The organism is Maribacter sp. HS (genome assembly GCF_048059195.1).
Taxonomy (GTDB): Bacteria; Bacteroidota; Bacteroidia; order Flavobacteriales; family Flavobacteriaceae; genus Maribacter; species Maribacter dokdonensis.
Genome location: NZ_JAYLVV010000009.1, coordinates 230,685 through 288,355 on the forward strand (window position 1 = coordinate 230,685; position 57,671 = coordinate 288,355).

The 57,671-nt window shown below is 37.0% G+C and carries 49 protein-coding genes and 1 tRNA gene (2 of these 50 cut by a window edge); 35 read left to right on the forward strand and 15 right to left on the reverse strand.

The genetic code is table 11. From position 1 onward, the window contains the following. Positions 1 to 672: the 3' portion of a gluconate 2-dehydrogenase subunit 3 family protein gene (locus VBZ51_RS17215; RefSeq protein ID WP_416577789.1), read on the forward strand. 51 nt of this gene lie to the left of the window's left edge; 672 of the gene's 723 nt are visible here — the last part of the coding sequence; its start codon lies beyond the left edge, outside the window; its stop codon occupies positions 670 to 672. Between the two features lie 11 nt (positions 673 to 683). Next, positions 684 to 1,505, forward strand: a complete 822-nt coding sequence (locus tag VBZ51_RS17220) for a sugar phosphate isomerase/epimerase family protein (protein ID WP_416577734.1) — start codon at positions 684 to 686, stop codon at positions 1,503 to 1,505. Between the two features lie 90 nt (positions 1,506 to 1,595). Here VBZ51_RS17220 and VBZ51_RS17225 read toward each other — a convergent pair whose 3' ends face one another. Next, a complete protein-coding gene (locus VBZ51_RS17225) occupies positions 1,596 to 3,368 on the reverse strand; it encodes an arylsulfatase (protein WP_416577735.1) in 1,773 nt (590 codons plus the stop codon). A gap of 102 nt (positions 3,369 to 3,470) precedes the next feature. Here VBZ51_RS17225 and VBZ51_RS17230 point away from each other — a divergent pair, with 102 nt between their 5' ends. The 12 genes from VBZ51_RS17230 to cls all read left to right on the forward strand — a co-directional run bounded on the left by VBZ51_RS17230 (position 3,471) and on the right by cls (position 18,523). Then, positions 3,471 to 4,208, forward strand: a complete 738-nt coding sequence (locus VBZ51_RS17230; RefSeq protein WP_416577736.1) for a M15 family metallopeptidase — start codon at positions 3,471 to 3,473, stop codon at positions 4,206 to 4,208. Continuing rightward, positions 4,198 to 5,121: an alpha/beta hydrolase gene (locus tag VBZ51_RS17235; protein WP_416577737.1), complete on the forward strand. Its 924-nt coding sequence runs from the start codon at positions 4,198 to 4,200 to the stop codon at positions 5,119 to 5,121. The genes VBZ51_RS17230 and VBZ51_RS17235 overlap by 11 nt, the downstream gene beginning before the upstream one ends. A gap of 167 nt (positions 5,122 to 5,288) precedes the next feature. Then, positions 5,289 to 5,362 (forward strand) — tRNA-Pro (locus tag VBZ51_RS17240). 592 nt (positions 5,363 to 5,954) lie between these two features. Beyond that, a complete protein-coding gene (locus VBZ51_RS17245; protein WP_416577738.1) occupies positions 5,955 to 7,109 on the forward strand; it encodes a cellulase family glycosylhydrolase in 1,155 nt (384 codons plus the stop codon). 224 nt (positions 7,110 to 7,333) lie between these two features. Further along, positions 7,334 to 7,729 (forward strand): hypothetical protein, encoded by a 396-nt coding sequence (locus VBZ51_RS17250; RefSeq protein WP_416577739.1) that lies wholly within the window; start codon positions 7,334 to 7,336, stop codon positions 7,727 to 7,729. A 118-nt stretch (positions 7,730 to 7,847) separates the two neighbouring features. Further along, positions 7,848 to 12,260: a CusA/CzcA family heavy metal efflux RND transporter gene (locus tag VBZ51_RS17255; RefSeq protein ID WP_416577740.1), complete on the forward strand. Its 4,413-nt coding sequence runs from the start codon at positions 7,848 to 7,850 to the stop codon at positions 12,258 to 12,260. Positions 12,261 to 12,276: 16 nt separating this feature from the next. Beyond that, a complete protein-coding gene (locus VBZ51_RS17260; protein WP_068487073.1) occupies positions 12,277 to 13,488 on the forward strand; it encodes an efflux RND transporter periplasmic adaptor subunit in 1,212 nt (403 codons plus the stop codon). Positions 13,489 to 13,506: 18 nt separating this feature from the next. Continuing rightward, a complete protein-coding gene (locus VBZ51_RS17265; protein ID WP_068486787.1) occupies positions 13,507 to 13,845 on the forward strand; it encodes a P-II family nitrogen regulator in 339 nt (112 codons plus the stop codon). A 4-nt stretch (positions 13,846 to 13,849) separates the two neighbouring features. Then, on the forward strand, positions 13,850 to 14,266 hold the full coding sequence (locus tag VBZ51_RS17270; RefSeq protein WP_210707892.1) for a Fur family transcriptional regulator: 417 nt from the start codon (positions 13,850 to 13,852) through the stop codon (positions 14,264 to 14,266). A 54-nt stretch (positions 14,267 to 14,320) separates the two neighbouring features. Next, the gene (locus VBZ51_RS17275; protein WP_068486791.1) at positions 14,321 to 14,683 is read left to right on the forward strand and encodes a DUF3703 domain-containing protein; all 363 of its coding nucleotides are present in this window, start codon (positions 14,321 to 14,323) and stop codon (positions 14,681 to 14,683) included. Positions 14,684 to 14,696: 13 nt separating this feature from the next. Beyond that, a complete protein-coding gene (locus VBZ51_RS17280) occupies positions 14,697 to 16,709 on the forward strand; it encodes a heavy metal translocating P-type ATPase (RefSeq protein ID WP_416577741.1) in 2,013 nt (670 codons plus the stop codon). 404 nt (positions 16,710 to 17,113) lie between these two features. Next, a complete protein-coding gene (gene cls, locus VBZ51_RS17285) occupies positions 17,114 to 18,523 on the forward strand; it encodes a cardiolipin synthase (protein ID WP_416577742.1) in 1,410 nt (469 codons plus the stop codon). Positions 18,524 to 18,534: 11 nt separating this feature from the next. On the opposite strand, the gene VBZ51_RS17290 is transcribed toward cls, so the two are convergent. From VBZ51_RS17290 to VBZ51_RS17305, 4 genes are all read right to left on the reverse strand, one after another. Beyond that, positions 18,535 to 19,173: a hypothetical protein gene (locus tag VBZ51_RS17290; protein ID WP_058105531.1), complete on the reverse strand. Its 639-nt coding sequence runs from the start codon at positions 19,171 to 19,173 to the stop codon at positions 18,535 to 18,537. 313 nt (positions 19,174 to 19,486) lie between these two features. After that, the gene (locus tag VBZ51_RS17295) at positions 19,487 to 20,326 is read right to left on the reverse strand and encodes a universal stress protein (RefSeq protein WP_416577743.1); all 840 of its coding nucleotides are present in this window, start codon (positions 20,324 to 20,326) and stop codon (positions 19,487 to 19,489) included. Positions 20,327 to 20,390: 64 nt separating this feature from the next. Beyond that, entirely contained in the window at positions 20,391 to 21,239 is an 849-nt protein-coding gene (locus VBZ51_RS17300) for a universal stress protein (RefSeq protein ID WP_416577744.1), read from the reverse strand. Between the two features lie 5 nt (positions 21,240 to 21,244). Beyond that, positions 21,245 to 22,078: a universal stress protein gene (locus tag VBZ51_RS17305; protein WP_416577745.1), complete on the reverse strand. Its 834-nt coding sequence runs from the start codon at positions 22,076 to 22,078 to the stop codon at positions 21,245 to 21,247. Positions 22,079 to 22,191: 113 nt separating this feature from the next. Between VBZ51_RS17305 and VBZ51_RS17310 the strand changes: the two genes are divergently transcribed. Continuing rightward, positions 22,192 to 22,491: a thioredoxin family protein gene (locus VBZ51_RS17310; RefSeq protein ID WP_091603035.1), complete on the forward strand. Its 300-nt coding sequence runs from the start codon at positions 22,192 to 22,194 to the stop codon at positions 22,489 to 22,491. Between the two features lie 27 nt (positions 22,492 to 22,518). Here VBZ51_RS17310 and VBZ51_RS17315 read toward each other — a convergent pair whose 3' ends face one another. The 3 genes from VBZ51_RS17315 to VBZ51_RS17325 are packed head-to-tail and all read right to left on the reverse strand — an operon-like array spanning position 22,519 to position 25,089. Next, a complete protein-coding gene (locus VBZ51_RS17315) occupies positions 22,519 to 23,358 on the reverse strand; it encodes a universal stress protein (RefSeq protein ID WP_416577746.1) in 840 nt (279 codons plus the stop codon). A gap of 23 nt (positions 23,359 to 23,381) precedes the next feature. Further along, complete coding sequence (locus tag VBZ51_RS17320; RefSeq protein ID WP_416577747.1) at positions 23,382 to 24,227, reverse strand: universal stress protein; 846 nt, start codon at positions 24,225 to 24,227, stop codon at positions 23,382 to 23,384. 16 nt (positions 24,228 to 24,243) lie between these two features. Continuing rightward, the gene (locus tag VBZ51_RS17325; RefSeq protein ID WP_416577748.1) at positions 24,244 to 25,089 is read right to left on the reverse strand and encodes a universal stress protein; all 846 of its coding nucleotides are present in this window, start codon (positions 25,087 to 25,089) and stop codon (positions 24,244 to 24,246) included. A gap of 205 nt (positions 25,090 to 25,294) precedes the next feature. On the opposite strand from VBZ51_RS17325, the gene VBZ51_RS17330 reads away from it, so the two are divergent. Both VBZ51_RS17330 and upp read left to right on the forward strand, forming a co-directional pair. After that, a complete protein-coding gene (locus VBZ51_RS17330; protein ID WP_416577749.1) occupies positions 25,295 to 26,056 on the forward strand; it encodes an SDR family NAD(P)-dependent oxidoreductase in 762 nt (253 codons plus the stop codon). A 107-nt stretch (positions 26,057 to 26,163) separates the two neighbouring features. After that, on the forward strand, positions 26,164 to 26,817 hold the full coding sequence (gene upp / locus VBZ51_RS17335; RefSeq protein WP_416577750.1) for a uracil phosphoribosyltransferase: 654 nt from the start codon (positions 26,164 to 26,166) through the stop codon (positions 26,815 to 26,817). Here upp and VBZ51_RS17340 read toward each other — a convergent pair whose 3' ends face one another. Then, positions 26,818 to 29,325: a cation-translocating P-type ATPase gene (locus VBZ51_RS17340; protein WP_416577751.1), complete on the reverse strand. Its 2,508-nt coding sequence runs from the start codon at positions 29,323 to 29,325 to the stop codon at positions 26,818 to 26,820. 131 nt (positions 29,326 to 29,456) lie between these two features. On the opposite strand from VBZ51_RS17340, the gene VBZ51_RS17345 reads away from it, so the two are divergent. Continuing rightward, positions 29,457 to 30,215, forward strand: coding sequence for a sigma-70 family RNA polymerase sigma factor (locus VBZ51_RS17345; protein WP_416577752.1), 759 nt, complete (start codon positions 29,457 to 29,459; stop codon positions 30,213 to 30,215). 45 nt (positions 30,216 to 30,260) lie between these two features. Here the strand turns inward: VBZ51_RS17345 and VBZ51_RS17350 are convergent, their stop codons facing one another. Further along, positions 30,261 to 30,722 carry a pyridoxamine 5'-phosphate oxidase family protein gene (locus VBZ51_RS17350; protein ID WP_416577753.1) on the reverse strand — a complete coding sequence of 154 codons (462 nt, stop codon included), beginning with the start codon at positions 30,720 to 30,722 and terminating at the stop codon, positions 30,261 to 30,263. A 189-nt stretch (positions 30,723 to 30,911) separates the two neighbouring features. On the opposite strand from VBZ51_RS17350, the gene VBZ51_RS17355 reads away from it, so the two are divergent. From VBZ51_RS17355 to VBZ51_RS17425, 15 genes are all read left to right on the forward strand, one after another. Then, a complete protein-coding gene (locus VBZ51_RS17355) occupies positions 30,912 to 33,059 on the forward strand; it encodes a VIT and vWA domain-containing protein (RefSeq protein WP_416577754.1) in 2,148 nt (715 codons plus the stop codon). Positions 33,060 to 33,294: 235 nt separating this feature from the next. Continuing rightward, positions 33,295 to 33,852 carry a hypothetical protein gene (locus VBZ51_RS17360; protein ID WP_416577755.1) on the forward strand — a complete coding sequence of 186 codons (558 nt, stop codon included), beginning with the start codon at positions 33,295 to 33,297 and terminating at the stop codon, positions 33,850 to 33,852. 24 nt (positions 33,853 to 33,876) lie between these two features. Beyond that, complete coding sequence (locus tag VBZ51_RS17365; RefSeq protein WP_416577756.1) at positions 33,877 to 34,770, forward strand: SH3 domain-containing protein; 894 nt, start codon at positions 33,877 to 33,879, stop codon at positions 34,768 to 34,770. Between the two features lie 9 nt (positions 34,771 to 34,779). Continuing rightward, positions 34,780 to 35,808: a hypothetical protein gene (locus VBZ51_RS17370; RefSeq protein WP_416577757.1), complete on the forward strand. Its 1,029-nt coding sequence runs from the start codon at positions 34,780 to 34,782 to the stop codon at positions 35,806 to 35,808. A gap of 43 nt (positions 35,809 to 35,851) precedes the next feature. After that, positions 35,852 to 38,884 carry a two-component regulator propeller domain-containing protein gene (locus VBZ51_RS17375; RefSeq protein WP_416577758.1) on the forward strand — a complete coding sequence of 1,011 codons (3,033 nt, stop codon included), beginning with the start codon at positions 35,852 to 35,854 and terminating at the stop codon, positions 38,882 to 38,884. 6 nt (positions 38,885 to 38,890) lie between these two features. Next, on the forward strand, positions 38,891 to 39,640 hold the full coding sequence (locus VBZ51_RS17380) for a LytR/AlgR family response regulator transcription factor (RefSeq protein ID WP_416577759.1): 750 nt from the start codon (positions 38,891 to 38,893) through the stop codon (positions 39,638 to 39,640). A 28-nt stretch (positions 39,641 to 39,668) separates the two neighbouring features. Continuing rightward, entirely contained in the window at positions 39,669 to 40,106 is a 438-nt protein-coding gene (locus VBZ51_RS17385; RefSeq protein WP_276472860.1) for a DUF4262 domain-containing protein, read from the forward strand. A gap of 400 nt (positions 40,107 to 40,506) precedes the next feature. Beyond that, a complete protein-coding gene (locus VBZ51_RS17390) occupies positions 40,507 to 42,147 on the forward strand; it encodes a TldD/PmbA family protein (protein ID WP_416577760.1) in 1,641 nt (546 codons plus the stop codon). A gap of 25 nt (positions 42,148 to 42,172) precedes the next feature. Further along, complete coding sequence (locus VBZ51_RS17395; RefSeq protein ID WP_210707928.1) at positions 42,173 to 43,489, forward strand: TldD/PmbA family protein; 1,317 nt, start codon at positions 42,173 to 42,175, stop codon at positions 43,487 to 43,489. Positions 43,490 to 43,583: 94 nt separating this feature from the next. Beyond that, a complete protein-coding gene (locus VBZ51_RS17400; protein WP_089260575.1) occupies positions 43,584 to 44,204 on the forward strand; it encodes a DUF4159 domain-containing protein in 621 nt (206 codons plus the stop codon). A gap of 12 nt (positions 44,205 to 44,216) precedes the next feature. Then, a complete protein-coding gene (locus tag VBZ51_RS17405; RefSeq protein ID WP_416577761.1) occupies positions 44,217 to 45,221 on the forward strand; it encodes an AAA family ATPase in 1,005 nt (334 codons plus the stop codon). 21 nt (positions 45,222 to 45,242) lie between these two features. Next, positions 45,243 to 46,142 carry a DUF58 domain-containing protein gene (locus VBZ51_RS17410; protein WP_416577762.1) on the forward strand — a complete coding sequence of 300 codons (900 nt, stop codon included), beginning with the start codon at positions 45,243 to 45,245 and terminating at the stop codon, positions 46,140 to 46,142. 1 nt (position 46,143) lies between these two features. Beyond that, complete coding sequence (locus tag VBZ51_RS17415; protein WP_416577763.1) at positions 46,144 to 47,439, forward strand: BatA domain-containing protein; 1,296 nt, start codon at positions 46,144 to 46,146, stop codon at positions 47,437 to 47,439. Next, complete coding sequence (locus VBZ51_RS17420) at positions 47,439 to 49,676, forward strand: tryptophan-rich sensory protein (RefSeq protein WP_416577764.1); 2,238 nt, start codon at positions 47,439 to 47,441, stop codon at positions 49,674 to 49,676. Before VBZ51_RS17415 ends, VBZ51_RS17420 begins: the two co-directional genes overlap by 1 nt. Further along, positions 49,669 to 51,423, forward strand: a complete 1,755-nt coding sequence (locus VBZ51_RS17425; RefSeq protein WP_416577765.1) for a hypothetical protein — start codon at positions 49,669 to 49,671, stop codon at positions 51,421 to 51,423. Before VBZ51_RS17420 ends, VBZ51_RS17425 begins: the two co-directional genes overlap by 8 nt. 7 nt (positions 51,424 to 51,430) lie before the next feature. Here VBZ51_RS17425 and VBZ51_RS17430 read toward each other — a convergent pair whose 3' ends face one another. The 5 genes from VBZ51_RS17430 to VBZ51_RS17450 all read right to left on the reverse strand — a co-directional run bounded on the left by VBZ51_RS17430 (position 51,431) and on the right by VBZ51_RS17450 (position 55,442). Continuing rightward, positions 51,431 to 51,844: a DUF6691 family protein gene (locus VBZ51_RS17430; protein WP_416577766.1), complete on the reverse strand. Its 414-nt coding sequence runs from the start codon at positions 51,842 to 51,844 to the stop codon at positions 51,431 to 51,433. A gap of 1 nt (position 51,845) precedes the next feature. Then, the gene (locus tag VBZ51_RS17435; RefSeq protein ID WP_416577767.1) at positions 51,846 to 52,406 is read right to left on the reverse strand and encodes a YeeE/YedE family protein; all 561 of its coding nucleotides are present in this window, start codon (positions 52,404 to 52,406) and stop codon (positions 51,846 to 51,848) included. A gap of 66 nt (positions 52,407 to 52,472) precedes the next feature. Further along, positions 52,473 to 53,492 carry a cytochrome d ubiquinol oxidase subunit II gene (locus tag VBZ51_RS17440; RefSeq protein ID WP_416577768.1) on the reverse strand — a complete coding sequence of 340 codons (1,020 nt, stop codon included), beginning with the start codon at positions 53,490 to 53,492 and terminating at the stop codon, positions 52,473 to 52,475. Continuing rightward, complete coding sequence (locus VBZ51_RS17445) at positions 53,489 to 54,802, reverse strand: cytochrome ubiquinol oxidase subunit I (RefSeq protein ID WP_074674353.1); 1,314 nt, start codon at positions 54,800 to 54,802, stop codon at positions 53,489 to 53,491. Before VBZ51_RS17445 ends, VBZ51_RS17440 begins: the two co-directional genes overlap by 4 nt. Positions 54,803 to 54,914: 112 nt before the next feature. Beyond that, positions 54,915 to 55,442 (reverse strand): DsrE family protein, encoded by a 528-nt coding sequence (locus VBZ51_RS17450; RefSeq protein WP_058105561.1) that lies wholly within the window; start codon positions 55,440 to 55,442, stop codon positions 54,915 to 54,917. 179 nt (positions 55,443 to 55,621) lie between these two features. On the opposite strand from VBZ51_RS17450, the gene VBZ51_RS17455 reads away from it, so the two are divergent. Both VBZ51_RS17455 and VBZ51_RS17460 read left to right on the forward strand, forming a co-directional pair. Next, positions 55,622 to 56,656 carry a c-type cytochrome gene (locus tag VBZ51_RS17455; protein ID WP_416577769.1) on the forward strand — a complete coding sequence of 345 codons (1,035 nt, stop codon included), beginning with the start codon at positions 55,622 to 55,624 and terminating at the stop codon, positions 56,654 to 56,656. Between the two features lie 4 nt (positions 56,657 to 56,660). After that, positions 56,661 to 57,671: the 5' portion of an OprD family outer membrane porin gene (locus VBZ51_RS17460; RefSeq protein ID WP_416577770.1), read on the forward strand. Its footprint extends 327 nt past the window's final position; 1,011 of the gene's 1,338 nt are visible here — the first part of the coding sequence; the start codon lies at positions 56,661 to 56,663; its stop codon lies off the right edge, out of view.

Sequence of the window (57,671 nt, forward strand, 5' to 3'; positions counted from 1 at the left end):
GGTACTGGTCTGGTCTTCCATTCATGTAAGACAGAAAGTGGGGAAACTATAGATGAGACTATAGCCACCACTAGTGAAAAGTACTTTGGTAGAACCCCTGCAGAGCTAGAACGCATAGAAAAGTTAAATGCGGAACAATTGTTCAATGAGCATGAAATGGAAACCATTGCAGCCTTAAGCGTAGTAATTTTACCGCCAAAAGAACCACATGGTGGTCCAATAGAGGCAGAGGTACCTGATCTGGTTGAATTTATGGGCAAAGATATTCCAGAAATGGGTCCTATTTTATTAGGTGGCTTAATGTGGTTAGATCATAAGAGCAATACAGAATTTGGTACGGAATTTAAGTCCGCCACTTTAGAGCAGAAAAAACAGATCTGCGATGAAATTTGCTGGCATGACACGGAAAAGCCTTTAAGCGAGCAACCATTGGAAATTCAGTTTTTCTATACCATGCGGGGGTTGACCGTTACTGGTTATTACACCTCTAAAGTGGGTATTGCAGATTTAGGATATAAAGGGAATACACCTAATGTGTGGGATGGAGTACCACAAGATGTTCTTGATCAACATGGCGTTGCCTATGATCCGGAATGGATTGCAAAATGCGTAGACCAAAGTAAACGAAACGTCATTGCCGAATGGGATGATGAAGGAAATTTACTTACATAGAAAGTAGTAAGATGATAAAAAAAATATTGATTGCCACTATCCTTTTGGGTAGTGGTTTTTTAGCGCACTCTCAAGAAGTTGGTATACAGTTGTACAGTCTTAGAAATCAATTTAAGATGGATGTGTCCAATACCTTAGGGTTGATCAATGAATGGGGAATTGATAAGATTGAAGGCGGTGATACTTATGATATGCCGTTAGAGGATTTTAAAGCATTACTTGACCAAAATAATTTAGATATGGTAAGTATTGGTGCCACATTTGAAGATTTGGAGAGCGATGTTGAAAAAGTCATTAAAAATGCTAAAGATTTTGGTGCAAAATATGTAATGTGCGCTTGGGTGCCTCACGAGGGGAACACTTGGGAATTAAAAGAGACCCAACATGCTACCGAAGTTTTTAATAAAGCCGGTAAAGTCCTGAAACAAAACGGATTGGTTTTAGCCTATCATCCGCATGGATATGAATTTAGAAAATATAAGAGAGGTACTTTGTTTGATTACATGGCGCAAAATGCAACGGATTTTACATTTGAGCTAGATGTTTTTTGGGCACAGCACGGAGGTGCGGACCCGTTGGAATTGATGAAGAAATACCCTAATAAATTTACACTCTTACATCTTAAAGATATGGAGAAAGGTATTAAGGGTAATAATACCGGGCATGAAGAAGATGATACTAATGTTGTTTTGGGCACTGGGCAAATAGACATTGCAGGTGTAGTTGCCGAAGCTAAAAAATTAGGTATTGAATATATGTTTATAGAAGATGAATCTTCTAATGTTGTTACTCAAGTACCAAAGAGTTTAGAATATTTAAAAAGTTTAAAGTAAACCAACTACCAACTTGAATGCAAAACCTTCTATTTTTACATAAATAGGAGGTTTTTTTATATACTTTAACTTGATTCTAATATTTAAAGTTTAGTCCAATTTTTTAAACTGTAATAACCTAAAATCGGCTACCGCTTTATTTGGCATTTCCAGAGCTTTAAGAGTCAAAGTTCCTTTGCCTTTAGGTAATGAAATTATACCTAGATTCAACGGTTTAAATTCCTTTACATAGGACTCCATTCTTAATACTCGATCATATTCCTTACCAACAAGAGGAGAATCAAAAGCTTCTATTATTTTAGCCTTGATCTTACTATCACCAAAACTTAGTTCTACAATTGAACCCAAATCTTTTGGTGGACATGTGTAATACATTTCAACCTGGAAATTACCTTCTTCCAATACATCAACGTTCCAAGTAATAGAATCGTTTACAGAATTCCAATTGGTGAAAAAAGAATCGTTTGGCCAGCGGTTGCTACGCTCTATGGTACCATGTGCTTCACCATCTCTAGCAGGTAGTTGAGTATATATGGCTTTTGGATAACCTAAGGTAAAAGCGCGATCATCATTCTGTTTGGTGGTAGTTATGGTTTCGTTTTCCCACTTACGTTTAGCTTCAAGAAATTTGTTGGCCAGATTTGGGTTCTCATTGGATATATCATTTTTTTGCGCTCTGTCAACAGTAATGTCATAAAGTCTATTTTCATTATCTAGTCTATATTTTTGACTTCTAACACTTGTTTTTCCGTTCCAATGGTTAAAAAGAAATCGATCCTTACTTTCGAATTTATTTCCCAATAGTAAAGCGCTCAAGTCTTCACCGTCAACAGGAAATTCTGTTGAATAGGGTATAGAAAGTAAACCGCACAATGTAGGTAAGATATCAATACCACCGGCTATTTCATTAAGTTCGAGCCCTTTTGGAATATGTTTGGTCCATTGAATATAAAAAGGGGTGCGAACACCACCTTCGTCAACACTTCCTTTTTTACCTTTCATGTTTCCGTTCCAACGATAGGCATTAGGGCCGTTATCCGATAGGTAAATAATGATGGTGTTGTCTTCAAGATTCAGTTTTTCGATTTTATCGGTAATTCTTCCAACATTATAGTCAATATTTTCTACCATGGCCAAAGCGGCCTTGGTAAACTGCAGATCTTCATCATCATTTGCATTGGATAGGAAATTCAAAGACTTGTTTTTCATTTTGTTCCAAAATTCATCGGGCACTTGCATGGGGCTATGCGGTGTATTGTATGGTAGGTACAGAAAAAAGGGCTCTGCTTTGTTGTTTTCAATAAACTCCAATCCTTTATCGGTTAAATCATCCACCAAAAAACCGTTACCCTTTACCAACGCACCGTTATGTTCCAACATAGGACTAAAATAATTGCCCCAATGACCAGATGCAAAACCGTAATATTCATCAAACCCTTTGCTATTTGGATGGTATGGCGGTTGCATGCCGTTATGCCATTTTCCAAAAGCAGCAGTATGGTAATCTGCTTTTTTCAGTATTTCGGCAATCGTAGTTTCGTTCATATTAATACGCTCACCACCAGAAGAAGTTTCGTAAACACCCGTACGGGTAAAATACCTGCCCGTTAATATTTCTGCTCTGGTAGGAGAACAAACGGGCTGCACATAAAAGTTATTGAATGTTGCTCCATTGGTCCTTAAAGCATCAATATTTGGTGTGCTTAGGTTGTTATTTCCGCTACTGCTTAAATCTCCCCAACCTTGATCATCGGCTAAGAAAAGAATAATGTTCGGTTTTTTAACCTTTGGCTCATTTCGTGATAACTTACCACAAGAAAGGTTCAAAATAATGATGAAAATTACAAGTAGATTCTTTGCCATAGATTGATTTTAATTGATGGTCGGTCATTATACATTGAAACTATTTTAAAGATAAAGCACCTTTGTCAAAAATCTGTATCTTCAAACACAAATAATATAAACATGTTTAAGAATAGAGTTTTAGGTCTGTCTTTATTGGCATTACTTATGTTTATGGTAAGTTGTAAAGAAGAGAATAAGAATGAAAATACAGCTGCCATTAAGGAAGAAATAGATGATACCGTATTGGATACTATCGTAGAACCTAAGATACAAAAACCAGTATTCAAAAGTCTGGAGGGTGTAGCGGATACTACATTTGTGCGTTTAGCAGACTATAGCGATGGCTTTGCCTATGACCTACGTTACGCTACCAAGAATAATTTTTTAAAAGAAAAGGTGTATGATTGTGGCGAATGTTACACTAGGGCAAAAACGGTGAAGGCTTTGCTAAAGGCAAATGAGGAGTTTAAAAAACATGGTGTAAAAATAAAATTCTACGATTGCTACAGACCTAATTCCGTACAGTATAAAATGTGGAAAATAGTCCCTAATCCGCAATATGTAGCCAATCCGGTAAAAGGTTCTATACATAACAAAGGTGGGGCCGTAGATATAACATTGATAACACTGGAAGGGGAAGAGGTTAAAATGCCAACGGATTTTGATTTTTTTGGAAAACGAGCCTATCATGATAATTTTGACTTGCCGCAAGAGATTTTGGATAATAGAAAGTTGCTAAAGGAAACTATGGAGAAATATGGTTTTTGGTCTACCCGAACGGAGTGGTGGCATTATAATTTACAAGGAGCTTCAAAAGACCCAATAGCAAATTTTAAATGGGATTGTAATGAAATATAATAGCATAGCAATTAAAGTCACTTCACTACTGATCTCACTGCATTTTTTTGGTTGTACCACAATGGAACGGACTATTGATCTTTGGCCAAAAGATAACATTCCAAATCAAAAAGAAACTAATATAGAAGAAGTACATGAACAGCGTGATATCTTAAGAATAAGTAAGGTTCAAAAACCAACGTTAGAAGTTTACTTGCCAGAAAAAGCTAATGGTAAAGCCGTGTTGATTTTTCCCGGTGGCGGATATGGTATTTTAGCCTATGATTGGGAAGGAACCGATGTAGCCCAGTTTTTAGCCGATAGAGGTATAGCCGGTATTGTAGTAAAATATAGATTGCCGTCGGACGAAACGCAAACAGATAAGCATAATGTGCCGTTAATAGATGCTCAAAGAGCTATTAAAATGGTCAGAAGTAGGGCAGGAGAATGGGGTATAAATAAAAATGAAATAGGCATTATAGGTTTTTCCGCAGGTGGCCATTTGGCATCAACTCTAGGTACCAAATACAATAACCGTGTTTATGAACTAATAGATGAAATAGATAAAGAAAGTGCAAGACCAGATTTCATGGTACTTATGTATCCGGTAATAACTATGGGTGAAGAAACCCATTTAGGATCTAGGAATAATCTGTTAGGAAAAGAGCCTTCTGAAAAAATGATACAGGAATATTCCAGTCAATTTCATATCAATTCAGAAACACCATCAACATATTTGGTACATGCAATGGACGATGAAGTGGTACCTGTAGCCAACAGTGAATATTTTCATACGATGTTTAATGTAAAGGCTACTGCAAAGAGCGAATTGTATCTTTTTGAGAAAGGCGGACATGGTTTTGGACTGGCCCAAGATAATCCTATTTTAAGAAAATGGCCAATTGATCTAATAGATTGGATTAATAGTTTATAAACCGAATTACTTTTATATTTTTGCAAACTGATTTTCAATGATAGCAATTGTCATTGAAGTTACGGGATGTAGCCCGTCGACTACGCTCAGGATAAACTGCACTACAGTTCATCTTAAGTAGCTGAAAAACTATATGAATTCAGGAAGATATTCTTCCTTTAAATTTTCGGGATGTAGCGCAGTCCGGTAGCGCACTCGGCTGGGGGTCGAGTGGTCGCAGGTTCAAATCCTGTCATCCCGACTGAATAAGAAAATGAACTGTTTTGCAGTTCATTTTTTGTTTCCAAAAGCGTCATAAGCAAAGCTTATGAAAGCGGTTGGGAACAAAAAATGAAAAAGCGATAGCTTTTCTTTTGTTATTTGCAATGAGGGTTCATAAGGATTATCTAAATCCTTTATATCTATTTATGAAAGCGGTAGGAACAAAAAATGAAAAAGCGATAGCTTTTCTTTTGTTATTTGCAATGAGGGTTCATAAGGATTATCTATATCCTTTATATCTATTTATGAAAGCGGTTGGGAACAAAAAATGAAAAAGCGATAGCTTTTCTTTTGTTATTTGCAATGAGGGTTCATAAGGATTATCTAAATCCTTTATATTTATTTATGAAAGCGGTTGGGAACAAAAAATGAAAAAGCGATAGCTTTTTTTTTGTTATTTGCAATGAGGGTTCATGCGGGTTATACAAATCCGTTGTGTTACATGGATTTTGATAATTGTGTATCTGGCGTGAATAGCATTTTATTTCCTAATTGCTTATATTCCATTTTATGTAAACGAATTATGTTTATGTAAAATCTATATCCATTTACTTCTAGAAAAGTAGCCATTAATGAAAAAATCTATCTTCCTTTTTATTGTTTTAAATATTACTTTTTTAATAGGATGCTCTTCTTCAGAAAGTCAAGTCAAAGAAAGCTCATCTGAAACTACAGATACCGTTGAAACACCCGAAGACAATATAGTACAAGAAGAATCCATCAACGGAATTATGCGAGATATGTCGCCAAAAGAATTTGTGTTGGACATGGGTTCTGGTTGGAATTTAGGCAATACTTTAGATACTGAGGATGTAGACGTAACAGCGTGGGGAAATCCTTTGACCACACAGGCTATGATAGATGAGATCGCTGCAAAAGGATTTAAAACATTAAGATTACCGGTTACTTGGAGATTTCATACCGGTGCAGCACCAGATTATTTGATAGAGCCAGATTGGTTAAATAGCGTAGAAGAAATTGCAAATTTTGCTCTAGGTAATAATATGTACGTCATCATAAATATTCATCATGATGATGAGTGGATTGTGCCTACCTATGAGAATGCCCCTTCTGTAAAAGATAGGTTGATAAAAATATGGACACAGATAGCTAATAAATTCAAACCTTATGGAGATTATGTAATTTTTGAAACATTGAATGAGCCCCGTCATGAAGGATCTCCCGAAGAATGGGAAGGTGGTACCGCGGAAGGGCGAGATGTTGTCAACCAATATCATCAGGTCAGTGTAGATGCAATTAGAGCAACTGGAGGTAATAACGCTGTTCGAAAAATTATGGTTTCTACCTATGCAGCTGGAACCGGTGAAAATGTTCTAGAAGATTATGTAATACCCAATGATGATGAAAATATTATTGTATCTATTCATAGTTATTCACCTTATTTGTTCAGTCTAGCAGGAACTGATCCAACTTGGGGTACAGATGAAGATAAGGCGCAGTTAACCGAAGAATTTAATGTAATTCAAGCTAAGTTTGAAACGGAAGGTAGGACAGTAGTTATGGGTGAATGGGGGGCTACTTTTTCTAATAATGAGAGTGACCGTTTGGCTCATGCCGAATATTATGCAAACCTATGCGCAGAACGTGGTATTTGTCCCATTTGGTGGGATAATGGTAATGCCAGTGAATTTGGTATCTTCAATAGAAATACATTAGAATGGGTCTATCCGGAAATTGCAGATGTTATTGTTGATGCTACGAAGTGATATAAATAAAAAGTAATAGGGAAAATGCCCACAACAACATGCCAGTTTTTCTATAAGTGTGAAAATTATTAAGTATTGCTAAAGCCTAAGGAAGGGTATTGTTGTGCTTATTGTCCTTATGGAAAGGTTAAATGCCCGTCAATTCAGAAAAAGGAAAATGTCTGCGGATGATTCTTATGTTTGCACAACAGTTGCATTAATCAATTTGTAGTTTTGTAAAAATTATGAAAACACTTTTTTCTATATCTATGTCCTTTTTATTCCTTTTTCAAGGAATTAGCTTAGATATGGACTTTTGTGGCCCAATTAAAGAAATCTCAAATATTATAACACATTATCAAGACCATAAAGTTTATGGCGACTCTTTCCTTGAATACGTAGTCGAAGATTACGTTGACAATGATGCAAAAAATGAAGAGTATCATCATAACCCAGATAATGATAATACACCAATCCATTCCCATCAGCAATGTTGCCACCCTTTAGTGTTAATGATTGAGAACAACAATTTAGCTTTAACTAATCAATTAAAGTTTGAAGGGAAAGAACAATTTAATTTACATAAAGTAAACTTCACTTCCAGATATCTGGAATCGCTTTTCCAACCCCCTAAAGTATAATTCGGTTTTTTAAAGGATAGTTATATCCTATCGTGATGCTTTTCAAAGTAAGTGTCGCATCATAAACGCTTTGCATCTCTTTGCATTGCGATGTTTAAACTGAATTAATACTTTTTCTATGATTAACAAAATCATTTCATTTTCCATTAATAACAAGTTTATTATTGGGCTCTTTATAGTGGCACTGGTAGGTACGGGCATTTGGTCTATGGCCACTATAAACCTAGGTTCTGTACCCGATATTACCAACAACCAAGTACAGGTTATTACAGTTGCCCCAAATTTAGGTACTGAAGATATTGAGCAATTTGTCACCTACCCGGTAGAATTGGCTATGGCAAACCTTCCTGATGTTATCGAACTGCGTTCTGTATCTCGTTTTGGTCTGTCCGTGGTTACCATTGTCTTTAAGGACGAGGCAGGCACTTATCTTCCCCGGCAATTGGTGCAAGAAAAATTGACCGAAGTTGCCGGAGAAATCCCCGAAGGCTTCGGCACGCCATTTATGGCACCCATTACTACAGGTCTGGGAGAAATCTACCAATATACTTTAAAACTAAAAGAAGGCTACGAAGATAAATACGACGCCATGGAGCTTCGTACCATACAGGATTGGATTGTAAAACGCCAAATGGCATTAGTCCCTGGAGTGGTCGAGGTCAATGCTTTTGGAGGCTATGTAAAACAATATGAAGTTGCCATAAATCCTGATAAATTAAAAAGTTTTGGCATTACAATGAATCAGGTTTTTGAAGCCCTGAAAGTGAACAATGCCAATACGGGAGGTGCTTATATCGAGAAAAACCACCAAGCAAATTTCATTCGTGGCGAAGGTTTGGCGCGTAGCCTTGAAGATTTGGAAAACACCGTGGTAACCACACAAAACGGAAGCCCTGTTCTAGTGCGGGATGTTGCTGAAAAAGTAGGATACGGGAATCAGGTGCGATATGGTGCGTTTACCCAAGATGGGCACGAAACTGTTGGTGGACAAATTTTAATGCTGAAAGGCGAAAGCCCCGGCAACGTGGTCGAAAATGTGGAAAAGCGCATTGCAGAAATACAAAAATCCCTGCCGGAAGGCGTTTACATAGATACGTTTTTAAGCCGAAGTGAACTTATTGGAAGAACCACAAGCACCGTTGAAAAAAATCTTATTGAAGGGTCGCTCATCGTTATTTTCGTTTTGGTCTTGCTTTTGGGAAGTTTCCGTGGTGGATTAATTACAGCTTCGGTAATCCCTTTATCATTACTCTTCGCCTTTATCTTGATGAAACAATTTGGCGTTTGGGCAAATTTAATGTCCTTGGGAGCAATCGATTTTGGAATCATTGTGGATGGTGCAGTTATTATTGTAGAAGGTATGGTATTTCACATCCATCAACGGATGAAGAAAACCACAACGGCCATTGGCCAGCCAGAAATGGATGAAATAGCCTATGAATCGGCAAGCACGATGATGAATTCGGCTTTTTTCGGTCAGCTTATTATCCTTATTGTATTTACACCGATTCTCTTTTTAACTGGTGTTGAGGGAAAAATGTTCCGCCCAATGGCATTTACTTTCGGATTTGCGGTTTTGGGAGCGATTATCCTGTGTCTTACCTACGTGCCAATGATTTCGTCAATGTTCCTAAAGCCTGCCAGAAATCAGAACAGTTGGTTTGCCAAATTTGAAAACAGGATTGACAGGTTCAGTGATAAAATAATGTCAGGGTTGAACAGGGCGTATGTACCCTTGCTCAATTTCGCACTTCGCTTTAGGGCTGGTGTCATTATTGGTGCGGTTGGGCTGTTATTGATTGCAGGATTTATTTTCAGCAATATGGGTGGCGAATTCATACCTAAATTTGATGAGGGCGATATTGCATTTCAAGCCTTGATAAAACCAGGGAGCAGTCTTACGGAATCTATTGAAGCTTCAAAAAAACTTCAAAATTTAATCAATGAATTTCCTGAAGTAAAAACAGTGGTCTCAAGAATTGGTGTTGCTGCAATACCAACAGACCCAATGCCAATGGACATTGCCGATAGCTATATCATTCTTGAAAAGGATAAGAGCAAATGGACTTCCGCAGATAGCAAAGAAGAACTTATAGAAAAAATACAGGAAAAAATTTCAGTTGTTCCCGGTGTAAACTTTGTGTTTACGCAACCTGTGGAACTTCGTTTTAACGAATTGCTTACGGGTGTTCGCGAGGACGTGGCCATCAAATTGTATGGAGAAGATTTGGGCGTATTGGCAGACAAGGTTCAGGAAATCGCAGCGGTTATCAGAAGCGTTCCCGGAGCGGCCGACCTGAATGTGGAAGCTACGAGTGGTTTGCCACAGATGACGGTAGAATACAATCGTGCAAAAATGGCACAGTACGGTGTAACCGTTGATAAGCTGAATGATTATGTAAGTGCCGCCTTTTCAGGAGAAGCGGCAGGGGTAATTTTTGAAGGTGAAAAACGCTTTGATGTGGTCATTCGTTTGGCGAAGGACTTTAGACAGGACATCAACAGCCTTAAAAATCTATATATCGATTTACCAAATGGTGCCCAAGTACCGTTAAAGGAAGTAGCGGACATCAGTTACAAACCTGGCCCAATGCAGATTTCAAGGGACAATACCTCGCGTCGTATTTCGGTAGGAGTCAATGTTCGTGGGCGAGATGTAAAATCGATGGTCGAGGAAATTCAGCAAAAACTGGAAACAGAAGTGAAACTGCCACCAGGTTATTTTGTAACCTACGGAGGTTCGTTTGAAAACCTGCAACGTGCGTCAGACCGATTAATGATTGTAGTGCCTATCGCACTTTTCCTAATATTCATATTGCTCTACTTTGCGTTGAGCTCGTTCTCGCAGTCGGTAATGATTTATATGGCAGTGCCTCTGGCGGCCATTGGTGGCGTGTTTGCGCTTTGGATACGGGGAATGCCCTTTAGTATTTCAGCGGGAGTCGGATTTATCGTGCTCTTTGGAGTTGCGGTATTGAACGGTTTGGTACTGATAAACAAATTCAACGAATTAAAAGAAAGTGGAATGACAGACTTAAGGAAACGAATATACGAAGCAACACACGAACGGTTACGACCAATTTTGCTAACCGCAACGGCGGCCATTATGGGCTTTATCCCAATGGCGATTTCTACCTCGGGAGGTGCCGAGGTACAGCGACCATTGGCAACAGTAGTTATTGGCGGATTGCTTACGGCCACGTTTTTAACCCTTGTAGTCCTTCCGGTATTGTATTATTGGTTGGAATCAAGAAAGGAACGAAACAATACTGATGGTGATGTAAGTTATATAAACAAATCCACGAACATTATAACCATATTGTTAATGATTGGTGGTTTGATGGCTTCAGGAACTGCCGTTGCCCAAGACGCGAGTTCAGGTGTTACAATATCAAAGACCTTGACTATAGACGAAGCCATTGCAATGGCAAAACAGAATTACCCATCGCTAAAGGAAAGTCAGGCTTTTATAGAGCGAGAGCGTGCCATGAAAGGAACAAGCTTCGATCTGGGGAGTACTTCCTTATATACAGGTAGGGAAGATCAAGGTGTACAGCAGGGAGCTTTGCGAACTTATGGTGTGCAACAGGGCAATATAGATTTGTTATCTGGTTTCTCAAAATCCAAGTACTACAAAGAACGTACCCAACTTGGAGAAAAATTTTATGCTCTAAGCGAACAACAGTTGGTGCGTAATGTGATGCAAGCATACGATCTCATCAATTACAATAAGGCGCAATTGCGTTTTGCGGAACAACTGGACAGTGTATATGCAAATTTTAGGATGGCAGCAGAATCTCGTTATGATACGGGAGAAACCGGAAAACTGGAATTTATTGCAGCCTCTTCTGAATATCAACAGATACAGGTATTACGACAACAGGCTTATGATGATATAGAAATAGCAAAAAGAGCTTTGAAACAGTATTTGGGGATTGATCAAGAAATTGAAACCGTAGGATCTACTTATGAACCGATAAATTTTTTGGCTGATTTTGATTCTTCATCTGTTGCAAATAATCCATTGTTGCAGTATTCATTGCAAAATGCCGAGGTAAGCAAAGCAAACATTGGGGTAGAAAAATCAGAATTCCTTCCAAAATTTAGTATTAGTTATGATAAGCTTAAATATAATGATATATCTGGATTTAGTGCATATCAAGCAGGTATAAGTATTCCATTGTGGTTCTTACCGCAAAAATCAAGGGTCAAGGCCGCTAAGGCAGATGCGATGGTTGCCGAAAACCAGTATCTGGAACAGAAGGCCATAACAGAAAGTAGGGTTTCCCAACTTTTAAAATCCTTGGAAAAGACCCAAAAGACACTTGATTATTATCAAAAAGGTGCGTTAATTTTAGCTGAAGAACAGATTACAACAGCAGAACTTGCTTCAAAAGAAGGTGAAATTGATTATGTAAACTATATCACAATCTTGAACAGTGCCATAAGAATCAAGCAAAACCATTTACAATTTATCAATCAGTATAACCAACAGGCCATTGAGTTACAATACCAATTGGGCAATCTATAATATTAAAGAAAACAGAATGAAACATATATTTATAATCAGTTTAGCATTAGCAACTTTTTTAATGATAGGTTGCAACAACACGACAAATAGAAGCCAAAGTGATGAAAATGCGACATCCAAAGAAAAGGAACACTCTGAAGAAGGTCATGGTACAGAGGAAGGCGTTGTAGAACTAACAATGCAGCAAGCCGAAACAATAGGTCTTGAAATAAATCCTTTAGAAAAAAAGAGTTTGGGAAATACCATAAAAGTTACTGGCAAACTCGAACTTTTTCCACAGGATAGAGCTAATATTAGTCCTTTTGTGGGCGGCAATGTTCGTTCCATCAAGGTCATCGAAGGAGATAAGGTGAATAATGGTCAAGTGTTGGCCTACTTGGAACATCCTGACATCATTTCAATGCAACAGGAATTTCAAGAGAAAAATGACGAACTCGTATTTTTAAAACAAGATTTTGAACGTAAACAAATCCTGTATGATAAGGGAGTTTCTTCTGGAAAGGAATTTCAAATGGCACAATCAAAATTTCGTTCCACAACATCGAGCGTCAATGGTTTACGGTCTAAATTAAGACTATTGGGCATTAACACGGATAAGGTCTTACAAGGTCATATTTTTTCTTCCGTCCCTATCACAACGCCAATTTCTGGCTATGTAGATGAAGTTATGGTAAGCCTTGGCGACTATGTTGCACCTCAGACCAAAATGTTCACAGTTAGTGATAATTCAGAAATACATGTAGATTTTAAAGTATATGAAAAAGATATAAGAAAAGTTAAGGAAGGACAAGAAATCTACTTTACGGTAGCTGCCAAACCAGATCAATTGCTGAAGGCGAAAATTCACGCAATTGGTAAAACTTTTGAAAGCGACGCAAAAGCATTGCACGTTCACGCCGATGTTCATAATGACGATAAAGAATTACTTCCAGGAATGTATGTGGAAGGTAGGATTGTGCAAGATGCAAAAATGGCATTCGCAGTTCCTGAAGATGCTATTGTCAAAGAAGGCGAACAATCATACATTTTCATATTGGATGAAGATGACAAAAAGGAAGAAAACAAAATGAAGTTTAAAATGATTCCCGTTAACGTTGGAATTACAGATTTAGGATATGTTGAAATCAATCTTCCTGCAGAAATTGCCCAAAAGGTGAAAGTGGTCACGAAAGGCGCATACACCTTATCATCAGAAATGATAAAAGGCGAATTGGGACACGATGACTAAATTCATAATATAATAAGTATGAAAGAAATAAAAGCATTTATAAAACCGAACCGAATCCAAAGAGTCATTGAAGCACTATCTGATAATGGGTTCAAAAGTATGACCCTTTCACAAGCTGAAGGCACTGGTGCATTCAAATCAAAAGGGGCAAGACCGTCGCTGGATTTTCACGTAACAGATAGTCCAGTGGTTAAGCTGGAACTGGTCTGCCAAAATGAGGAAGCCCAAGCGGCCATTGAAACAATTATAGCCAACGCCAAAACCGACGGACCTGGAGATGGTATTATTTATATAGCAAATATTGAAGATGCCTTTCAGATTAAAACGGGAGAATCTTTAAAGCGATTTAATTCATAGGAAAATGACTGATTTGGAGCAAATATTGGAAAAAAATAACGTAAAACCAACGGCTATGCGCTTGTTGGTTTTACAATTTCTCATAGGTAAAAAAGTAGCTGTTAGTTTAACAAATATTGAAGCGTATTTTGATAATTCAGATAGAACTACCTTATACCGCACATTAAAAACCTTTGTAGAAAGTGATATTGCTCATCAAATAGATGATGGTACAGGAATAACAAAATATGCCATGTGTGAAGAGAATTGCCGCTGTGAAATGGACACCGATTTACACTTGCATTTCCACTGTAACAATTGTAATGAAACTGTTTGTTTGACAGAGCATAAAATTCCACACATTAATTTACCAGATGGTTTTAATGCAGAGAACGTGAATTTAGTTGTCAAAGGGATTTGCGATAAATGTAGCGGACAATAATGCACTATTGTTGCATCCTTCTAATTGATAATTTCACAATCCTAATAAATTACTATGAAATTAAATTATAAGATAACAAAGCATTTAAAAATAGCTTATGATAAAGAAATTAGTTTATATAAAGAATTTCTAGGTAATAAAGATTATGCAAATGCATGGCATCATTTAGAAAGAAGTCATATAATAGGTCAATCTTATCCAATAGAACATACCTATTCACATTGGTTAATGTTAAAATTTGGATTAAAGCAAAGGAACAGTAAGGAGGTATTTGGTCAAATTATAAGATTATTTGTTGGTGGTTGGAAATCATTTATTGATCATGTGCCGCTTGGCAATACAGGAGGTGCCAATGTTCCACCATTAAAAAGAATGATTATTCCTGAGGATATAAACGCACTATTTCATACAAAGTAAAAAATAAGAAAGCATGAAAAAAATAACTACAGAAACAGCTAAGGAACATAATCACGAGAATCCTGACAATCATGATCACGAACATGACGGAATTTTAGGAAAGAACACTGAGCTTTATTTCGCCATTTTAAGTGGAGTAACTTTAATAACTGGATTTCTAATAGAAAAGTTTTCTGGGCTTTCGGAGAGTGTTCCATTCGTACTCTATATTTTATCTTACATTTTTGGAGGATATTTTACCTTAAAAGAGGCCATTACTAAAATTGCCAGGGGCGAATTTGAAATTGATTTCCTTATGCTTGTCGCAGCCGCAGGAGCTGCCTATTTAGGTGAATGGGCAGAAGGTGCCCTGTTGCTGTTCCTTTTTAGTCTGGGTCACGCTTTGGAAAACTATGCTATGGGAAGGGCAAAAAAATCCATTGCGGCATTGACTGACCTGGCGCCTAAAACAGCATTGTTAAAGAAAGCTGGCGACACTGTTGAAGTGGGTATTGAGGAGCTAAAGGTTGGTGATATTATCGTGGTACGGCCCAATAGCAAAATATCTGCCGATGGTGTTATTGTAAAAGGAAATAGTAGTGTAGACCAGTCACCAATTACAGGAGAAAGTGTTCCAGTAGATAAGTTACCCATTGAATATCCTGAGAAGGAGTACACCTCAAAAAGTGATATACCTGATGAAAACCGTGTGTTTTCAGGAACTATCAATGGTAATAATACGCTTGAATTAAAAGTAATTAAAGAAGCTAAAGACTCTACATTAAATCGTTTGGTTACAATGGTTCAAGAGGCTCAGGATCAAAAATCGCCCACACAATTATTGACTGATAAATTTGAGAGGTATTATGTGCCGGCAGTAATCATACTGGTAATAGCGCTCAATTTTGCTTTTTTGCTTATTGACGAAACTTGGAGTGAAAGTCTTTACCGTTCATTAGCAGTGCTAGTAGCGGCAAGCCCATGTGCTCTCGCAATTTCTACCCCTTCTGCTGTATTAAGCGGAGTAGCCAGAGCCGCGCGTGGTGGAGTTTTGATAAAGGGTGGCAGGCCATTGGAAGATTTAGGAGAACTTACCGCTTTAGCCTTTGATAAAACGGGTACCCTAACGGAAGGTAAACCAAAACTTACCGATATTGAAAGTTTTGGAAATATTGGACATAAAGAGTTGTTAGAAATAGCTGTTGCCGTAGAGGAATTAAGTGACCATCCTTTGGCGAAGGCTGTTGTAAGGGATGGATCGAAAAAGCTTGGTAAAGACATTAAGATACCGGATGCAGATGATTTGGAAGCCGTTCAAGGAAAGGGTATAAAAGCTAACTATCAAGGAAATACTATTTACATAGGCAATTTAGAACTTTTTGAAGATATTCATAATGGTGTTTCAAGCGAAGTTTCGGAAAAGGTAAGAAGACTTGAAGGGGAAGGAAAGACCACTATGCTAATAAAAAGAGATAATGAATTTATAGGTATGCTTGGGCTAATGGACACGCCTCGAGAAAAAGCCAGGGAAACCCTTGCTCAGTTAAAGGAAATTGGTATTAAAAAAATGATAATGCTAACTGGTGATAATCAGAAAGTGGCAGATGCCGTAGCTAGGGAAATTGGGTTAACAGAAGCCCTTGGAAGTCTACTTCCAGAAGAAAAAGTAGAGGCTATCAAAAAACTTGCACAGCAGGAAAATAAACTCGCAATGATTGGTGACGGAGTTAATGATGCTCCAGCCATGGCTAACAGTACTGTTGGTATTGCCATGGGTGCAGCAGGTAGTGATGTAGCTTTAGAAACGGCAGATATTGCCTTAATGGCAGATAAGTTAGAAACACTTCCTTTTGCAATAGGTTTGAGTAGAAAAGCAAAGTCGGTTATTAAGCAAAATTTATGGGTTAGTTTGGGGGTGGTAGCACTGTTAATCCCTGCAACTATAATGAGTTGGGCTAGTATTGGCATTGCCGTGGCTATTCATGAGGGCTCTACGCTAATTGTAGTTATCAATGCGTTAAGGTTATTGGGCTACAAAAATAGATAATATGTTAAGCTCTCAGGATACATTTAATTGTCGTCAATAACTGCATTTGTATTCTGAAATTAAAATAAAGAATATAATAGAATTATTTGTATAATTTAAAAAGGGACTTTGTTATTTGGCTTTCCTGCTGTACATTCCAATTTCCATATAGCTTCATATGTGAAATTTTAGGAGTTTTATCAGAATGAGGTATCGTATTATATAATCTCCTTGTGTATAATCCACAATAACTTTTGAGGGTTCATACGAGTTATATTGATCATATTCAAATATATAGCAATGGACAGAAACGAGAAATGAGAAAATGATAGACTAATATTTATCATATTTTCTTTGAAAATTGAATCTTATTTTGCGCATTAATAGCAATCTGAGCTTTGATGGTTAGTAAAATGGCATAAACGATGTGGACTTCAATATTTATAGGTATTTACGTAGTTGTGGCATTTTCTATTGTGCTGTCAATTTTATTTTACGGGGCCAAACCAACAAAAAGTTTAGCGTGGCTGCTTGCAATATTTGCTATACCCATTGGTGGAATTTTCCTTTACCTCTTGTTGGGCAGAAACAGAAGAAGATATAAACTTATTGAACTAGAAAAAGACCTTTTTAACAAACAACCTAAACCTAGTCATCAGCATGTGAATGAATTCAATGGTAGGTATAAAAAATTGATGGCGCTAAATTATAGGAATTCACATTTTCCGCCTACTACGGGCAATGACCTAACTATTTTAAAAGACGGTAAAACAACATTTGAGACTATTTTTTATGCTTTGGAATGCGCCACCAAACGAATTCATATTCAATATTACATATTTGAAGAAGGTGATTTAGCATCTAGGTTATTAGAATTGTTCGAGAAAAAAATAGCTGAAGGTGTTGTAATAAGGTTAATATATGATGGCATTGGTAGTTTCTCATTGAGTAAGAAATATCTAAAAGAATTAATTAAAATAGGGGTAGAAGTTTATTCTTTTCTACCTTTTAAGTTCGGTAGATATTTTTATTCCCTAAACTTTAGAAACCACAGAAAAATTATAGTAATCGATGGTGAAATTGCATTTACAGGAGGAATAAATATATCTGATAAATACCTTAAAGGGCAGGTTGGTTTGGGTAAGTGGCATGATATGCATTTAAAACTTATTGGTGCTGCTGCAACGCAATTGGACCAAGTATTTATGACAGATTGGTATTTGGTTAGTACTAAACTATTGCAACCTATTCAAATACCGGAAAAGACAAAAGAATTAGTAGTGCAAAATGAAATGGTACAAATAGTTGCAGGTGGACCGGATGATGATTTTCCGGCATTGGAGCAAACCTATTTTACCATTATTAATATGGCTAAAGAATATGTGTATATTACGAACCCCTATATAATACCGGGTCAGGCATTGATACGAGCTTTGCAGACCGTGGCTTTAAGTGGGGTAGATGTTAGGTTACTGGTATCTGAGAATGCAGACAATAAAGTAGTAAGTTGGTCTGTACATTCTTATTTTGAACTTTTTTTGAAAGCTGGTATAAAAATATATCTATTTCCAGATGGTTTTTTACATAGTAAAATAATGGTAAGTGATGATGCGGTTTCATCTATTGGAACGGCAAATTTAGATGACCGTAGTTTTGAACAGAATTATGAGGTCAATGCTATTATGTACCACAAACATATGGCCGAACTTTTAAAAGAAGATTTTTTACAAGATTGTAGTATCAGTAATGAATTGATATACGAAGAATACATAAAAAGAAAGTGGACCAAGAAATTACAGGAAGGGATAGGCAGGGTACTTAGTCCGTTGTTCTAATATAATAGTATTTATTCTATTTGGGAAGTAAAGACCAAATCCTGGTCTTCCATAGCTATGATAACCATTTTCACATAGTCTTTTATTGCCTTTTCAATATTATCGGGTTCTGTTATTTCAATAATGCCACGCCAAATCATGGCTCTTTCCTTTCCTTCGCAGATACAATATAAGGTAGTCTCTGCATGGTAAACAGTAAATTTTTCATAGTAGTTGTCATCGTAATAAATACCTTGATGTTCTAAGTAATCGTCATTGAACCTAGACTGGTGGTCATCCCATCTGGAAATAGATTTTACAAAGCTTTCACGATTTTCAGAGCCTGTGATTTTGGTCAAAAGAATAGCATCAAAATCCTTATCTAGTAGGCTCTGTTCTACATTGTCCAATTCGGTTTCGGTTTTACGAGAATCTGTAAGTGATAAGTCGAAAATATCAATACTTCGCCATGCCTCAACCCCTCTTTCAGAAAATTCATGCTGTAGTTTGGTTTCAAAGCTTTCCCTGTTATTTTTATCTTGTGCCATGCCAACTATAAGTACTTTATTGGCGTTGAAAAGTACAATATCCGGATTTTTCCAATTTTCTACTAAACTGATAGATGAGCAGCCCATCAACATTAAAGAGAACAAAACCATAAACTTTTTCATGACACAGTATGTTTTATTTCTGTCGAAGATACTTTATATCCAAGGTTGTAAAAATGACCATTGTCAGTTCTATTTTATAGTACAGCAGCTTATAAGACTGTTTTATAGAAATAGGTTAATACCTTCTTCTAGTTTTGGAATATGGCAGTTCCATCGTTGGCATTTCTAAATCTTACAACAAATATTTTTGAATAAAAAACCGCCAATGAAATAAAATTCTTGACGGTTTGGTTTTAGACATTAACCAACTAAAAATGTCTAAATACTTATATGATTTTCATTTCTTGGTAAGTGTATATACCAATGAAACGTTTTAGTGTAATGCTAAAATGGGTACATCGCTGTCGTAACCAATTTCTTTGATCAATGGTTTAGAAAAGACACTACCAAAAAAGAAATGTTTACGGTTAATGAAAGAGACCATATCACTTTCTCTACTTTCAACAAAAAGCTGTATACCTTTCCCTAAATTCTTCTCTTTTAAGGTATGAAATTGATGTTTAGTCTCACTTAAAATAGATGATAATAATTGCTTATTGCTTAATTGGGTTTCAGTAAGTTCTTTATTGTTTTCTAAATGCAATACGGCAATTTCGGCATTGTGCATATTAGCCAATTCTATAAGATATTTAAACTCTGATCGTTTATAGACATCTTTAAAATCTGTTGGAAAAACTATCTCTTTAGGCGACATGAAAGAAACATGCTCAGGTATAGCTAGTACAGGGCATTCTCTAATTTTCTCCATAGCCATAACGGTATTACTGCCAAATAGGACACCTTTAGAGCCTGTAGCTCCTTTGGTCCCCATTGCGACCAAATCAATATCTTTCTCTTTTATATTTTGCTTAATGGCTTCTGAAAGAAAATTGGCTGTAGATTCTGTAAAATAATTGTGTTTAAAGTTCTCTTCATGTAAGCTAAGGGTGTTGATCAGTTTATCAAATTTTTTTTCTGATTCCTGTTGTGCTAGTAGGTATTCAGCACTTCCTTCTTCAGGTATATTTAGACTATTGGTCGTATATTTTTCAAAACTGAACACGTTTAGAAAATAAAAGTCACAATTAAGTTTTGCATACAGATCAATGGTGTACCTAATGGCATTAAGGGCATTTTTAGAAAAATCCGTAGGTATTAAAATACGCTTGTTCATTATGGAATGATTTAGATGGTTCAATAAATGTATGCGCTAACCATTTGATTTACTATGATATATGTCAGTCCTGTACAGGTAGTATTAAAAACGGAACTGTAGCATAGATACTTAAATCCATTATTACAGGTTCATGTAAAAAACGTTCAAAAAACCTTCTACGGTGATAAGACATTGCCAGCATATTTATTTCTCTTTCAACTATAAAATCTTGAATAACATTGGCTTTGTCTGCGTAGTTCCAGATTTCATCATAACTATGTGGTATGTGAAGCAAACATTTGTCCAATAATTTCTGATTGGAAATTTGTTTTGGAGACATTATTTCTTCTTCATTGATATGAAGAACTGCTACCGAGGCGTCTGTAATGGCTGCAATGTTCAATAACATAGATAGCGTGCTTTTTGTACACCCTTTTTTATAATCGGTCACAAAGGCAATTTCTTTTATAGGTTTAAATGAAATTTCTTTGGGTATTGCCAAGATTGGGCACTGTGTAATGGTATTCGCGATCTGTATGGTATTACTGCCCATAAACAGTTCCTTGGCTCCTGTTTTTCCTTTATTGCCTAAAACAATGAGGTCTATTTTGTAATCCACCAATGTTTTTGAAATTAAAGCAGACAGACTTCCTTTGCTTGAAATGGTTTTGAATAAATGCTTGTCGTTAGCTGTGTCCAAAACAATTTTATGAACGGTTTTAGTTAGATTTTCATTAGAGTTGGCTTCAAGCTTTTTTAAAACTTTCTCACCTGTAAATAATGCATTTTTGACACTGACCACAATGTCATCATATGCATTGACCAGGTAGAAGGTACATTGGCTTTCGGTAAAAATCTGTGTTGCATAAAAAAGGGCATTATACGCTTCATTGGAGAAATCCGTTGCAACAAGTATATTTTTAATTTTCATAGCTTTTATTGTGGAATTACCAAGAATGGAACGGTTACATGAAAGCCTATTTTCTTAATGACAGGCTCAATGAACAAACGCTCAAAAAAGGTGTGTTTGTTCTGTATCATTACCAATAAATTTATTTTTTGTTTGATCTGAAATTCATTGATGGCAGCAATAACTTCATTACTGGGTACTTCATGAAAAAAGCCACTTTCGGATAAAACTTTGGCAAGTTGTTCTTTATTTTTTTCTTGTGTCGTATTTAATTCATCGCCTGTGTAAACATGCATTACATTTATTTGAGAAACGTGCGATTTGGTAATTTTTAGTAGTTGTGCCAAACTGTTCTTGTCTAGCCATACCTCAAAATCATTTGGAAATAGTATCTGTTCTGGAGCTTCATATTCAAAGCTAGAAGGGATGACCAAAACTGGGCATTTTGCATTTTTAATGACATGTACGGTGTTGGTGCCCAATAATATTTCCTTAGCCCCGGAAGCACCTTGCGTACCCATGACAATGATATCTATTTGTTCTGCCTCTACGGTTCTAGTGATTTCGCTAGAAAGTACATTTAGAGCAGAATGGGTGATAAAAGTGTGAAGGGGATTATTAAATTCCTTTTCTAATGTATTTTTTAGTGCTTCAAGATTATCTTGCGAGTTCTGTTGCACAATATCTCCAAGACCAATTTGCGCCGGACTCCCCATTAAATATTCAGTATGATATACCGGCGGCATGTAACTGTTCAATAGAAAAAATGTGCATTTAAGATCTTTGTATAGTGTTAGGGCATACCGTATAGCGGTCAATGCGTTTTCAGAAAAATCTGTAGGTAGTAAAATACGTGTCATAATACTATAATTTATTAGAATAAAGTTACCTTCATTAGGTAGATTATAGTATGATATTCGTCAGTATTGAAAAGTATTTAATTGATTATTATATAGTATAAAAGTAGTGTGTAATGAGAAAACTTTTTAAAAAGACCATAGCCTCGGAAAATCCCACATTGGTGTACTTTTTTGCATCTTGGTGTGTGCCCTGCAAACTTATGAGGCCAACAGTAGAGAAAATAGTAGAAGAAGGGGCAACAGCGATCAATAGTCTTGAAATAGACGTAGAGCTAGAAAAGGCAATTGTAAAAAAATATAAAATTAAGGGTGTACCTACCTTGGTGTTGTTCAAGAACGGTTTACCCATGTGGAGGCATACAGGTGTTATGCCCATTGAGGATATTAGATTGGCAATAAATGAACATCGTTAAAGTACTTTTGCTATAAAACCTTCTTTGTTACTCATGTATAACCAGAAATGGTACTTTGGTATGGTAGCTAATTTTTTCAACTGTTGGCCTAAAAAGAATTCGTTCTAGAAAATTAAGATTTTTTGCCACCATGATTACCATATCAAGATTTCTACTTTCGGTAAAACATTGTACGGATTCGTCTATGTTTTTTCCTGTGATATTATGATAGGTACAAACATTATCCTTAAAATAATCTAATATAAAATTTTTGACCTTAGTTTGATTTTGGCTCAACGCTTCATTTGCGCCAGAAATATAAAGTAAGCGTAAGGCCGATCTTTTTAGAAGAATTATATCTTTTATCGTTTCCAAGACTTTGATATCGTAAGCGATATTTAAATCTGAAGGAAAACCAATTTCCTGAATATTTTCATAACATGCATTTTCAGGTACAGCCATTACATTACAGGGAACTTTGGTAATTACATTACCAGTGTTACTACCTATGGATACTGATTTAAGTCCCGTGGCACCTTTTGTGCCCATAATTATTAAATCGATTTTTTTATTGATCACCAAAGTCTTTAGTTCATTAATGAGAAAACCATATATCGCCTGAACTTTAAAATTATGTTTTGCATTTAATGGAAGTTTTTCAATTCTCTTTAATAGGTGCTGTAATTTTTCTTTAGGCTCTGCAAGTATGGTTTCTTCTAAAATATCTGGTGAAACATATAATGCAGCTTCTCCACTAGAATTGGTATTAATAGCGTTGATGTGCACAAGATGAAAGGTACATTGCGTTTTTTTGAAGAATGTAATTCCGTATAAAATAGCGTTCCAGGCATTATCGGAGAAATCGGTAGGGATTAATATGTTTTTCATGGTGACCGTTTAATTTTAACTAATTAGTATTGGGGCAAAAACAAAACCGGAATTTTAGAATGAAACGCAATTTTGTTGACAACCGGTTCTCCTATAACTTTCTCCCAAAATGTATGTTGATGTCTAATTAAGCTAAGAATAGCGGCATTATTGTTACCTACATATTCATCAATACTTGTAGATATGTTAATGACGAATGGTATGTTACTGAATTTATATTTTTGACCGGTGAGTCTTTCTCTAAGCACATCTTTATGTAATTCTTGATTGTCGTTTAAATTAAACTCCAAAGCAACATGTACAATTTCAATAGAAGCTTTCCATATTTTAGAAAGTTCTAGAATTGGCTCTAATACACTTTTCTTATAAGCTGAACTATAATCCGTAGCAAAGATTACTTGGGTCAAGTTTTGAAAATTATATCCGGTAGGTACCGTAAGTATAGGAATGTTCTTGATATGCTTTAAGACTTTTACGGTGTTGCTTCCCAAGAAAACCTCTTTGGCACCTGTAGCACCTTGTGTACCCATTATTAAAAAATCTATATCATTTTTATGGATAACGTTCTCAACCGCGGTTTCTAAGTTTCCCGGTTTTGACAAGGTCGTAAATTGATGTTTTGGGTTTTTATGGTTTGTTTTTAAATAGGATAGTACTTCTTCTAATTCTTGAGCCGAGTATTTTGAAAGTGAATCATATATTGCTCCAAGTCGTTGCTGACTTTTAGCACCCATAAGATTTAAAGGGGTAGGCTCATAAGCATGAAGTAAATAGAAGTGGCATTCGACTTCTGCATATATTTTCAATGCGGTAAAAATGGCGTTCCATGCATTATCAGAGAAATCTGTAGTTATCAATATATTTTTCATGGCTATAGAAGATTAGTTATCGAGAAAGGTTTTGCATGACCAAAAACGGAATGGTTGGTGAAAGACCAATTTCATCAATAGTAGATTTATACAGCATATCTTCCAGAAAGGAGTGTCTTGAATTTACCATGACCAAAAGATCCATTTTATGATCGGTAATATAAGTTGAGATGGCTTTGGCTCTATTTTCTACACCTTTGGTCACAAATGATAACCTGGCGTGAGGTAATGATTCTTCCAAGAATTTTTTATTGTCCAACTGCCTATGGCTTAAATCAACAAAATCAGAAATATATAAACTATGAACCTCGGCCTTAAACTCTCCCGCTAAAATATCCAGTAGCTTCAATTCTCTTCGTTTGTAGGGTATCATGTAGTTACTGGGGAAAAGTATTTTCTTAGGTTGGCTATAATCATATTGGTCTGGGACTGCCAATACAGGGCATTTTACATATTTAAAAACTTGTACGGTATTGCTGCCAAAAGTTATTTTAGAGCTGGCGGTTTTACCTTTGGTACCCATTATGATAAGATCAATATTTTTTAGATCGGCAAAGTTGTTCAAGGCATCTATCAAAGATTCAAAAGCGGGTACTGCTTCATATTTATGTAAAGGGTTATGCGTTTTAGTTTGGGTTTCGGTAACAAGTTTGTTCAGTTTATTTTCAGAATCATCTGCAATAATCTTCTTTTGTTTTTCAAATGTTTCTGCATCTACCTTATGATAAGGTCTGTAAACTTCATCGGCATACGCATGTAAAAAGTAAAAATTTGCGCGTTCGCATTTAAACACATTCAATGCATACGAGATGGCGTGATCGGCATTGTTAGAGAAGTCAGTGGGTATGAGAATATTTTTCATGGCTTACCTTTTATTGATGATTTAAAAGTAAAGGAGTGCATAAAAAAATCCTATGATAAATATCATGAGCCAAATATGATATACAAGTAATTTAAAAGAAAAAAACTAGCACTTGCTGATGACTGATATTCGTCATATTATATTCTTGTTCAACAAATTACATTTATAGAAGAATGGTAGCTCAATAACCATAAAATATGTAAAGATGAGCAGATTAAAAGATAAAGTAGCGGTAATAACAGGAGGTACGGGTGGTATTGGTATGGCATCGGCAAAATTATTCTTGGCACAAGGTGCGAAAGTAGTTTTGGTAGATAATAATGAAGAAGCCATAATTGAAGCACGTACTAAACTCCATAATAAAAATGTTTCTTACTTTAAAGCAGATGTTTCTAAGAAAGAAGATACTGTTCAATTTTTGAACCATGCTTTAGAGACCTTTGGTAAAATTGATGTTTTCTTTGCTAATGCTGGCATAGAAGGCATTTCAAGACCTATAGCAGAATATCCGGAAGATGTGTTTGATAAGGTAGTTGCGGTAAACTTAAAAGGTGTTTGGCTGGGGTGTCAATACATAATTCCTAAAATGGAAGAGGGTGGTAGTGTTATCATTACATCATCTGTTGCAGGTTTAAAAGGATTTGCAGGTTTGGGCGCATATGTAGCTACAAAGCATGCCGTAGTAGGTATAATGCGCGTTGCGGCTGCGGAAAATGCATCTAGAACTATAAGGGTAAATACTATTCATCCAGGTCCTGTAGATAATGAGATGATGCGAAGAATAGAAAGTGATATGTCTCCTGATAGCCCAAATGCTGTTAAAGATGGTTTTACGGCTACAGTACCTTTTGGTCGTTATGCCACCTCAATAGAAGTAGCTGAACTTGCATTGTTTCTAGCATCGGATGAAAGTAAATATATAACAGGTTGTACCCACCTTATTGATGGGGGTATGTTGAACGCCTAAGTATTAGTTCATCGTAATTTTGTAAAACTTGATAGTATAAATGATCACATTTAAACTGTCAAGTTTTATTTTTGAAAACAGTACCTTAGAATTAAAATATAGCAATAATGACCATTCATAATTTAGGAGACCAAAATTCAGTTCTTAATCAATTTATTTCGGAAATACGCGATGTACAGATTCAAAAAGATCCCATGCGATTTCGTAGAAATATAGAGCGTATAGGGGAGGTGCTAGGTTATGAGTTCAGTAAAGAGTTGCTTTACAGTTCTAAAGATATAGAAACTCCGCTTGGTAATAAATCTATGTATTTAAGTCAAGATCAAGTTGTAATATGTTCTATTTTAAGAGCAGGTTTACCATTGCACCAAGGGCTTTTAAATTATTTTGATGCTGCTGAAAATGCGTTTATATCTGCCTACCGTAAACATGAAAACGACGAAGATGATTTTGAAGTCGTGGTAGACTATTTTGCGGCACCGTCTCTAGAAGGTAAGGTATTGGTGTTAACAGACCCTATGTTAGCTACAGGTAGAACTTTGGAAAATGTGTTAAAAGGTTTAAAGGACCATGGCACACCCAAACAAATTCATATTGTTTCTGTTATTGGCTCGCAACAGGGTATTGAGTTTGTTCAAAGCGTTTTCCCGACTGGGACGCATTTATGGATTGCAGCAGTAGATCCGGAATTGAATGCACGTGGTTATATCATACCTGGTATAGGTGATGCCGGTGATCTTGCATATGGCCAAAAGCTATAATTATATATTTTTCTTTGTACGCTTTATTACTTTGACTATTTCATACCATAGTATAGAAATAGCACCTATAACTATTGTAGTGCCTAGTTGAGGTATAGTTAAACGTTCAAACTCAAGGAAGCGGGTTAGAACGGGCAAGTACAATAATGTCCATGAGAGTATGATAGTTAGACCAATAATAATAGGAACCAGAATGTTCTTGTATTTCAAGGTGGTGAAAATAGAATAATAGAACGAACGATTCACTAAGGTTAAAAAGATATTGGCAACGATTAACACCATAAATACCATGGTACGTGTAGTGTTTTCAGAGAAACCTGACGATACCGAATATTGATAAGCCGTCAATGCACCAACAGTAATAATTATGCCTTGAATAACACTAGTGGTCAGTTCTTTATAGTTGAAAAAAGTAGTTGAAAAAGGTCTAGGTTTCTTGATCATCAAATTTCTCTCCATAGGTTCATTTTCAAAAATGATAGAACAGGTAGGTCCCATAATCAATTCTAAAATAATTACGTGTGATGGTGAAAATATATTGGGATATGCCCACCGTAATGCCAATGGTACAAATACCGTAAGAATAATGGGAATATGTATTGATATGATATATTGAATTGCCTTTTTAAGATTGGTATATATTTTTCTGCCCATGGCAACGGCATCTACCATTTTAGAAAGGTCATCATCAACCAAGATAAGAGAAGCTGCTTGTTTTGCAATTTCAGTTCCTTTTTTACCCATGGCAATACCAATGTGTGATGCTTTTAAAGCCGGACCATCATTTACGCCATCGCCCGTCATGGCAACAACTTCATTATTCTTCTTTAGTGCATTTACAATTCTCAGTTTCGCATCGGGGAACATTCTGAAGAATACATTGATATCTTTTACTTTTTCTTGAAGTTCAGCATCGGAAAGTAGCATTAGCTCATCACCTGAGATACATTTTTCGTATCCTTTAAAATTTATTTGTTTGGCGATGGCCATAGCGGTATTGACATTATCTCCGGTAACCAATTTAACTGCTATACCGGCATTGTCAAAGTCTTGCAGTACTTGTTTAATATTTTCCTTTGGTGGATCATAGAAAGCTATAATGCCTTTAAAATCAAATTTAAAATCTTGTTGCTCTTCAGGGTAATTTTCGCCTTCGAATATAGCCAAACCAACAGCAAGCATTCTATAGCCATCTTTACCTAATTCAGTAAGTGTAGTTTGTATGATATCAATTTCAGTATTGGTAAGGTTAGATACCGCAATAATAGCTTCAGGCGCTCCCTTTGCTGCAATAATCTGTTTACCATCTGCATTCTGAAATACATGGGTCATCATTGGCGGTTTACCACCTAAAGGGTATTCATGGACCATTTTATAATCAGGGCGTTCATCATTTTCTATTGACCTAGCATAGGTATTATGTATAGCTATTTCCATAGGGTCAAAGGGTATGGGTTCACTTGCCCACATAGCGGTAGTAATAAGTTCTCTCTCGTTGGTTCCTATTATATCCTTAGTGTTGATGATTGTACCGGTCTTTAGTGTAAATAGCTTGGCTAATGCCATTTTATTCTGTGTAATGGTACCGGTTTTGTCGGTACAGATTACAGTGGCGCTACCCAGGGTTTCCACAGTTTTCATTTGCTTGACCACAATACCCATTTTCATTAATCGCCATGCTCCCAATGCCATAAACGTGGTGAAAGCTACAGGTATTTCTTCCGGTAGAATACTCATGGCCAAGGTCAGAGCTTTTAATAAACTATCTAGGAAAATACCGGAACGCATGTAATTGATGCCCCAAACCAATAGAAAAATAACGCCTCCCCAGATAGACATCAATTTTACGAAGTTGAAAATCTTAATTTCCAAAGGTGTTTTTTCTTCGCTAATGTCTTCAAGGCTTTTACCTATTTTACCAAGTTTGGTCAAGTTTCCAATAGCGGTAACTTGGGCAATTGCTAATCCGCTAGCAACGGTACTTCCCGCATAAATTGAATAATCGGTACTTGTAGCATCTTTATAAACGGAAAGAGATTCTCCCGTCAATATAGATTCGTTTACAGAAAAATCATTAGAATGCACAATTATGCCATCTGCAGAAACGGTAGTGCCTTCTTCCACCATTAAAAAATCACCGATAACAATATCTTCGCTATCAATTTCAATAACCTGTGCATTACGTATGACTTTGCTTTTGGGGTGCGTAAGGTTTCTAAGATTTTCAAGTGCTTTTCTACTACGTGAATCTTGATATAATGAAATAGAGCCAACAAGAATAATTGCCGTTGCCAAAAAAAAACCATCGCCCCAATTACCCGAAATAAAATAAATACATGAAGCTATCAGCAGCAAAATGACCATGGGCTCTTTAGCAATACTTTTAAGGGCATCTATAAAGCTATTCTCTTTTTTATAGTTCAATGAATTTGTGCCATGTTCATTTTTAGAAGCCTCCACCTGTTGGTCGGTGAGTCCGTTAATTCCGAAATCTTTAGAATTGAACATGGGCTGGTTTTATTAAAATTACGAAGTACTAAGGTATCTGAAATCTTAAGGTAAGGCACTGACATTTATCATATGAATTACGCCTTTAAGTTTGCAATTTTATACTGTAATAATCTTAAAAGTAAACAATTATGGAAATTGCCATGAACGATGTACGTATAATAATGAAAGAAACATATTCTAAATTGGTCTCCTTTAAACGTAAAGAGAATAGAGAATCTTTTAATAAAGAGTTGCTGAGGATTTTACCAAAAATATATAGATATGTTTCTAAGAGATTGAATAGTGCCGTTGCCAATGGTAAATTAAACAAAGGTATGTTCGATCCCAGTGATTTTACCGATCAGCTTTTTATAGAAGTGTATGATAATATTGATGATATAAAGAGTGAAAACGAGCTACATGTATTTTTGTTCAAAAAAGTAGATGAGCTTTTGGAAGATAGTTTGGTAGAAGAGGAGTTTGATCACGTTTTCTTTGATAATATAGACACCTATTCCAAACCGGAGTGGGATGCTATGGAAGAAGATTATACTCAAGATGGCGATGGCGACTTTTTACTTTTAGAAGAAATGGACGATAGTTCTTTAGATAAAAGTAACTATACATTGGACCATGTTTTCATTACCGATGAAGAAAAGCAATTGGCAGATAAGCTCGATGCATCTTTAGATAAGGAACGTATAAATAAACACATGCAATTGGTTTTGGATAAGATGAACTTACCAATGAGAACGGTATTTGAGCTCTTCACCAACGAAGGGCTAACCACAGAAGAAATAGCTGACATACGTAAAACAACATTAGATCAAGTAGAAGAATTATTGGCTTCGGCAAGGCAACTGCTTAAGAATAGTTTTGAGAAACGATTTCTTATTGACAGCAATTAGAAAAAAAAAGCTCTCATTTTAATGAGAGCTTTTTTTTAGTATCATTTACAAATTGGTTACCCTAAGTTTTCCAGTAAGTTCATTAATATTGATACGAAAAACGATCGGCGCTTCTTCGGCATCAATTTTTGCAGAAAACTCACTTATATATTTTGGGTGCTCACCGTAAATGGTTGCTATTACTTTTTTAACACCATCAGAGAATTCATGTAGCATATGTTTGGCATCAATTCTAGAAAGCTCCTCAAAGGTACCCTGAACTAAAACGGACTTCCAATTGGCTATGGAAGCTATTTCATCAACTCCCAAGCAAACCGCGGTATTCTTTCGCATTTCTTGAATTTTGTGCCCTTCACTAGAATAGCTGGTAATGGAATGCGTGTCAGCATCGTAATAAAATGTAATGGGCACAATGAATGGGTGTCCCCCTGATAGGTAGGAAAGCCTGCCAATGTAGTTTTGTCCTAATAACGCCTTACATTCTTCTAGATTCATATTTCTTCTCATGACCAATTGTTGTTTGTTGATACTATAAAAGTATATATCATTGATTTAGTGGCACATGATATTGGTCAGTAGTAGAAAATTACTTTGACAACGAATTCTAGATAATACCCAACGAATACTAAAAGCCACCTTTTTTAGCGATTGTTCACTGTTAGATTTGACTTCAAATAATAATCTAATACAACGATCATGAAACTACTTTACACCTTTTTACTGTGCACAATCTGCTTTGCAGGTTTTTCCCAAGATACTGACAGTCCGTATTTATTGGTCTCTACCAAGAACGCCATTATACCTTTAAAATCTTCCATAACTGAAGCAAATATAGCGGGTACCATTGCCCATGTTCGGGTTACACAAGTATATCAAAACAAAGGAACGGAGCCTATAGAAGCCAAGTATGTGTTTCCGCTATCTACACAGGCAGCGGTTCATAAAATGCATATGATTGTTGATGACCGACTTGTAGTTGCCAAAATTTTTGAAAAGCAAGAAGCTAAAAAAGTATACGATACCGCCATTGAAGAAGGTAAGCGAGCTGCAAAGTTAGAGCAACATAGACCCAATGTATTTCAAATGAATGTGGGCAATATTATGCCTGGCGATGAAATTACGATCGACATTTATTATACCGAAATGTTGGTGCCTGTAAATGGCGAATATCAGTTTGTGGCTCCTGCCGTAGTGGGTCCACGATTTACTGGGGAAAGTACTGAAACAGAAAGTGGTTTTACAATGCCTTACACGGCAAAAGGTATTGCAGATAGTTTTGATTTCGATATTTCGGTTAGGCTAAACGCAGGTATGGTCATTCAGCATGTCAATAGTGCATCACACGAAATTATAGTGGATTATCCTGATGCGAAAACAGCCGAGATTGTACTATCCGAAGAAAATAAGAATCCGTCGAACAGAGATTTTATCTTGAAATACAATTTAAGGGGCAATCAAATACAAACCGGATTATTGTTATACGAAGGCGAAGAAGAAAACTTCTTTTCTTTTCAAATGGAACCTCACAAGAATGTAGTGTTAGGCGATATTCCTTCACGTGAATATTTGTTTATCGTTGATGTATCGGGCTCTATGAACGGTTACCCATTAGAAGTATCGCGAACCTTAATGCGCAATCTTCTATGTGGATTACGAATGACGGATACGTTCAATGTTCAGCTATTTGCATCAAGTTCTACCATGTTTAGCGCTGTGCCTGTAGAAATCAACGAGCAGAATATAGAGGCGGCAATTCGGTTTTTATCGGAAGGTCAAGGCGGTGGAGGCACACAATTGTTAAGTGCGCTGCAAACAGCATATAAATTGCCTAGAAAAGATATGAGCGTAGCAAGGTCTATGGTGGTCATCACCGACGGCTATGTTAGCGTTGAAAAAGAAGCCTTTGAACTTATACGTAACAATCTAGACCAAGCCAGTGTCTTCACCTTTGGTATAGGTTCTAGTGTCAATAGGTATTTAGTTGAAGGTATGGCAAAGGTTTCTAATAGCGAATCGTTCATTGCCACAACGTCGGAAGAAGCTGCCGAAGTGGCTAAAGACTTTGCAAATTATATAGCAACTCCATTATTGACACGAGTAAAGATTGAATCCAAAGGGTTTGATATGTACGACCTTGCCCAAAAGAGTATACCAGATGTATTTGCAGCAAGACCGGTAGTGGTTCACGGCAAATATAAGGGTAAGGCAGAAGGGAACATAATCGTCACCGGATATCAAGGTAAAAAACGCTTTAGACAAGTGTATAATGTAACTGACGGACATTTAAGCAAGCGGAACAAAGCCTTGGGTTATTTGTGGGCTAGAAAGCGAATAGGGGAGTTAGATGATTACAAGAAGCTATTTAATGAAGATGTGAAAGTTGAGGTGGTGGCATTAGGACTAAAATATAATTTGCTGACGAATTACACCTCTTTTGTAGCGGTCGATGATGCCATAGTCAATAAAAATGGTACGTTGGCGAAAGTAAAACAGCCGTTGCCAATGCCAGAAAACGTCAACAATTCCGCCGTAGGAGCAGAAGCGGAGGTCAAAGAAACCAGCAAATTCAAACGCACGTTCAACATAATTTTTGAAGATAAGATAGCAAAGAATGAAAAAAGACAGTTAACGATGGAATTTAAAGTGATGTATGCCAAATTAGTATCGGAATACTTGAAAAAGTATGAAAGTCTGCGTATTAAATTCAATGTTCAAGGCAAGGTTATACGTGTAGAAAAATTTGAGAATGGCAGCTGGACAGTTGATGAAAGTATGCAGTTAGAATTTGAAAAAATAAGTTTAAAATCCGTTAAAAAAGAAATCACATTAACATTGAAAAAATAGGTAGTTAGTTTTGGTTAGTTGGTTCTCCGAAAGGAGAAGAAAACCTGTGAGATTTCTATAATCTTGCAGGTTTTTCTTTTGTAATAATCATAAGAGAAAAGAGATATAAACTTAATAAATACGCACTGTTCAACGAATTCTAGATGAATAGCTACGAATACTAGAACACCCTTATAAAAGCCTTGTCTCCGTAGTAATTTAGTAGTGTAGAAAGAAAACAACTAAAATAATTATCATGAGAAAATTTATCTTTTTAACAATCATATTATGTGTTTGTGCCACTAATGCACAAGAGTTTAAACTAACTAATACCTACGATGTTACCAACCAAAGAACCGTTGGTCAAGAGGAAGAAGACACCTGGGCGGTAGATGTCATTGAAACCAAAAATCCAGAGAAGACTATTGCCACCTTAAATATTGCAGATTTTGGTTTGTTAGATGAAATAAGAATCTCGGTATTACCAGGACCGGCATTGGAAGGAATCACCGAAATTTTGAAAATCACTCTTGAGTATAATGCATGTTGCTCAAGTACAAAAGAGTTCTATTATTTGGTTGGCGAAGATGGGGTCATTGCCCTGCCAAGTATAAAAAATGAGTATGCCTACGAACCTATTTCAGACATACATTACATATTTCCTAACCAGTCTTTTGGCAAGGAAGGAACTATTCTAAGAGCTGCATTACAATACACGGAAACATATACGATCAAAGACATAAAAGTGCTAAGAAGCATTGCTTGGAACGATGATGACTTTGATACAGAAGATGCTATAACAGCAATTAATTAGTAATAACCCTTAAAATTTAAAATCATGAAAAATGTAAAGAAAAGTGTCCTGTTCATTTGCTTATTTGTAGTTGCAAATTTATTTGCGCAAAGTGTAGAACAAGTAGAGTTTGAAGTTATGGATAAAGAAATTCCTGCCGAAGAATTAACTTATGAGTACTTATTAGCACACAAGGTATTTTTAAGAGAAAAGCCATCGGTGCGTAGTAAAAAAGTAACCTTGTTAAATATTGGAACTAAAATGGTGTTATGGGAAAAGAGTCTGTATTCCAAAGAAATAGACGGTATCAAAAGCCATTGGTATAGAGTAACCACAGGAGACCAGACCGGATGGGTTTGGGGCGGAATGATAGCGCAGAAATCCTTTGGTAGTATTGCGGACAATCAGGTGAAGTTTGTGTACGGTTATGAAAGCAGTACAACAAACGAAGCAGGTATTACGGAGGTAAAGTACCAATTACGTGCCTTTAAATACGGTCAACAATTAGATAAAATGGTGTTAGATAGTTTGTCTGCTATACCGGCTCATATTGAAAACCATGGTAGTCTTGGTTTGTTCAATGTAGAAGATGTGATTACAGTAGATTTAGCCGATGCGGATACCGGTTACCAAGTAGGTAAAAGCTATGTATTTTGGAACAATGGCAGATTTAAGAAAGTAGCAAGTTTAATTGACTATGCAGATAGCAATTATTTAAAGACGGAATCTTTTGTTTTTCCTTCGGATATGCAAGGAGTTAAGAGTACCATTTTGTTAAAAACTACGATTACAAAGAATATAAAATCCTTAGATGATGCTTTGGCTCAAAACAATGTAGAATTTATTACTACGCCGTATATATGGAACGGTTCTAAGCTGATAAAAAAGCAAGAAAACCGTGAAATTGAAGACAATGCCGTAGTAAGTATAGACTTTTAAAATTAAGCAATGATGAACAAGTGTTTTATTATCGTATTGGTGAGTGTGCTAATGCTTGGTGGCAAGAAGCCGTTTTCGCAACAGTCGGAAACGGCACTTGCTTTACCGAACATAAGCATTCAAGAATCTATCGTATTTATAGCTGGTTTTGATGAGAGTGACAATACTTATTACAGCAATGCAAAACAGTATTTTCAAAAACAGGAAATGCCTATTGAAGAGGGTTTGCACACCATTAATGAGATAATCGCTTACATCAACAATGCAGGGGAGAACCAAGTTCGCTTTAAAGAAATTCACGTAGTAAGCCATAGCAATGCCTGGTTAGGAATGTCCATGAGAATTAAGGAAAATGGCGAACGCATTACCGTAAAGAGTTTAGAATTTGCAGTTAAGGAGTATAACATAGAAAGCATTTGCAAAGAATATACGGGCAATACCAAGATTATTTTTCATTCATGTGGATTGGGCGAAAACAAAGCATTGCTAACAGAATTGAAGCATGTTTTTAAGGCAGGTCAAGTAAGTGCATCGCCCTATTTTAATGTATTTGGCGGTAAATATGCAGAACATTATCTGGCAAAACCTTACTATGGGTTTTACCCAACGGCAGAGTCTAAAGGACCGGCATTTCTCTCCCAAGAATTTAGAGAAAACTACCCAAATGTACATATAGATTGGTTAACTGCTTTAACCACTAGACAGGAGTCTTCATTTGGTGAGGCTTATAGTTTTAAATTTAATATTCCGGTTGAATGGGAATTTACTTTTGACAACAGCAACCATATGCCTAAATTGGCAGATAAGGAAGCTATCATGGATTGGGTTTCAGAATCCCCAGAAATGGCGGAGGTATTGTTTGCCTTGCAAATTCCGATAGAAAAATTTCGTTGGAGAAGTACGGTAAATGGCAATACGCTAGTTATAAAAGGAAAAACTACGGTACTGTGCGTATTGGCACCTATTTTGCAGTCTAATGGTGCTAATGAGTACAAAAATGTGTCGGTAGAAGACCGTTCGCTTTATCAAATATTATAGTAGCATTGGCGTTAGTTTAATACGTAAAAGAAATCCGTTTTTTTTGAATCTGATTATTAAATACTTCTTGATTGTTTGCTGTTGTTTTGGTACAATACAATTATTTGCGCAAAACAGTCAGCTACGGTCATATACCATTGCAGATGGATTACCGCAATCACAGGTATATGATATTGTACAAGATGATATGGGCTACTTGTGGCTAGCGACTCAAGGTGGCGGACTGGCAAATTTTGACGGAGAAATTTTTGAAGTATGGAATGAAGGTGATGGCTTGCTTTCCAATTATATTGATGCACTTTACACCGTTAACGACTCCTTGTTTATTGGAACAAAAAAGGGACTTTCCATAAAGGTAAAAAACAACTTTGTTAATCTAGAAGCTCCGCAAATACTTCAATTTTTTCCAGTTGATGGTCAGTTGTATTTAGCGACCAAAAATGGACTCTATACCTACAGCAAAAATAAGCTGGTAAGCAAGGTTAATTTCAATTCAGAAATTGACAATAGTGAAATCAATTCGGTGTTTTTTGATGGAAATTATTACTGGCTAGCGACCAACAAAGCTTTGTGGAAATTAAAAGAATTAGGTGATAATACTACCGAAATTATAAAAGTTGAGAAGAATAATTTCAAGTCGGTCATAGCACATAACAATCATATTATTGCAGCAACTTTTGATGATGGTGTCTTTATAATCGATAAGGCTACAACCGATAATCGTTTTTTAATGCCAGAGCCCTCACGTATAAATTCCATGTCAATTCAAAATGAAGATGAGTTATGGATAACTACAGATAATGAGGGAGTTACCATTGTGGAGACCACAACATTTTCAGAAATTAAAAGATTGAATACTGCCAGTGGTTTGGCAACACCACACATAAGAAAGGTCATAAATGACGATAACGGCAATATTTGGATCGCTACATCAGGTGGCGGATTCTACAAGTATTTTCAGAACAATTTTAAACATTATGATCAAGGAACAGGCTTAAAGGGCAATCGCATTTATGCGGTCCATAACGCTGCGGACGGATTATGGTTTTCCACTTCGGAAAAAGGCTTGGCGAAAATTGATTCCGAAGGCATTCACCCATTACCGAACGAGAGTACTTTTTTTGATGTGAAAATCAAGACCATAACTAGTGATACCAAAGGCAATATTTGGGCAGGGTCGGATAATAGAGGCTTGCTTTTTAGTGAGACCAAGATGGTAGACAGCTTGGTGTTTTCATCAAGCGAAAATTACCTTATACAAATTGATACGGTTTCGGTAGAGCGCACGGCAAATCATGTCATTGATGAAAGCAAAGGATTTCCTTCCGATTGGGTTAGAACCTTAATTGCAGACGATGATTATATATGGGCGGCAACCTATGCCCATGGTATCGTGAAATTCAAGTACTATTCAGATAAAGATAGCCTGATCATTGCCAAAACCTTTTCTAGTAGAGATGGTATTACAGATATGCTCATTAAAAGCATGGTAAAAGCTGCCGATGGTAAACTTTGGTACGCAACCCAAAAGGGTCATTTGGGGTATATAGAAAATAATAAAGTGACAACTGTTGAAACAGGCTTGGAAGAACAAACTGCAATTGGTTCCATTTTGTTTCATGATGATACTATTTTCTTGGGAACTTCAGGTAAGGGAATTTGGTATGCTAACAGTACGAATCCGGTAAATTTTCAGCAGCTAAAGGGTAGTAAACGCTTATCGTCCAATAACATATATCAGCTTATTTTTGATGACCAAGGCAACCTGTGGGCAGGTTCTGAACGCGGTGTAGATAAAATAGAACTTAGTGCAACGAACGAAATTGTAGATATCTATCATTTTGGTAGAAACGACGGATTCTTAGGTATAGAAACCTGCTTAAATGCGGTCGATAAAGATGAGGATGGTAATTTGTGGTTTGGTGCTATTTATGGGTTGACCAAGCATATCCCCAGTGAAAGTAAAAAAACGGCGGCTGCGCCTAAAGTATATTTTACGGGAGTAGAAGAGCGGTATAAAAGCATTGATTCCTTGATCTTAAAAGATTGGACGAATACGAGCAAGGTATTACAATTAACTCCCGATCAAACCCAGTTGGGTTTTTCCTTTAGAACGGTAGATATTGACCACCCAAACGAAGTAGTGTATAGAACTCGGCTAGATGATAATGAATGGAGCCCTTGGGTAAAGGAGAATAAGCAGAATTTTGCAGGTTTGGCGTATGGCGCACATACCTTTTCGGTACAATCCAGAAATTACAGATGGCAAGAAAGTGAGCCTATAGCATTCCGTTTTTTCATTGATAGTCCGCTATACCAAAAAGACTGGTTTCAATGGTCGGTTTTGGCGTTGACGCTGGTACTGTTATTAGGCTTTGGTTGGTGGTATATACGTAAGATAAGGGCAAAAAATAGAGCGGAACAAGAACGCTTGAAAACCCAAAATTATTTGTTGACCTTAGAGCAAAAAGCGCTGCAGTTACAAATGAATCCGCATTTCATTTTTAATGTTTTAAATGGTGTAAAGGCAATGGCAGGCACCAAACCAGAAAAGATGGATGCTACCATTAATAGTTTTGCCATACTGTTACGGGAAACACTACAAAATTCAAGAAAAGAACATATCGGTCTAGATCAAGAAATAAAAGCATTAAAACACTACATAGAGGTAGAACAGTTAATGGCGCAAAAGCCTTTTGAATACGCGATAAAAGTTAAAACCACTCCCGATGCCGAAGAAATATTGATACCGCCCATGCTTATTCAGCCATTTGTGGAGAATGCCATACGTCACGGAATTTTAAAAGGCAAAAAGGAAGGGAAATTGGAAATTGGCTTCACCACTTCAAAAACTCATTTACATTGTAGTATTATTGATAATGGATTGGGTATTTTTAAATCGCAGAGCGAAAAGACAAAAACGGACCATCAATCTATGGCATTGACCGTTACCAAAGAAAGATTGGAATCCATTGCAGGTAAAAACACCTTGCATATCAGTGAAATAAAAAATGAAGATGGTAGCATTGATGGAACCAAGATTGCATTTAAAATACCATTGCTAACAGATTATTAAAGACCTATGCATACAGCGATAATAGTAGAAGATATGATTGACGCCTTAACCCTTTTGAAAAAGGATATTGAGACGCAACACCCAGATATTGAAATTATCGCTACGGCACAGAGTGTAGTAGAAGCCGCTAAAGTGCTACGTAAAAATCAGCCCGATATTCTGTTTTTGGATATCATGTTAGGTGACGGTACGGGCTTTGATATTTTAGAGATTTTCCCCGACTTAAAATCGAAGATCATATTTGTAACCGCAAGTGATGAGTTCGCGATAAGAGCCTTTAAATTTGCTGCAATCGACTATGTGTTAAAACCCTATTCCAACGAAGATTTAAGTTTGGCAATTGCAAGAGCAAAAGAGCAATTACAGCCTAATAAAGAGCGTTTACAAATTTTAAAGGAGACCATTTCTGCGCCAGAAAAAAAACCTAATAAGATATCGTTACATACACTAGACCAAATTATCATTGTCAGTCTAGACGATATCATTCGGTGTGAATCCGATAGTAATAACACCATTTTCCACCTTCAAGATAAACGCAAGATATTTGTAACAAAGACACTAAAATACTTTGCCGAATTATTAAGCAGTCACGATTTTGTTCGTGTACACCAAAGTCACTTGGTCAATCTACAATGCATCAGCGCCTATATCAAAACAGATGGTGGTTATTTAATGTTGAAGAATGGAGAAAACGTACCTGTATCTGTCCGCAAAAAAACCGAGATTATTGAGATTTTGGATAAGATGCATAGGTAGCTGAAATTTTGAACTGTTAAAAACTAATATGGAAAAAAATCAAAGGGAAGTGTATTTTAAAATGGTTAACACCAATATTTCTAAATATGGATATCACACAACATATGTTATGGAGGAAATTGGATTTACTCCTTTTGGTTATTCAACTGGGATTTACGAGAATTTTAATATACCAGAACTGATTATATCAGGACTACCTAATGGTTTAACAACAACTTTGGTTCGTAATTACGCAAATAAATATAAAGACGGAACCGTACCATTAAATAGGAAAATAGTTGGGTTAATTGATAACTTTCCAGTTTATTTTGTTGAAGTTTCAAATGAGGTTTTGACTGAATATGTTTTAAGTTCAATTAAACATTATGATAAAAGAGACTATAAATATTTACAATTAATCTTTCCTGATTTAAAAGGTAATTTTCCAAATGAAAAGAATTACGAATATGATCAGAAGATATTTTAAAAGTAAAGCTAATTTTACCTTATCAATAAATAGCTTCTCATTTTAGTTATATCGGCTAGAACCAATGCTTATTAAATTTATATTTATCATTTTAAAAATTTAATCGGGACTACCCTTCCTTGATTATTCAATTCATCCTTCCGAAGTACAAAAAATCCCCACCCCATTTTTATATAATTCTCAAAAGCGGCATTAAAAGTTATATTTTATGTTAAGGTTAACATAATTGTAGCTAAAGCCTAACTATTTTTAGGGAGCACGAATAATTCAGTTAAAATATTTCTAGCTCAATCGCAAGAAGAACTCAATTAGGTAGTTCAATTTTCATATGATTAAGTTAGAAATAGTTGTTTTCTCAAAGAACAACGCTAACAACATTGAAACACTATAAAACTAACACATGAAAAGAAGAGATTTTGTACAGTACGCCGGGTTGGGTGCCGGAGCATTGATGATGCCATCATTATTGCTAGGTAACGACATCCCTACAGAGGCGTTACTGGAACCAGGTATGGATGCCTTGGTGAAAAAACGAATGGCAGATGTTGCCTTAAATACTGCCAAATCATTAGGCGCTACCTATGCAGATGCCCGTATTGGCAGGTATTTAAATCAGTATGTATTCACTAGGGAAGACAAAGTTCAAAACGTGGTCAATACAGAATCCTTTGGTATAGGTATACGTGTAATCGCTAACGGTACATGGGGTTTTGCTTCTACCAATAGTGTTACTGAAGATGGTATTAAAAAAGCGACGGAGCAGGCAGTTGCCATAGCAAAAGCAAACTCTAAAATTCAAAAAGAACCGGTGAAGTTGGCTCCCGTAAACGCATACGGAGAGGTGTCTTGGAAAACACCGATCAAAAAAGATTTTAAAGAAGTTCCGGTTTCAGAAAAGGTAGATCTTTTGCTAAGTGCAAATGCCGCTGCTTTGGATAACGGAGCAAACTTTGTAAACTCCGCCTTATTTATGGTGAACGAGCAAAAGTACTTTGCTTCCACTGACGGTTCTTATATTGATCAGGATATTCACCGCTTGTGGCCAACACTACGAGTAACTGCTGTAGACAAGGCTGCCGGTACTTTTAAGACCAGGGAGAATATGAGTGCTCCAGTAGGTATGGGCTATGAGTATTTAGACGGATTGGAATCTGAGAAAATTGATGGTCCTGCTGGATTGCGTTTGTATAGAAACAGCTATGACATGGTAGAAGATGCCACTATCGCAGCAAAACAGGCAAGAGAAAAACTAACGGCAAAATCTGTTGATGCCGGTAAGTATGATTTGGTCTTAGAGCCTAATCACCTAGGTTTAACTATTCATGAGTCTGTGGGTCACCCATTGGAATTGGATCGTGTATTAGGTTACGAAGCCAACTACGCAGGTACAAGTTTTGCCTCGTTGGATAAATTAAAATCGGGCAACTTTAAATATGGTAGCGACATTGTAAATCTTGTTGCGGATAAGACCCAAGTGGGTTCTTTAGGCGCTGTGGGTTATGATGATGAAGGTGTGAAAGCTAAAAAATGGGATTTGGTGCGTAACGGCGTATTAACAAATTTCCAAGCCATACGTGACCAAGTACATATGATCGGTGAAGAGGAATCTCACGGTTGTTGCTACGCACAAAGTTGGGACGATGTTCAGTTTCAGCGTATGCCAAACGTATCATTAGAGCCAGGTAAAGAAAAGTACTCTATTGCCGAAATGATAAAGGATGTAGAAAAAGGTATTTATATTGCTGGTAGAGGTTCTTACTCAATTGATCAGCAACGTTATAATTTCCAGTTTGGCGGTACTGTTTTTTACGAGATTAAAAATGGTGAAATTGTAGGTATGTTAGAAGATGTAGCTTACCAAAGCAACACCCAAGAATTTTGGAATTCATGTGTTAAGATTTGCGATAAGGATGATTACCGTTTGTTCGGTACGTTCTTCGATGGTAAAGGGCAGCCTTCTCAGGTGAGCGCTGTATCTCATGGTAGTTCTACTGCCAGGTTCAATGATGTAAACGTAATTAACACAGGTAGAAACATTTAATTGTTTCACTCTAAAAAGAACAACAATGGCAATTTATACAAAAGAAGAAGCAAGAAAAATATTGGAGAAGGCATTGAGCTTTTCCAAAGCCGATACCTGCGAGATTAATTTAAGCGGGTATAATAGTGGTAATATAAGATATGCAAGAAATACAGTATCTACATCGGGGTACAGTTCTAACCAAAGCTTGGCGGTACAGTCTAGCTTCGGTAAAAAATCAGGTACGGCAACTATTGATGAGTTCGATGATGCATCATTGGAAAAGGTGGTGAGAAGGGCTGAAGAGTTGGCACAACTTTCTCCTGAGAATCCGGAGTTTATGGAACCTTTAGGTCCACAAGAGTATGATGAATCGATCACATATAGCGAGTCAACAGCAAACATAACGCCGGAGTATAGAGCAGAAGTAGCCAGTAGCAGTATTGTACCTGCAGCTGCAAAAGATGTTACCGCAGCAGGATTTTTAAACGATTCGGCAGGTTTTAGCGCTATGATCAACTCTAAGGGGTTATTCGCTTACAATCAATCTACAGATTTAGAGTTTACGGTAACCATGCGTACCAATGACGGTACCGGTTCTGGTTGGGTAACAAGAGATTTTAACGATGTAGATAAGTTCGATGCCGATGAAGCCGCAAAGACCGCAATTGATAAAGCAGTACTTTCAAGAGAGGCGAAAGCAATTGAGCCAGGGAAATATACGGTGATATTGGAACCAGCTGCCTCGGCAGATTTGTTACGTAACATGTTCCGTTCGTTAAACGCGCGTTCTGCAGATGAGGGAAGGAGTTTTATGTCCGCTCCTGAAGGTAAAAATAAGATTGGGGAGAAAATAGTGGATGAGCGCGTTAATATTTATTCGGACCCATTGCACCCAGAAGTACCTACAGCTACTTGGAACGGAGAGGGGCAACCTATAAAAAAGACAAGTTGGATTGAAAACGGAGTGGTGAAGAACTTGGCGTATGACCGTTTTTGGGCAAAGGAAAAAGGTGTGGAGCCAGTTCCTTTTCCGTCGAACGCAATTATGGCTGGTGGCGATGCCAGTTTAGAGGATTTGATCAAGAGCACTAAAAAAGGAATTTTGGTAACACGTTTATGGTACATACGTAGCGTTGATCCACAGACCTTATTATATACGGGACTTACCAGAGACGGAACGTTTTACATTGAAAACGGTGAAATTAAATATCCTGTAAAAAACTTCAGGTTTAATGAGAGTCCGATCATCATGTTGAACAATCTAGAAACCCTAGGAAAACAAGTACGTATCAATGGTAATTTAATACCCTATATGAAGGTGCGCGATTTTACGTTTACCAGTCTTTCAGATGCGGTATAAGGCATCATAAAGCACTATAAACTGGTTGATTGTGACACCTCACATCAGCCAGTTTTCTTTTTTCAAGCGGAATAAAAACATTAATTACTTGCCCTTGAGCAACGAATTTTTCTTTACGAGATTACAGTATGAGTCCGGTGATTGGGATGTGGATCAGCGCATGCCATCCAATCTGTTGAATTCATTGGTGGAGTACACCACTTTGAAAGTAGATACACAAGAGAAGATAATCACTTTGGCAAGCGATGATATTTTCAAGAGTCCGTTTTGTTATATCTCAGGTCATAAGTTGGTAGAGTTTACCAAGAAGGAAAAAGAGAATTTTGAGAAGTATGTGCGCAACGGAGGCTTTGTTTTTGCAGATGACTGCAATCACGATATAGACGGCTTGTTCGCAAAATCCTTTGAGCGGCAAATGGAAGAAATATTTGGTCCGTCGGAATTAAAAAAAATACCCAATGACCATGAAATCTATACCATTTTCTTTGATTTTGAAGACGGTCCGCCCACCACATCACAAGAGCTGAACGGCTGGGGCGATGATTTGGTGCACGATTATTTAAAGGCAATAGTCATCAACGGTAGAATAGGAGTGCTGTACAGTAATAAGGATTACGGTTGCGAGTGGGATTATGATTTTAGAAACAAACGTTGGTACAAAATAGACAATACACGGTTTGGGGTAAACATTGTCATGTATGCCCTAACCTCATAAACATATTTTTGAATGGATAAAGAATTACAACGCATTGCAGATGAGGTAGAAATGCTTTCCGGTAAATTAAGTGCCTTAAAGCAAGAAATCGGGAAAGTGATTATTGGGCAGGAAGAAACCGTATCGCAATTACTGATTACGTTTTTAGCCGGTGGTCATGCATTGTTAGAAGGGGTTCCCGGTTTGGCAAAAACATTAATGATCAGGACTTTGGCAAATGCCATCGATTTAAAGTTTAAAAGAATACAGTTTACGCCGGATCTAATGCCTTCGGATATTATTGGGACAGAGATTTTAGAAGAAGACCATACTACGGGTAAAAAGTTCTTTAAGTTCAATAAGGGTCCTATTTTCTCTAATATTATCCTGGCGGATGAAATTAACCGTACGCCACCAAAAACACAGGCAGCCTTGCTGGAAGCTATGCAGGAGTTTGAGGTAACTTACGGAGATAAAACCTATCCGTTAGATAAGCCATTTTTTATACTGGCTACACAAAACCCCATTGAGCAGTCTGGTACATTTGTTTTACCAGAAGCACAACAAGACAGATTCTTGTTGTACATCAAAATAGGATATCCTACACAGCAAGATGAAGAAGCCATTTTAAAAGCGACCACGGGTACCTTTAAAAAGAAGTTGAACCGAGTTATTTCGGGCGATGATATCGTGCGTTTGCAACAGTTGGTAAGAGAGGTATCCATCAGTGATGCCCTCATCAGTTTTGTGAGTGATATCATCAGGGCAACCCGCCCAGAAACCACGACCGATGCGTATGTAAAAGACTGGATAGATTGGGGTGCAGGTCCGCGTGCAGGTCAAGCTATGATCTTAACGGCAAAGGCTAATGCCTTGTTAGAAGGTAGGTTAGCGGTAACATTAGATGATATAAAAGCAGTGGCATTGCCCGTACTTCGACATAGGGTTTTGGTGAATTTCAGGGCAGAAGCGGAAGGCATTACCTCTGATAAAGTGGCAACACATTTACTGAGTGCCATTCAACTAAAAGGTAAATAATAACTCTCGATTATCGAGTTTATGGCAAAACAGGACTATCAAGATTTACTAAAACCAGAAGTCATCAATACGGTTGAGGGACTCTCCTTAATATCGCGCATTGTGGTAGAGGGCTTTACGGCGGGTTTAAATAGAAGTGCCAGTGTGGGTCCTGGAATGGAATTTAGTCAGTACAGAGGTTACGAACCCGGTGATGATTTACGGCTGTTGGATTGGAAAATGTTGGCACGCTCGGGCAGGTATTATATTAAACAATCGGAAATTGAGAGTCAGGTAACCATTAAGTTTATTGTAGATACCAGTGCATCTATGTTGCACAAAGAAACCGAATTGTCAAAGGTAGACTTTGTTCGCTTGTTGGTGGCTACCTTAGCGTATTTGGCGCATAAGCAAGGTGATGCGGTGGGCTTATTCGCGTTAAATGAAAAAGATGCAATTAGCATATATCCTAAAGCGGATAAAAAACATTACAACAGGTTGCTGTTAGAATTGATTAAACTCTCAAACACTGGCAAGTGGCCGGCAGCCCATATTTCAAACAAGCGCATACCGAACAGAGGAGGGAAGGAGCTGATTTTCTTCTTGACCGATATGTATGAAACCGGTGAAGAGATTTCAAAATTTATAAAGGGACTAAAATCTGCCAAGAACGAGGTGGTGGTATTGCAAATTATGGGTGCTGCGGAAATGGATTTCAATTACGGTGCTAACATCACTTTTGAGGATTGGGAAACAGGGGCAAGAATAAAGGTAGATACGCAGCAGGCAAAAACCGAGTATTTAAATGCCCTTGAAAACAGATTGAAAAGTATAAAAGAAGAATTGCTTTCTAACGGAATAGACCATCATGTATTTAGAATGGATGCACCTTTGGGCGAAGCGCTTCAGTTATTTTTAAAACAACGAAAAAGAATCGGTTAGTATGTCATTTGCACATCCTTCATATCTATGGGCTTTATTGGGACTTCTGGTTCCCATAGCCATCCATTTATGGAGTAAAAAGGAAGCAAAGACCATAAAAATTGGTAGTGTACAGTGGTTATCAGAATCAAAATCAAAACAATCTAGCAGTATTCAATTGAATGAATGTTGGTTATTGGTATTACGCATGGGCATCATTTCGCTATTAGTATTGTTGATGGCAAAACCACAATGGCATTCAAAAGTGAGTACTACATCCCTGACTTACATCATTGAACCAGAGCTGGTACAGCATACTGATTTTATGTCTCGCTTCAATGAAATAACCGATGATCAAGAAATTAGACTGTTGAAGAAAGGCTTGCCGTTAAAGGAAAAAGAACAAGACATAACTACGCAGCATTTCTTACCTGATTATTGGGCTTTGGCATCTGAAATGGATGCCCTGCAGACCGATAGTATTGTTGTCTTTACCAAGGGTTTTGCAAAGGGATTAAAAGGAGCCAGACCAGAAACCAAGCATAAGATGCATTGGGTAGTCATTGATTCCGCATTAGCGAAGGAGGCACCTTTATTAGCCTATAAAAAGAAGAACGGTTTACAATTGTTTACCGCTAAAAGTACGCCCGTCGCCACCCAAGTCAGCAAAAAAAATATCAACTTAGGCGATGAATTTACACTTAACGATAATGGCGATAGCTTAGTAATTGCAGGAAAGAATCCGGTAGAGAAAGTTCCTGTGTATGTTCAGAACCCCATTAAAATAGCACTTTTTTATACTGATAGTTTACAGAAGGACAAATCGTATATGGAAGCAGCCTTAAAGGCGCTTTCCATTTATTTGGATAGGGAGATTCAGGTAGAATCTAGCTTAGATATTGAAGTAGTATCGAACAAAGAAGCAGATGCCATCATCTGGCTTAGTGCAAAACCTTCTCCTAAAACGACAAAAAAGTTATTAGCCTTCAAAGAGGATGCGCTATCGCAATCAATGGTAATTCCCGGCGTAGAGAAGCATTGTTTCTATTTGACCAAACGCATAAACTCAGAGAATGCGGTTACGGAGGGATTAACCGAGCAATTGTTGCAAATGCTGGATATCAATGGTGAAGTTGAAAAATTTGTAGCTGAGGTGGATCATCGTTCGGTAACTGCGGCTGAATTGGAAACCACAGTTAATGATACTAAGAAAAACGAAAGGCAATTGGCAAGTCAGAATGTGAATCCGTACTTATGGTTAATCCTCTTAGTATTGTTATTGGTAGAACGCTTTGTAGCATATAAACGCAAACAGTGATGGAGCAGGGCAAACTACACTTGGTGAAATTTCAAAAGCGATGGCAGTTGTTGTCATACGCCGAGGCTGTTCTGTATGCCTTGGGAATTGCCGTGCTATGCTATTTTATTACTGAGAATGTTTGGTTTGGCATGGCGTCATTTATTATAGGCGTGTTACTTTTTGTCTTCATAAAAAAACCTTGGAAGCATAATTTGAACGCTACAAGTTCCTATGTAGATGCCCACGTCTCAGAAGCATCATTCAGCACGGGGCTGCTGTTACAACCAGAAGACAGCTTATCCAATTTAGCCAGATTACAACGCTATAAGGTTTCGGAAGAACTCACCAAAAGATTGGGAGATATAAGTCCGCCAAACGCCCTGAAACAAGCATTTTTAGTCATGCTAGGTTGTATATTACTTGGCTTTGTATTGCACAAATTGGCTATATTTCGCGGGGTAGTAGACGAGCTGAACAATCCAAAAAATACCGAGCAAATTCAGTTCGTGGCAACGGATAGTGTACAAGTTAAAAGCAGTATTCCGGCAATTGAAAAGCAGGAAATACGGGTTATTTATCCATCGTACACAAGATTGGGGAGTAAAACTACAGCAGATCCAAATATAAAGGCAGTTACCGGAGCTAAAATTCAATGGAAGTTACAATTTGATGCTGCAGTGGTAGCACCGGTATTAGATGTGATGGGCGAGTTAAAGCCTATGCAAAAATCAGAAACAGGTTATCAAGTGCAATTGCCTTTAACAGCATCAGGTTTTTATAGTTTCAAATTTCAAAATGAAGAAGGAACAGAGTTTACATCCGATTTATTTTCGTTGGAGGCTGTAGCGGATAATCCGCCAGAAATAGAGATTTTAGGATTGGAGCAATACACCTATTTTAATTTTTCCGATAAAAAATTGGTAGAACTGCAAAGTACCATTACAGATGATTTTGGAATTGATGAAAGCTATATTATTGCAACGGTAAGTAAAGGAACGGGAGAGTCTGTAAAGTTTAGGGAAGAAAAATTGAATTTTAAGGAAGCCATTTCAAAAGGGACCAAATCTTTACGAGCCACCAAAACACTAGATCTGAATGCCTTGAAAATGGAAGTAGGCGACGAGCTTTATTTTTATATAGAAGCCTTTGATGAAAAACAGCCGAAGCGTAATGTGGCACGAAGCGAAACGTATTTTGCAGTAATCAAAGATACCGTAGGAGAGCAATTTGGTGTAGAAGGAACTTTAGGCGTAGACCAAATGCCCGATTATTTTAGAAGTCAGCGACAATTGATTATTGACACCGAGAAATTAATAAAGGATAAACCCAGCATTTCAATTCAAGAATTTAAATCGAGAAGTAATGAATTGGGGTTTGACCAAAAAGCGTTGCGCCTTAAATACGGACAGTTTATGGGCGATGAATCTGAGATAGAAGAAGCACCTGCCGTGATCGAAAGTCATGAAGAAGGTGAAGACCATGATCATGCTGAAGATCAAGAAAATATACTAAAAGAATTTATGCATGACCATGATGGTGATAACGAGCATAACTTGGTAGAACAGCATGGGCACGAACATGAAGAAACAAGCGAAGAACCAGAAGACCCTTTACATGATTACCTTCATAATCATGATGATCCAGAAGAATCTACCTTGTTTGAAGAATCGTTAAAAACCAAATTAAGAAAGGCATTAAGTATCATGTGGGATGCCGAATTACATTTGCGATTGTACGAGCCAGAAAAGTCGTTGCCATTTCAATACGAGGCTTTAAAATATATTCAAGAAATTAAAAACAGTGCCCGTATTTATGTGCATCGCATAGGGTTTGATCCACCACCGATTAAGGAGGAAAATAGGCTTACCGGAAAAATAAAGGACATTAAAAATTATAGTAAAAACGAAACTACTAGTGCAGACCAACCTTTTGAAGCCATTATAAACGCAGTTAGCCGATTGGAACAGTTGGTACATGGCGAACAGGAGTTTAAAGAGGATGATACTATACTTTTTACCGCTGCAGGCAACAAACTGGCACAATTGGCAATAGAAAACCCGAGTAAATATTTGCAGGTACTGCAAGGGCTAAAAAGTATAGAGAACAACACAGGAAGAACCATTGAAAATTACCGATTCGTTCAAAAAGGATTGTTACTGGCTTTGCCAAGTACACCGCAGGTGCCCGGATCTGAAAAAGTGTACACAGACGAAATCAATTCACTATTTCTAAAACAATTGGAAGTTTATGATTGATGGAATTTCGTTTGTACAGAAAGAATTGCTACTACCTATTATTTCAGGTGGTGTATTGGTATTTGCTGCGTTTATTTTTAAGGAATGGCAAACACGAAACAAGGGCAGGTTTACTTTAAATGCTATAGTTGCATTTATAACGCTGCTCGCCTTAATTTTAATTATTTTAGAACCTAGCAAAGAAGTAGAAGTACAGCACAAGCAAGGACTACTTTTAACCGAAGGCTACCGAACGGCACAACAAGATAGTTTAGAGGCTATTTATGAGGGGATTCAGGTATTGGAATATAATCACAAGCAATCGGTTCGTAGGGCTTTAGATTCGCTCACAAGTCTGGTTGTTATTGGCGATGGGGTAGCACCCTACGATTTTTATAAGTTTGATAGTATACCCACAAGTTATTTAGCTAACGAAATTCTATCAGGAATTACCAAGGTAAAATTTAATGATCATCTTGTTTTAGGGGATGAGTTAAAGCTAAACGGAACTTATGCTAAATCGAAGTCAGGTTCCATTTTGGTATTGCAAGATTCACGCGGTAATGGGTTGGATTCTATTACTTTAGAAGATAAGAGTTTGCATAATTTCTCTTTAAAAACAATACCAAAAGTTAGTGGTGATTTTATTTTTCAGTTATCCGAAAAAGATAGTGTGGGTAAGATGTTAGCATCGAATCCGCTTCCAATTACAATTCGTAAAAAAGAACCTATTCGTGTGTTGATCGTAAACACTTTTCCAACATTTGAAACAAAATACCTCAAGAATTTTCTAGCGGATGAAGGGTATGAAGTTACGGTTCGTAGTCAGTTGACAAAAGGCAAGTATAAGTTCGAGTATTTTAATACGAAAGCATCGCCAATTTATCAATTTACCGAGGGAAGCTTAAGTAAGTTCAATGTGGTTATTACAGATACCGAAACCTATTTCAATTTCGGAAAAACGGTAAAAAATCGCTTTGAACATAGCATACGTGAAAATGGATTAGGCTATTTTATTCAACCAACGGAACTACTGTTTAAACTTGGTAAAGCAATGCCTTATTTTAGTTTTAAAAGCGATGGCATAAATGAGGTACAATTGCCCAATAATACCATCAACCTAGAAAAATATCCTTTTACATTTAATGAAACATTTACTGTGAATGCTATAGATTCAAATGAACTTGGAAAATTATCGTATTACAAGCAATTGGGTTTGGGTAGAGTTGCAACCACAACATTGTTAAATAGTTATCAATTATTGTTGCAGGGAAAGGATCACCCCTATAAGAGCATTTGGACTCAGATTTTAGATAAGATTGTTCAACGAAAAGAAAAGGCGGTAGCATGGCAATCGCAAACGGAATTGCCAAAAGTGGGCGAGCCATATTCTTTTGTATTACGTACCGGTTTGGAAGATTTTCAGGTATTGAATACTGAAGAAAAACGTATTCCATTGCTACAAGACGGAAATGCGTCTTTTAAATATTCGGCAACTATCTATCCGAAGAAAACAGGGTGGAATACTTTGAAAGTAGAAGGCGACAGTACCACTCAATTTTCCTATTACGTTTACGATGCCGATGATTGGAAATCTTTAAGTGCCTCGAATACAAGAGCTGCTAATACTAAAAAGTTTGGTAAAGAAATAAAGGAAAATAGGACAGTTATGGTGAACCGTCCTATATCGCTACTATTACTTTATATATTGTTTCTATTGGGAATTGGATGGTTATGGTTGTCTCCAAAATTATCATCCCAAAGTTAAATCAGTTTTAATGTGGTAGTTTGTCCTTTAGCAAACCGTAAACGAATGTGCCTAGAATAGCACTTGCAATTACGATTAAGATAGAAAAGTAACCAGCGCCTACCAAAACATACATAGGACCAGGGCAAGCACCTGCCAACGCCCATCCTAAACCAAAAATGATTCCACCGATCAAATAATTGGTCACACCTTTTCTTTTGGGGTGCAAGTTCATTTCTTTTCCTCCAATGGCTTTGATGTTATTTCTTTTAATAATCTGAACGCCAATTACCCCTAAAACAAGGGCTGAGCCAATAATGCCATACATATGGAAGGAGCCAAATTGAAACATTTCATAAATACGAAACCACGAAGCAGCTTCAGATTTATACATGATGATGCCGAAAAATATACCTATGGTCAAATAACTTAAATACTTCATGCTAACTAAAAATTAGTGGGAATAAAAGGTGAATCATAACCAAGCCGCCAATAAAAAAACCAATGACGGCAATTAAAGAAGGCAACTGTAAATTACTTAGTCCGGATATAGCGTGACCACTGGTACAACCACCCGCATAACGAGCACCAAACCCAACCATGAATCCGCCTAAAATTAGCACGGCAAGTACAAATGGATCAGTTAAGTTTTCAGAGGCAAAAAGCTCCGTAGGTAAATAAGCTTCACCCGCGCTTTCAATTCCGTAATCCATTGAAAGTTGTTGTGCAACTTCAGGATTTATTTTTACCGTATTGTTGGACATAAATTGAGAAGCGATAAATCCGCCAATAACAGCACCAAGAACAACAATTAGATTCCATCGTTGTGCTTTCCAATCGAACTTAAAGAAATCGGAATATTTTGCGGCACCACCAATAGAACACATGGTTCTAAGGTTAGAAGACATGCCAAATTGTTTGCCTATGTACAGTAGTACAAACATGGTTAAGGCAATTAAAGGTCCGACCACATACCATGGCCAAGGATCGTAAATAAAATTCATAGTCATATTTTGAAACGCAAAGAAATGGAATTTAAAACACTTGCTTGGTAACCAATGTTACACAAGTTAGCGCTCTAAGAGTTTGATCAATTTAAAAGATTTTAGTAAATGGAAAAGACCTGGAATAATTAAGACACCGCCTACAAGTAAAGAAATGCCCAAAACGTTCATAACACTATCAGGAACAGGTTGTTCATAAATGCTAATGCTACCTGTGGTGGTGAAAAGTATGTTAGGAAAATGCGTAATGGTAGCCGCAAATAGAATAAAGAATATTTGAATGCCTGCCAATGCCCTAGAGATGATTCTTCTACCGGATTTAATACTTTTCCATAGCGGAAACAATAAAATGCCGGAAACTACAATGGCAGAGATAGACCAGATGTTACTAATGAAATCTACAACAAAAGCGATACCTGACAAATACCCATATGCCAATGTTATAAAACCCAAAGAAACTACTACTATAGTTGCTATAGAGGCTTTTCTCATGTACATGGATTTACTGGTGTCATCTACCTCACCAATTAAAAATACCGATGCCAAGAAAGCACAAAGGGCTGCATAAAAGAATCCTGTTAAAATAGAAAAAACATTGAACCAAGAGTGTACATAAACTTCAAAAAAACTATGGTTTTCCATCTGTGATGGATTAATAATGTCTCCACTGACCACGCCGCCCATGGTAAGGCCTAAGAATATTGGGGTAACTAGACTAGAGGTTTTAAACATCCAATCATATAAAATTTGTGAACTGTCTTTATAGGCATCATAATATCGAAATACAAAGGCCACACCTCTAAGGGTTATACCCAGTAACACCAGGGTCAATGGAATATGTAGTGCGAGCACTAAAATGTTGTAGTAATGGGGGAAGGCAATCCATAGAATCACGATTAAAATAATAATCCAAATATGGTTGGCCTCCCAAACCGGACCCATTACTTGGTAGACGGTCTTCTTATTGATAGCTTGGTTTTCTTTAGAGGAGAACAACTCAATGATCCCCGCGCCAAAATCTGCTCCTGCCAGTAAAACGTAGAGCAATAAAGAAATGGCAAGAAAGGCTAGTACAACGTAGATCATGCTTCATTGGTTTTAACACTGTTCAAGAATTTAATTTGCCTTGCCATTAACCATGTTACCGCAATGGTCAATATGGTATATACAGCTATATAAGTGTACAAACTAAATACAATACCTGGCATTGGGGTAACGGCATCTTTGGTTTTCATAATGTTGTGTATGATCCAAGGTTGCCTACCAACTTCGGTAACGATCCAACCAGCTTCAAGGGCAACAAAGCCCAATGGAGCTAAAAGAGCAAACAACAACCAGAATTTTGGCATATTGAACCAAGATTTCTTTTTGTACTTGGCTACAAAAAATAGCATTCCCGCTATCATTAAAAGTGTGCCTAGTCCCACCATGGTCTGAAAAGCATAATGGACCATGGCAACATTAGGTTGCTCATCTTTAGGGAAATCATTTAATCCTTTTACTTCGGCATTAAAATCACCAAAAGCAAGAAAGGATAGGGCATTGGGAATTTCCAGCTTGTACTTGACCTCTTGAGTTTCGTTATCCACAATTCCGCCAATATAGAGTGGAGCTCCTTTTTTGGTTTCGTAATGCGCTTCCATGGCAGCCAATTTAACGGGTTGCCTTTCTGCAATATCCTTGGCAGAAAGATCTCCGCTCAAGGGCTGTAGAATAGCAGCTATGGCGGCAAATGTTATGGCTATTTTAAATGCTTTCTTATGAAGCTCAACATTACGTTTTTTATAAACTTGGTAAGCATGAATACCTGCTACGGCAAATCCTGTAGCCGTAAAAGCGGCTAAGGTCATATGCAAAGCTTGGGTAAACCATGCAGGATTAAATAGTGCTTTTACCGGATCTATATTTAAGAATTCGCCATTAATGTAATCAAAACCGGAAGGTGCATTCATCCAACCATTGGCGGAAACTACTAAAATACCGGACATTACTCCAGATATACCTACGATGATACCGGTGAACCAGTGAAAAGTTTCAGGAATTTTTTTCCATCCGTAAAGGTAAAATCCTAAAGCAACGGCCTCCACAAAAAATGCTGCACCCTCTAATGAAAATGGCATGCCAATAATAGGACCTGCATGTTTCATGAATTCAGGCCACAAGAGACCTAGTTCAAAGGAAAGTGCAGTACCGGATACGGCACCTGTAACAAAGAAAATGGCAACACCTTTTTGCCATGATTTTGTGAGCGTAAGGTAAATGGGATTGCGTGTATTCAACCATTTTTTGTGGGATACCACCATAAAAAATGGCATAACCATACCAATGCAGGCGAACACAATATGGAAAATAAGGGTAAACGCCATTTGTAGTCTTGCAGCATCTATATTTTCCATAATCCACCTATTTTAAATATGGATATAAAGATACGAAACGGTGTGTTTTTCTTACGTTACAAAGGTTACCTAAATCAAAAGAAAAGTGTTAAAAATCCATATGGTTCGCTGGTTATGGCATTAAGATATAACCATCTAATTGATAATTGGCCAGCACCATCATTGCAGAAAGACCAAGTTGTGTATTTGGGTTAAGATCTTCGGCTCCAATACCTCTAGAAGCTGTTGCTTGAGCGCAAACATAGAATTGTACTCCGTAGTCTTTCAGTAGCTGTATAACCTCTGCATTAGGGTTTTCTTTCTCATATTTAGCTTTGTATTTTTCGTCGTTCAAAGCCGTGAATGTTGCACCACCATGTATGGCAGCAACAATATTTATATTGTCAGCGGAAACACCACCTGAGCCTAACATGTTTATTAAACGGGCAATTTTAAAATAACCAATATTGGTACCATGCATTTCACGGTCATCCTTAAGGTCAAAAACGATATTATATTTTTTAGAAGCATCGGGTTGAACTGCTACGTCTTTGAATTCTTTAATTTTTCCGTAACCGTTTATAATCGGGGTCGTCCATTCCTGAGCGGTAGTAAGTTGTATGGCCATAATTGTTATTAATAAAAGAAGCGCTTTTTTCATGTGTTTCGGTATTTATAATGATTGTAAAACTGGTTTGAATCTAGAAGTACTAATTTCTACATTTTTGAATAGTAATGAAAGTAAGTTAATGTATTTAACGCAAGTGTAACTAGGGTTACTGTCATTATGGTGCAATAATTATAGATTCGTTATTTAAATTAGCGTTAGATTACATTTATATGGGTGAATTACGAATTTTGGCGAAACAACTTTTTAGGTTGTTTACAATTGTGTTTGTATTAATAGGTCTAATTTTTATTTGGCTTTTTACCTATGAACCCAATACTTCCGCTGGATTTTCAAATGAAGGTGGAAAGGAAGAAGAAGTTGTTTGGCAACCTAAAAATCCCATTTCTGAAATAGAAAACATGCCTTTTGAAGTCAAAAAGGGATATTACCTAATATCGGAGACTTCAAGGTATATGGGGCCTGGGGCAGCAAAAACCGAAGATAGGTATAGCGGTAACAACTTGGCATGTTCCAATTGCCACTTACAAAAAGGAGCCCAGGCAGGTTCAGGTTCTTGGGTGGGAATTTTAGAACGTTTTCCGCAATTTGGTGGTAGGGGCAATAAAATTGGGACTATAGAAGACCGCATTAATGGTTGTATGGAACGCAGTATGAACGGTAGAATGCTTCCGCCGGATTCAGATAAACTTGTGGCCATTGTTGCCTATATGAATTGGTTGAGCGAAGGCTTACCTGAAGATATAAAGGGGGAGTTTAAAGGGTATCCAAAAATTAAGATTCCAAATGAAAAGGTAGATTTAGCAAAAGGTAAGCAAGTGTATACCAAAGAGTGTGTTATTTGCCATGGTGAAAATGGAGCAGGGGTTTTAAGTCTAGAGGATAACAATAGTTATACGTACCCACCATTGTGGGGAGAAGATAGTTTTAATGATGGAGCGGGTATGCACAGGGTAATTACGTCGGCGGAATTTATAAAGAGTAACATGCCCTATTTACAAGCCACTTGGGATAATCCTAAGCTAACCGATGAAGAAGCATACCATGTGGCGGGCTATATTAACAGCTTTAGCAGACCACATAAACTAAATACCGAAAACGATTATCCCGATAAAAAGCTAAAACCGGTATCTACACCCTACGGTCCTTGGGTAGATGATTTTACGCCCGAGCAGCATAAATATGGACCGTTTCCACCTATAATGGACTTCTACAAGGAGAAATACGGAATCACTAAAACAAAGTAACCCCATGCGATTTGTATATCTGTTCATTATTTGTTTGCCTATATTTTCTATTGCACAGGATTCTGTAGCGGTAAAGAAAAAAGGAACCCTTTCAGGGCAATGGCGTACGTATTATATGATGACATCAAATAAGGGGGAGTTAAAAGACTTTAATGCTTTGGCAACCGGAGGTAAACTAAAGTATCAGTATAATTTATTGGAAAATTTAGAAATAGGTGCGGCATTGTATAATTCTACGAATTTAGGGTTACAAGATTTAACCATACCAGATGTAACAACCGGAAGAATTAGTAGATACGAAGAAGGATTGTTTGATAGGTTGGATTTAGAAAACGATGCAGTTTTTTTATTGGGAGAACTGTATGCGAAATATAAATTAAATAAGCACACCTTTACATTTGGTAGAATGAAGATCAATACTCCTTTGATTAATCCCGAAGATGGCAGAATGATACCTACTTTGGTACAAGGCTTTTGGTATTGGTTTAATGCGGAAAAGGCAAAGTTTCAATTGGGCGTTTTAAATGAAATAGCACCGCGGTCAACCGGAGAGTTTTATGGTATTGGGGAAAGTATTGGTACTTATCCCGTAGGTAGAAATATGTATGGCAATGCATCGGCATATGCTGATAATACTGAATCGGACTATGTGTTAATGGCAAATGCGGAATTTAAGCTGTCAAAAGAATTTAGTGTAAATATTTGGAACCAATATGTGGATAACGTCTTTAATGCTGTCTATATAAAACCTAAATTAAAAGTATCTAAAACTATTAGTTTAGAAGGGGAGTGGTTGCATCAAAATAAGGTAGGTGATGGTGGTAATAGTATAGATTCTCTCAGGTATTACAATCAAAATTCATCGGACATAGTAGGATTAAAAATTGGGTATAAAAGTAAAGTAGGCTTATTATCATTAGGATATGATAGAATATTGCCGAACGGTCAATTTTTATCACCTAGAGAATGGGGTAGAGAAGACTTGTTCAGTTTTCAGAAAAGAGAACGTAGCGAA

Bases quoted from the DNA above. Each gene is read 5' to 3' on its own strand.
- VBZ51_RS17330 (WP_416577749.1), top strand. From the start codon at position 25,295: ATGAGCAGATTAAAAGATAAAGTAGCGGTAATAACAGGAGGTACGGGT.
- VBZ51_RS17230 (WP_416577736.1), top strand. From the start codon at position 3,471: ATGTTTAAGAATAGAGTTTTAGGTCTGTCTTTATTGGCATTACTTATG.
- VBZ51_RS17440 (WP_416577768.1), bottom strand. From the start codon at position 53,492: ATGATCTACGTTGTACTAGCCTTTCTTGCCATTTCTTTATTGCTCTAC.
- upp (WP_416577750.1), top strand. From the start codon at position 26,164: ATGACCATTCATAATTTAGGAGACCAAAATTCAGTTCTTAATCAATTT.
- VBZ51_RS17425 (WP_416577765.1), top strand. From the start codon at position 49,669: ATGATTGATGGAATTTCGTTTGTACAGAAAGAATTGCTACTACCTATT.
- VBZ51_RS17420 (WP_416577764.1), top strand. From the start codon at position 47,439: ATGGAGCAGGGCAAACTACACTTGGTGAAATTTCAAAAGCGATGGCAG.
- VBZ51_RS17245 (WP_416577738.1), top strand. From the start codon at position 5,955: ATGAAAAAATCTATCTTCCTTTTTATTGTTTTAAATATTACTTTTTTA.
- VBZ51_RS17385 (WP_276472860.1), top strand. From the start codon at position 39,669: ATGGAAAAAAATCAAAGGGAAGTGTATTTTAAAATGGTTAACACCAAT.
- VBZ51_RS17220 (WP_416577734.1), top strand. From the start codon at position 684: ATGATAAAAAAAATATTGATTGCCACTATCCTTTTGGGTAGTGGTTTT.
- VBZ51_RS17250 (WP_416577739.1), top strand. From the start codon at position 7,334: ATGAAAACACTTTTTTCTATATCTATGTCCTTTTTATTCCTTTTTCAA.
- VBZ51_RS17365 (WP_416577756.1), top strand. From the start codon at position 33,877: ATGAAAAATGTAAAGAAAAGTGTCCTGTTCATTTGCTTATTTGTAGTT.
- VBZ51_RS17430 (WP_416577766.1), bottom strand. From the start codon at position 51,844: ATGAAGTATTTAAGTTATTTGACCATAGGTATATTTTTCGGCATCATC.
- VBZ51_RS17405 (WP_416577761.1), top strand. From the start codon at position 44,217: ATGGATAAAGAATTACAACGCATTGCAGATGAGGTAGAAATGCTTTCC.
- VBZ51_RS17290 (WP_058105531.1), bottom strand. From the start codon at position 19,173: ATGAAAAAGTTTATGGTTTTGTTCTCTTTAATGTTGATGGGCTGCTCA.
- VBZ51_RS17455 (WP_416577769.1), top strand. From the start codon at position 55,622: ATGGGTGAATTACGAATTTTGGCGAAACAACTTTTTAGGTTGTTTACA.
- VBZ51_RS17235 (WP_416577737.1), top strand. From the start codon at position 4,198: ATGAAATATAATAGCATAGCAATTAAAGTCACTTCACTACTGATCTCA.
- cls (WP_416577742.1), top strand. From the start codon at position 17,114: ATGTGGACTTCAATATTTATAGGTATTTACGTAGTTGTGGCATTTTCT.
- VBZ51_RS17260 (WP_068487073.1), top strand. From the start codon at position 12,277: ATGAAACATATATTTATAATCAGTTTAGCATTAGCAACTTTTTTAATG.
- VBZ51_RS17325 (WP_416577748.1), bottom strand. From the start codon at position 25,089: ATGAAAAATATTCTCATACCCACTGACTTCTCTAACAATGCCGATCAC.
- VBZ51_RS17305 (WP_416577745.1), bottom strand. From the start codon at position 22,078: ATGACACGTATTTTACTACCTACAGATTTTTCTGAAAACGCATTGACC.
- VBZ51_RS17350 (WP_416577753.1), bottom strand. From the start codon at position 30,722: ATGAGAAGAAATATGAATCTAGAAGAATGTAAGGCGTTATTAGGACAA.
- VBZ51_RS17415 (WP_416577763.1), top strand. From the start codon at position 46,144: ATGTCATTTGCACATCCTTCATATCTATGGGCTTTATTGGGACTTCTG.
- VBZ51_RS17370 (WP_416577757.1), top strand. From the start codon at position 34,780: ATGATGAACAAGTGTTTTATTATCGTATTGGTGAGTGTGCTAATGCTT.
- VBZ51_RS17225 (WP_416577735.1), bottom strand. From the start codon at position 3,368: ATGGCAAAGAATCTACTTGTAATTTTCATCATTATTTTGAACCTTTCT.
- VBZ51_RS17275 (WP_068486791.1), top strand. From the start codon at position 14,321: ATGAAATTAAATTATAAGATAACAAAGCATTTAAAAATAGCTTATGAT.
- VBZ51_RS17360 (WP_416577755.1), top strand. From the start codon at position 33,295: ATGAGAAAATTTATCTTTTTAACAATCATATTATGTGTTTGTGCCACT.
- VBZ51_RS17380 (WP_416577759.1), top strand. From the start codon at position 38,891: ATGCATACAGCGATAATAGTAGAAGATATGATTGACGCCTTAACCCTT.
- VBZ51_RS17410 (WP_416577762.1), top strand. From the start codon at position 45,243: ATGGCAAAACAGGACTATCAAGATTTACTAAAACCAGAAGTCATCAAT.
- VBZ51_RS17310 (WP_091603035.1), top strand. From the start codon at position 22,192: ATGAGAAAACTTTTTAAAAAGACCATAGCCTCGGAAAATCCCACATTG.
- VBZ51_RS17395 (WP_210707928.1), top strand. From the start codon at position 42,173: ATGGCAATTTATACAAAAGAAGAAGCAAGAAAAATATTGGAGAAGGCA.
- VBZ51_RS17295 (WP_416577743.1), bottom strand. From the start codon at position 20,326: ATGAACAAGCGTATTTTAATACCTACGGATTTTTCTAAAAATGCCCTT.
- VBZ51_RS17390 (WP_416577760.1), top strand. From the start codon at position 40,507: ATGAAAAGAAGAGATTTTGTACAGTACGCCGGGTTGGGTGCCGGAGCA.
- VBZ51_RS17280 (WP_416577741.1), top strand. From the start codon at position 14,697: ATGAAAAAAATAACTACAGAAACAGCTAAGGAACATAATCACGAGAAT.
- VBZ51_RS17300 (WP_416577744.1), bottom strand. From the start codon at position 21,239: ATGAAAATTAAAAATATACTTGTTGCAACGGATTTCTCCAATGAAGCG.
- VBZ51_RS17315 (WP_416577746.1), bottom strand. From the start codon at position 23,358: ATGAAAAACATATTAATCCCTACCGATTTCTCCGATAATGCCTGGAAC.
- VBZ51_RS17255 (WP_416577740.1), top strand. From the start codon at position 7,848: ATGATTAACAAAATCATTTCATTTTCCATTAATAACAAGTTTATTATT.
- VBZ51_RS17355 (WP_416577754.1), top strand. From the start codon at position 30,912: ATGAAACTACTTTACACCTTTTTACTGTGCACAATCTGCTTTGCAGGT.
- VBZ51_RS17445 (WP_074674353.1), bottom strand. From the start codon at position 54,802: ATGGAAAATATAGATGCTGCAAGACTACAAATGGCGTTTACCCTTATT.
- VBZ51_RS17450 (WP_058105561.1), bottom strand. From the start codon at position 55,442: ATGAAAAAAGCGCTTCTTTTATTAATAACAATTATGGCCATACAACTT.
- VBZ51_RS17320 (WP_416577747.1), bottom strand. From the start codon at position 24,227: ATGAAAAATATATTGATAACTACAGATTTCTCTGATAATGCATGGAAC.
- VBZ51_RS17345 (WP_416577752.1), top strand. From the start codon at position 29,457: ATGGAAATTGCCATGAACGATGTACGTATAATAATGAAAGAAACATAT.
- VBZ51_RS17340 (WP_416577751.1), bottom strand. From the start codon at position 29,325: ATGTTCAATTCTAAAGATTTCGGAATTAACGGACTCACCGACCAACAG.
- VBZ51_RS17270 (WP_210707892.1), top strand. From the start codon at position 13,850: ATGACTGATTTGGAGCAAATATTGGAAAAAAATAACGTAAAACCAACG.
- VBZ51_RS17265 (WP_068486787.1), top strand. From the start codon at position 13,507: ATGAAAGAAATAAAAGCATTTATAAAACCGAACCGAATCCAAAGAGTC.
- VBZ51_RS17435 (WP_416577767.1), bottom strand. From the start codon at position 52,406: ATGAATTTTATTTACGATCCTTGGCCATGGTATGTGGTCGGACCTTTA.